This is a genomic window from Bradyrhizobium sp. USDA 4454, from assembly GCF_054822705.1.
Genome location: NZ_JBTRCN010000001.1, coordinates 2,102,058 through 2,158,596, shown reverse-complemented (window position 1 = coordinate 2,158,596; position 56,539 = coordinate 2,102,058). Strand labels below are relative to the sequence as shown.

Genomic DNA, 56,539 nt, shown 5'->3' with positions numbered 1-56,539 from the left:
TATGATAAATTCCATTCAGTTGCTGTCTGACGTTGTCCGCTCATTTACTGAGCATTGCGTTGTCGGCATACGCGCCGACGAAAAGCGCATCAACGAGCTGATGCAGCGCTCGCTGATGCTGGTCACCGCGCTCGCACCGAAGATCGGTTACGACAACGCAGCCAAGGTCGCCAAGTCGGCGCACGCGCACGGAACGACGCTGAAGGAGGAGGCTCTGCGGCTTGGATTTGTGTCTGGCGATGAATTCGATCGCCTCGTGCAGCCGGACAAAATGACACACCCCGGCTGAAGGGGCGGCGCGCAATGTCCGGATAATTACGGTCAGCGCGCGTGATATAATTATGGATCATAACGCCTAAAGACTAAGGCGCGTTACCTATCAGCTCTGCGCCGGCGCGTGGTACAGACGTCTAGTTTTCGCAGAGCGAAACGGATTCTTTGATGCTATCAGATGCATCAAACGGGGATTCGGGATGAATATCGAGCCGGGCGCGCAGTGCAGTCGCTCTTGCTTTCGTCACGATGCATCACCAATTCCGCTTTGGGGACGATTGAGGACGACGAGCATGGGCGACGTGGTCAACCTGAAACGATTCAAGAAGCGCGGTGAGCGCGAACAAGCGGCGAAGCAGGCCGAAGCCAATCGTGCGCTATTCGGTCGCACCAAGTCCGAGCGGGCGCGTGACGAATTTCTCGCCGAGCGCAATGCACGTGTGCTCGATCAGCACCTTCTCAATCAGCAGCGTGTCGAAAGTGGAGACGCATCATGAAGTCTCCCGTCGTTAAGCGTTCGATCGTGGTCGCCGGTCACAAGACCAGCGTCAGCCTCGAAGAGGCCTTCTGGAACGGCATGAAGGAGATTTCCGGACTGCGGAACATGACGCTGTCGGAATTGGTCGGCGAGATCGACAGCAACCGCCAGCAGGGCAATCTGTCTTCCGCGATCCGGCTTTTCGTGCTCGACTACTTCCGCTCGCGCGCCACGCCGGCCGTGCCGACGGATGTCAGGCCGCAGCAGGTCGATACGCGCCAGCAGGCCTGATAGCCTCTCCGACTGTCGCCAGCGCGCAGACGGTCGTTCTACCGCGCGGACTTCAGCATGAAGGTCAATCGCATCGTCGCGAACGTTGCCGCAGCAGACATCGCGGCAGCGAAGTCGTTTTATCGCGATATCCTCGGCCTCGAGCCGCTGATGGATTTCGGTTGGGTTGCGACTTACGGCTCATCCGAAACGATGCAGGTTCAAATCAGCTTCGCGTCCGAAGGTGGCTCCGGCACGCTGGTGCCCGATCTCTCGATCGAGGTCGACGATCTCGACGAGGCCTTGCGCCGGATCAAGGCGGTCGGCATCGCGATCGAATATGGTCCGGCGGACGAGCCGTGGGGCGTGCGCCGGTTCTACGTGCGCGATCCCTTCGGCCGGCTGATCAATATTCTCCAGCACCAATCGTGAGCTGAATTCTAAAGCGGAATGAGTTTTGATTGAATCGGCTTGGCGGTCTCGGTTCACCTCTCCCCACCGGGGAGAGGTCGGATTGCGAAGCAATCCGGGTGAGGGATCTTGCTCTCCCGATAGACCGCAACCCCTCACCCGATTTGCTGCGCAAATCGACCTCTCCCAAGGGAGAGGTGAACTTTCGACGCCGTTGCAGCTCAACCTAATCTCATCATCATGCCCTAGTTTTGCATGGCCGGCCGCGGCGGCGGATTGGCGACCTGCGGCGTCAGCGACAGCGGCGGTCGCAGCGGCCTCGGCCTGGCCGCGCCGGGCGCCGGCTTGACTTCGATCGGCGGCGGCAACGGCGCCACCTGGGGCTCGCTCGCAATCGGCGCCGGCGACACGACGGCAGGCGTTGTGGCGACCGGCGGGACGATCGGCGGCCGCGGTGCCACGATCTTCGGCTTCGGAGGGACGCGGCGCGGGTCGGGGCCGGGTGCCGGCAGATTGGCGGAAGGCACTCCCGCCGAATTTGAGCCGGCCGCATCAGGCGCCGGCTCGCCGCGCTCGATCGCGTCAAGCCGCCTGGTCTCTCGGTCGATCGCGCGCACCGCAAGCCATGACGACAACGCTGCGATGTCGATGCTGCGCGACAGCCCGTCGGGCGTGCCCACGGCGAGCAGCTGGATTTCCGGGCGGCTGTTGGCGTTACCAACCTGCGTCGATGCCAGTGCCGCGCGGATGTCGGCCTGATCGGCCGGAATGTCATAGCCGCCGGACAGGATGGCGTTGGCGCCGTTCGCTGCAAGCGTGGTGGCCGCAACACGGATGCGGCCGTCGCGGATGCTGAAGGGAATTTGCGCCGAAGCGATCGACAGCCCGCCGGCAGCGAGCGCCGCTTCGACGATCTGCCTCAACCTGATGTCGTCGGTCGCCTGACCGGAATCGCTGGCGCGGATCGCGACGTCGAACGCGCGCGGATCGAGACCCGGGAGGCTCAGTTCCTCCAGCGTCACCGTGCCGCTCCCGGACATCGCACCGGTCAACGCCGCGGCACTACGGCCCTGCGTCAATAGCGTCATCTGCATCGAGGCGCGTCCCTTGGGCATCGCGAGACTGCGATAGCGCAGCGCCGACGCGTCGACGCCCGACAGCTGCACATTGGCGTTCAGCGCAAGTCCGTTGACGCCCTGCCGCGCATCGATCGAGGCGCTCGCCTCGCCGCCGCCGATCTTGCCCTTGATGCCTTCGAAGGTCAGCGCCTGCCCGTCCGACTTGATCGTGCCGCTGACCGGCTGCAGCTCGGTGCCGCCCGGCAGCAGGCCGTGCAGCGCTTCGAACGTGACCTTGCCGCGCCAGGCGCTGGTGAGCCCGGCGCCGAGCGGCTCCGTCGCATCGTGGCCGGCCGCGCCGATCGCGGCTGCGAAAATCGGCGCCAGCGAGATCTGATCAAGGCCGATTTCGCCGTCGATGCTTTTCTGATCGGCGAGCGTCAGCGCCAGACGGCCACGCAGCCGCGAGCCGGCGACGATGCTGTCGAGATCCTCGAAGGTCAGCCGATCGCCCGCGAGCGCCACCTTCGACGACAGGCGGATGTTTGCCGCCGGATCCGATGATTTCAGATTGAGCAGCGGACTGATGTCGGCACTGCGGACGCGGAGGCTGACGCTCGATTTGCTTTCATTCGCCGCATCCTTGGTCCCGTCCTTGCTCCGATCCTTGGACCAAGGCTCCGCGCTCCCCTCCGCATCCGCGTCGAGCCCGGCGCCCCACAGCCGCGCTTTCAGCCGCAACGGCGCCTGCCATGCGCCGCTCACGCTACCCTCGAGTTGCGTCGCCCCCGCACCGGCGGCGACCACGCGGTCAAGCCCGAGCAGCGCCAGCAACGCACGGCCCTCGCCGGCCGAGACTTTCGCTTCCGCAGTCACCTCGTTGCGCCGGAGTGCATCGATATCCAGCGCACGGATCGCAGCCACCTGCGGCGTTGCCGAGATCACCGTATTGCCCTTGAGCTGCGGCGTGTCGAGATCAAGCGTCGCGCGCGCGCTGACCCGATCGGCGGCCTTGCCCTTGCCGAGGTCGAGCGCGAGCCTGGCGCGGACCGGGCCGGCATCGGCGCGGAGCACACCAAGCCGCGCGGCAAGCGCCGGCGCGAACGGCTGAACGAGCGCGACAAGCCGGCCAAGCGAGGCAGCACCCGCGTCGAGCGCGAACTTGCCGGTCGAATTGGCGCGATCGAAATTGCCGCTGCCGTCAAGCGTGACATTGTCGGGCTGACCGATCTTCACGCGCTCGAGCGCGATGCTCTTCGGGCCGTAGGTGATCTTCGCCAGCAGCGGCCGCAATTCCTGTCCCGAGGAGATCGCGCGCCCGATGTCGAGCGACAGCTGCGCCTCGTCGGGCCATTCGGCCTGCGGACCGGCCAGCGAACGGATCAAGGCAGCGGTCGCATCGAGATCGAGCCGCTCCGCCTTCAACTGGGCTTCGACCCTGGAGCCGTTCGCGGCCTCGCGATGGGTGACCGCGACGCGGCCCTCGAGCGTGCCGCTCTCGATCTCCGCCTTCATCGCATCGATCGAAAAGCCTGATGGCGACACCGTAACATCGCCGCGCAGCCGCAGCGGCTTCTGGCTGCGATAGGTGATATCGCTCCGCCCCTGCAGCCAGCTCATCAACGCATCGGGATCGGACGATTCGACGTTGAGCGCGGTCTTGAAGCTGTTCGAGACCCCGGCTTGCGCGCTGGCGCCGCTCATCGAGACCCGCGTCGATCCCGGCGCGCGAAACTCCAGCCGGCGCACGGTCCACGATTTGGCATCCGATTGCAGCTCGGCCGAGATGTCCTGCAACGGGCGCCCGCCGAGCATGATCTGCTCGGACGTCAGCTCCATCTGTGCCGGAATCGGGCTTTGCGGCAGGCCCGACAATACCGCGCGCAGCGCCGGCAGCACGCGCACCGGCTCGACACTGCCGTTGTTGCTATCTTTGGCCGCGAACCTGTCACCGTCGAGTTGCCGCGCCGTGAGCGAGGCTCGCAGCAGCGGCGATGCGCCGAACCGGAGATCGCCATTGCCCCCGAACTTCAGCGCGCGATCCTCGGTGCCGTAGCTCACCTCGATCTGGTCGAGACGTGCCGCCGAATAGTCCGATTTCACTTTGGCCGCGATCCGCCAGGGCGCCATGTCGCTGCCGCCGCGCTGGCCAGCTGTCCCCGCCAGCGTCACGGTCCCCTCGAAGCGCGGCGCGCGGGCCTCGAAGGTCAGGATGCCGTCGAGATCGGCCGATACCGGCCGCTGCCCGGGATCGATGTTGACGTGCAGGCGGGTGCCGCTGCCATCGGCGCTTTGCCCCGACGAGATCCGAAACGGATAGCGGTTGCCGTCGAACATGAAGTTGCCGTCGCCACGGACCGCGCCGGCCAGCGAGCGGACGTCGCCGCTGAAGGCGATGTCATTGAGCTCGAGCGTGCTGCGGCTCGCGGCATCGTGCAGCGCCACGCGGCCGGTCAGATTGAGCCGGTCGATCGCCAGCGAGGCCAGGTTGAAGCTGCCGCTCGGCGCCGACCAGTCGACCCGACCCTTCGGATCGAGCCCGAGATCGAGCGACACGCCGTTGACGGTGAGTTCATTGGCGCGCACCTCGCCGCGCATCAGCGAGCTCAGGCTGAACTCGACATCGAGACTGGCGGCCCGGACCTTGCCGAGGTCCTTGGTGCCACCGACGGTGACCGTCTTCAACCGTAGCGAGGGTGCCGGGAGCAGACGCGCGTCGAGATTGCCGGCGACCCGCACCGGCGCGCCGATGATCTTGGACGCTTCCTCCTCGAACTGCGGCCTGAACTGGTTCCAGTCAACGAAATACGGACCGACCAGCGCGGCCACCAATGCAAGAATGAACGCGATTGCCAGGCCGAGCAGCGTCGTCTGCACGGTGTCTCCCTTTGAGCCCGCTCCGCGGCAGCCTCCTTATGCTGAACCCTTTGCCAACCCTTGGCCGGAGCAACCCAAATATAGAGACAAGTATGGCGAAGTCACAGCGGCTTTACCGCTACAACGTTAATGGGACGGCGGTTTTCCGCTCAAGCGTGCGTGCGCCAGCTTCACGGCAGGGCCGCCGCCCGGCGGGAACGTCACCAGCTCGCCGGCAGCCGCTTCAGCCCGCGCAGCACGAAGGTCGGCCGCCACTCCGGATTTTCCGCGTCATCGAGCCGCAGGTCGGGGATCCGCCGCAGCAGCGTCGAGATCGCGATTTCGGCCTCGATCCGCGCCAACTGGGCACCGAGGCAGAAATGGATGCCGCCGCCGAACGACAGCGGCTTCACGTTCGGGCGCTGGATGTCGAGCTTTTCGGGATGGTCGGGATAGACCGCCGGATCGTGATTGGCCGAGCCGAGCAGGCACAGCACGCTTTCGCCCTTCGGGATGCGCTTGCCGCCGAGATCCTCGATGTCCTCCAATGCGACGCGGCCGGTCAGCTGCACCGAGGAATCGTAGCGCAGGAACTCCTCGATCGCATTGGTGATCAGGCCGGGATTGGCCTTCAGCAGCGCGAGCTGGTCCGGGTTGCGGAACAGCGCGAGCAGGCCGTTGCCGATCAGGTTCACGGTGGTCTCGTGGCCGGCGCCGAACAGCAGGATGATGTTGCCGGTGAGCTCCTCATTGGTGAGCTTCTGGCCGTCCTCCTCGGCCTGCACCAGCTGGGTGGTGAGGTCGTCACCGGGCTGCTTGCGCCGCAGCTCGAACAGCTGATGGAAATACATCGCCGCCATCGCGTTGGCGGCGTTGCCCTGCTTGATCTCCTCCGCCGACAGCGGCACCGGCTCGAGAATGCGGCCACCATCGCGCGAGCCGTTGTAGAAGGCCTCGCGGTGCTCCTCCGGGATACCGAGCATATCGCAGATGATCGTGACCGGCAGGCGAAACGCGAAGTCCTCGATCAGGTCCATCCGACCTTGCGGAATGATGCGGTCGAGCGTCTCGTCGACGACCTGCTGGATGCGCGGACGCATGTCCTCGACCCGGCGCGCAGTGAAGGCCTTGACGACAAGGCCGCGCAAACGGGTGTGGTCCGGCGGATCCTGCTGCAGCATCCAGTGACTCATGCTGCGGAACACCGGCTCGTCCATGATCTTCGGACCGTAGCGACGGATCGTGCGCTCGACATAATCCTTGCCGAACCGCTTGTCGCGCAGCACGAGGTTCGCCTCGGCGTGCCGGCTGGCGACGAAGGCGCCGTGCGCATTGACGTGCATCGGGTCGAGGCGGCGCAACCGCTCATAATACGGATAGGGATTGCGAATGAATTCGGGCGCCAGTGGATTGAAAAGCGGCTCGCCGCTTGCCGGCTGAACTTGCTCGTTCATGGTGACCTCGCTGGCTCGTCGCACCGGTGCCTTGGACCCTGGCGCGCCTTGGTGTCATCCTCAAAGACCGCACCATCAGGAATGCGGCCGTTCTCGTTTCATCGAGTCTCGTTTCATCGAGTGCTCGTTTCACTGAGCGCAACTCGATACACCATTGTATTGAGTTGCATTGTGCCCTAAACTGCGCCGATGTCAAGGGTTCGAACCAGACCGACACGCGACGACACCTGCGAGAAGCTGTTCGAGGCGGCGGCGCGGGTGTTCGAGGAACAGGGCATCGGCGGCGCCAGCATCGAGGCGATCGCGGCCGCTGCGGGCTTCAGCCGCGGCGCCTTCTATTCGAACTTCAAGAGCAAGGACGAGTTGATCTTCGCGATGCTCGAGGATCACGTCGAGCAATCGATCCGGCGATGTCTCGACCTGCTGGCCCAGCACCAGAACCTTGCCGATTTCATCGAGGCACTGCGGACGATGGATCGCAGCCGGCAGGATCCGCTCGGCCGCTCCCCGCTCCTGCACATGGAGATGATCCTGTTTGTCGCACGCGCGGAAAAGCGGCGGCCCGAACTGGCAAAACGGCTGCGCGCGCGGCGCAAGCTGATCACAGATATCGTCGCGACCACCGGGAAGAATGGCGGCCGGAACGGCGCGCTCAACCCGGAATGGACTGGTGCAATCGTGCTGGCGCTGGAGGACGGTTTCCGGCTGCACCGGCTGATCGATCCGGAAACCACGCCGGCGGACAGCTTCCTGCGCGCGATCACCGACCTGCAGCGCGCGATCGGTGTTTCCTCCGCGCGCTAGAGCGTTTTCGAGCGAAGTGGCTACCGGTTCGCGTGAAGAAAACGCGTCGAACAAGAATCTAGAGCCCCGTTCCGATTCCATCGGAACGGAAAGGGCTCCAGGTTCAGGCTGCGCTCGCGATCTTGTGCATCTGTCCGGCGACCGCGCGAACCTTGCGGGGCGAAGCTTGCCAGATCGCGAATGCCGACAGCAGGCTGACGGCGATCCCGAGCAGGAACGCGCTGGTATAGCTGCCCGAGACATCATAGAGTTGGCCGGTGATCCACGGCCCGGCGGCACCGCCGGCGAGCGCAGCCAGCATCACGGTGCCGAAAATGCTGCCATAGTGCCTGCCCTGGAATATCTCGAGCACCACCGGCCCCATCACGGATGTCAGGCCATAGCCGAGCGCGCCCTGAGTGAAGACCATCAGATAGACCAACGTCATGCTCGGCCAGTATTTCAGCGCAGCCAGCGCGGCAAAACAGATCACGAAGCCGAAGCAGGAGATCGCCCACACCCATTCGCGGCCGATGCGATCGGAGAGATGACCGAGCCAGATCTGGCCGGGAATGCCGAGCAGGCTGACGACGCCAAGCGCCCAGACGCCGACATTGGAGCTGAAGCCGATGTCGAGCAGAAACTTGGTCTGGTGCACCTGGACCGCATACCAGATGTACAGGCCGCAGAAATAGCCGATCGCGATCCACCAGAACCGCGCGGTGCGCAGCGCTCGCGGCAGCGTCCAGTCGGTGCCGGCCCACGCCGGATCGACGATGTTCGACGCCGGCCTGGCCGACGTCGCCGCCAGCACGGCATCGCCGTCCGGCTGCAGCCCAATGTCTTCGGGCCGCTTGTGCAGCAGCAGGTTGATCGGCGCCAGCACGACCAGCACCACGATTCCCATCGCGGTGCAGGCGGTGCGCCAGCCGGTGTGCTCGATCATGTGCTGCACCCATGGCAGCAGCGTCACCGAGCCGATGCCGACGCCGGCGAAGGCGAGCCCGATCGCAAGGCCACGGCGGCGGAGGAACCAGTTCGGCACGAACAACGATTGCCCGGAATAGCCGAGGCAGACGCTGCCGGCGCCGACCAGCACGCCGATGGTAAGATAGAGGTGCCAGGGCTGGGTGGTCAGCGGCGCCAGCAGCAGGCCCGAGCCCATCAGGAGCACGCCAAGCTCCATCACCGCACGCGGCCCGCCGCGGTCCATCAGCCGCCCGATCAGCGGGCTTGCGATCGCCGAGGCGACAAAGCCGAACGAGAATGCGCCCGCCGTGACCCCGCGCTCCCAGCCGAACTCGGAGATGATCGGGGGATAGAACAGCGAGAACGCCGTGCGCGCGTTGACGCCGATCGCCATGGTGACAAAGGTCACCGCGACGATGATCCAGCCGTAGAAGAAGGGGAGTCGCATGGAGGCACTGTCGAATGGGATGGACAAGAAGTCGACCGGACGGGACGGCTCACGAAAAGCGCAGGCTTTGCATCATGCACGGCCAACTCTGTGAAGCAATTCATAGACAGCGGCGCAAACTGGTGATTGTACCATCAGCCAATCCGCCCACAGCTAGCCGGGAGCTGGGAAGCGGGTTATCATGGTGTTTTCAGGAGGAATACAATGGGCGGGTTGGTTGCCGACAGATACGTTCCCGATCTTTTGCAGCAGATGAAGTCCCGATTTATTGCAGAAGCCCTGGACGAAATGGTCCAGTTTCAAAAGGAGTTCAAGGTCTTCTCGCCGCAACGCACGCTGCGGATGTCGTTTGGGCTCCTCAATATTGCGCCCGTTGGCGAAGCGGATCGCGACGGGTTTTTCCGGTATCTCAATCTGCTGAAGAAGACCGGCGCGTCGGTCGACGGCAAAGCAACGACGCTGAATGGACACGACCAGGTCATCGCGTCGCTGCAGGCCAATCTCGAAAGCCGCAAGCCGTTGCCGGTGCACTTCACCTCGCACCCGGCGGAGTCTCCGAAAGGTATCGTGAAGGTGACTTCAGGCGATCGCGTCCTGAGCTATTCCCCACTGGTTTTTCTGACGATCTCGATGCCGACGATCGCGGCCGGCCGCCCCAAGGCCGGCGCGCGCAAGAAGTGATCTGAAACTTGGGCGATGCCCGAGCCGCACGCCAAGGTTCGCGATTACTATTCCAGAACGCTGGAGCGCCATGGCCCGACCCCGCTCGGGGTCGATTGGCCGAACGTGCTCTCGCAATATCTGCGCTTCGTGCAGCTCCTGAAGCTATGCGATTTCGGGCGGCCGTTCAGCCTAAACGATTTCGGCTGCGGCTACGGCGCGCTGCTGGAATTCCTGGCGACGCGGCATGGCGATGCCGAAGTGACCTATCGGGGCATCGACATTTCGCCGGCGATGATCGCTGCCGCCCGCGCCCGCTGGGCCGGCAACCCGCAGGCCACCTTCACCGAAGGGTCGCAGTGCGGCGCAGTCGCCGACTATTCGCTTGCGAGCGGGATATTCAACGTCCGGCTCGGTCATCCCGTCGCGGCATGGGAAGCCTATGTCGGGGCGATCCTCGCCGATCTTGCGGCCAGCAGCCGGATCGGCTTCGCCGTCAACTTCATGCTCCCGCGTGACGACGCCCGCGCTGAGGCCGGGCTTTATCGGACCGCGCCGGAGCGCTGGATTGGGTTTTGCAAGCGATTAGGCCGCGTCGAGGTGGTCACCGACTACGGCATGCGTGAATTCACGCTTCTTGTCCGCAGGACGACGACTGCACGACCGGAAACAGCCGCTCGTAGGGTGAGGCGCCGGTCTCCTCGATGAGAAGCCGAGCGCGCGCAAGCACCTCGGTCAACCGGTACTGCGGATAGCGCAAGCTGTCCGCATTGACCACATGCGCAAGAACCAGCGTCGAACGGCATTCGGCGAGGCGCGCCCGCCGCTCCCGCGCGACCGCGATCCCCTGTTCAGCCACGCTGAGCGCCGCGGCCAGATTGTTACTTTTCAGATGAATCTCGGCAAGGAATGCCAGCATGTCGCTTTCATATTCGAGTCCGGCGAAAGCCTCCCGCGCGAGCCGAATCGCCGATTCAAGCATCTGGATCGCCGCAGCGTGATCCCCCGCCAGCGACAGCGCCAGTCCGCGGCAAACGCTCGCATACACCGCGACATAGGGCGTGTCGCTTCTCCTGGTGATCTCGTCGATACGCAGGCTGTGAAAATCGGCAAGCTTTTCGTCCTGCGTCAGCCAGGCCATTTCGACTCCGGCATGATGCGGAATGAACAAGACCGCCGGATCGGGATGGCCGCTCTCACTGGCGACCAGTTTGGCGATGCTCGCCCGCGCAACGTCGAAACTGCCCGTCCGCACCAGCAGGCGCGCGTGCAGGCTCTCAACCCAACGCTCCACATCGAAGCCGAGCGGCGCTTGGTGGGACCTATCAATGCTTGTGATATGGCTGAGCGCGGATTCCGCGGCCGCGATCGCTTCCCGCAGTTTCCCGGCGTAGCCATAGGCCTGGCACAGAAGCGCGTGCAGGATGGTCCTGATGCTCGGGTCTTCGCAGACCTCGATCGCGTGCAGCAACTGCGCAACATATTCGTCCGCCGAGCCCGTACCGGCGGAGACCCGGCCAAAGGCGGCGAGGATCAGAACCTCCCACAGCGAGTCCTTGAGGTCTCGTGCGGCAACCAACGCCTCCTGGAAGAACGGAGTAGCCTCTTCGGTGCTGATGCCTTCGCGCCAGCCAAGGATCAAGACGTGGCCGGATGCGCGCATGCGCAGCTGGTCGGTTTCCGGCGAGCGCGGCAGCGATTGCAGCAACAGCCGAACCTTGAGCCACGACTTCATCCCCAGCCGCGAATTGGTCGTACCGATCCAGCTCGCCGAACGAGCCAGATAGTTGGCCGCTGACACGAAATCCTTGGCAGATTCGAAATGATAGGCGATCAAATCGGCATATTCGCCGAGCTGGTTATGGTGGAAGCGCTCGAGCGCATGCGCCACCGCCCGATGCAACTCGACGCGACGGGTGCGCAACTGCATCGCATAGGCGACTTCCTGGATCAGCGGATGCCGGAATGCATAACGATCATGCTCGATCTCGCTGCTGATCTCCTGGATCAGTTCAACCTGCGACAATCGGTCGAGAATGGCAACGAGATCGACGTGCTTGCTGCGCGTCACTTCGGCAAGCACAGAGAGAGGAAACTCCCGCCCGATCGTGGCGCCAACCAGCAGCACCTCCTTGTCCCCCGGCGCGAGGCGGTCGATGCGTGCACCAATCACGGTCTGCACCGTCGCAGGCAGGGTCTCGGGCGATGCTTGCCCGGACATCTCGTATTCGCCGGGCCGGCCGGTCAGGTTCGAACTGTCTATCAGCGAACGGACCAACTCCTCCGCAAAGAACGGATTGCCGCCGCTTCGTTCGACAATGCGCTCGGAAATTGCGGCGGTGGACGGATGATCGCCGATCATGTCCATGATCAGCGCAGAGACATCCTCGCTACGCAATTCGTCGAGCCGGATTTCGTGGAACCCCGGTCCCTCCTGCCACGGCGCCCGATAGGTCGGCCGGTACGTCAGAATGATCAACGCCCGGCTGACATGCGCGACATTCACCAGCGCCGAGACGAACTCGATGCTCGCTTCGTCCAGCCAGTGAATGTCCTCGATGATGATCACCGACGGCGTGCGCGTGCCGTCGCGCACGAGGCTTGCAACGAGATTGACCAGCCGCGTGTGCCGCGACCGTGGATCCATCGCAGGCACCGGGGACCGCGGGTCGCGAATACCGAGAAAATCGCTCAGCACCGCCACATCGTCCATCAAATGCGGGACCGAGGACTCGATCCGCGCCGCGACCTTGCCGCGCGCCGTCTCCGCATCGTCGCTCGAGGCGATCCGGAAGAAGTTGCGGAAGAATTCCAGCAGCGGCTGCAGCGGGCCGGCATGGTCGTAGGGCGATGCGCGTGCCTCCTGCACCGGTACCAGACGCTCCTTGACGCTGCGGGCAAATTCGAAGCACAGACGGCTCTTGCCAAGGCCCGGCGGCGCCGAAATTCCGATCACCTTGCCGGCGCCCTGCTCGGCTCCGGCAAACGCCTCCCGCAGGATGGCGAGCTCGGCATCGCGGCCCCGATAGGTGCCGACCACGGCATCCCGGAACGGCGCACGCGACGGCTTCATTCCGACCAGCCGGTAGACGCCGATCTGCCGCGGGAATCCCTTGACGTCCTGGTGGCCCAGGGCACGCGCATCGCAAGATGCCTGCACCAGCTTGAACGTCGACTCCGTGACGCAGATATCGCCCGGCTGGGCCATATGCTCGAGCCGGCTCGCCAGATGCACGGCGGCGCCATAGACCCCCTGCTCCCTGGTGAACCTGTCCGGCACGCCCGCGACGATCTCGCCGGAATGGATGCCGACGCGCAGCACGATGCCGTTGTCCCGCGACGTCTGGACCATGGTCAGCGCCGCCTGGCAGGCACGGAGGGCATGGTCTTCCTGGGCGTGCGGAACGCCGAAGATCACCATCAACCCGTCGCCCATGCTGCGCATGATGGTGCCGTCGAACTGCCGGACGGCGTTGCCCATCCGCGCCAGAGCAGGCGGCAGACGATCCAGCGCAAGCTCGGGATCATTGTCCCCGATCAACTCGGTGGAGCCGACGATATCGGCAAACATCACGGTGACGACCTTGCGTTCGCCGACCGGCTGGAACTGGTCCAGGCGCTCGCCGCAGGCACCGCAGAACCGTGCGGTCTCGAGATTTGGATGCTCGCAACTCAGACAGACGGCGGTAAAGCTGAGGCGGCACGACCGGCAGACGCCATCTTCTTCCAGGGTGTCGGTCTGACAGGCCGGGCACAGCATTCACACCACCTTCCCGATACCCTGTCCGTTGGCTGGCTCCAGCGCATCCTAGCACAATCGGGAGGGCCTCCGCACGAGGCCCCATGAAGCCAGAATCGGCGCCGAGCGCCAAGCCTTACCTTTACCAAACCGTTAAGCGGGGCGGCGATATGGCGGCCTCAGGCGCCCAGGGCGTGGCTCTCGTGGCCGAAATAGGCGCGTTCGAGCCGGTGCGGCAGGTCGTCCTCGGCGGTCGGCGCCTCCAGCGCGATTGCCCCCTGCACCAGGGCATAGACCCGATCGGCCGAGGCCAGCGCCTTTTCCAGCAATTGCTCAACCAGCAGTACGGACGTGCCCTGCTGGCGCAACCGGCCGATCACATTGAGGACGCGATCGACCAGCACCGGGGAAAGCCCCGCCGAGGGCTCGTCGAGCATCAGGAGCCGTGGACGGCGGACCAGGCCCTGCGCCACCGTCAGCATCTGCTGCTGCCCGCCCGACAGCGCGCCGCCGCGCTCATGCCGCTTCTCGGCGATCTCGGGAAAGAACGACAACGCCTCTTCGATGCGCCCGGCGCGCTCGGCGCGCGGCAGGTCGTAGCCGGCGAGCAGCAGATTGTCGGTGACCGAGATTTGCGTGAACACCCGATGGCCCTCGATTACATGCACGAGCCCGGCGCGCGCGGCATCGCGCGGCGTGGCGTTGGTCATGTCGCGGCCGCCGAACCGGACCTGCCCCGCAGTGACCGGCAACAGTCCCGACATCGCCCGCAGCAGCGTGGTCTTGCCGGCGCCGTTGGGACCGAGCAGCGCGACCACCTCGCCGGCGCCAATCGTCAGGTCGATGCCGTGCAGCACGCGGATCTTGCCGTAGCCGGATTCCAGCGCGGTCACTTCAAGGAGGGGTTCAGCCGCCGAGGTAAGCACTGACGACCTCCTTGTGGACCCGGATCTCCGCCGGCGTTCCCGCCGCCAGCGTGCGGCCGAGATTGAGCACGGTGACCTGGTGGCAGATGTCGAAGATCAAATCAGCATGGTGCTCGACCAGCAGCACGCCGGTGCCGCGGCCGCAGATCGCCTTGATCAGGGTGGCGAGCCGCTCGATCTCCTCATTGGAGAGGCCGGCGGCGGGCTCGTCGAGCAGCAGGAAGTCCGGATCGAGCATCAGGGCGCGCGCGATCTCGATGAAGCGCAGCTCGCTGTGCTGCAGCCGATCGGCGCGCACGTCGGCGAGCGCCTGGAGGCCGACGACGCCGAGCAGCGCGCGCGCCTTCGCGGCCAGCATGCGCTCGTCGGCGCCGTTGCGCGGCAGCGCCAGCATCGCCTCGACAAAATTGGCCCTGCCCTCGATCGAGCCGCCGATCATGACGTTCTCCAGCACCGAGGCTTCGCCGATCACGCGGGGCGTCTGGAAGGTGCGGGCGATGCCGCTGGCGGCGCGCTTGACCGGCTGGCCCGCGGGCAATGTCGCGGCGCCGAGCGTCATGGTGCCGGCCTTCGCGGCGTAATAGCCCGAGATCACGTTCAGCGTGGTGGTCTTGCCGCTGCCGTTCGGGCCGATCAAGCCGTGGATCTGGCCGGGCGCAACGTCAAGATCGAGGCCGTCGATCGCCTTCACATTGCCGAAGCTGAGCGCGATGCCGCGCAGCTGCAACGTCTTGCCGCCGTCGCGCCGGCGCACAATGTCGGAGAGCGCGGCCGGACGCGGCACGATGGCGCGGTTGCTGGCGAGCGGACGGCGGTTGCGGAAATCGAGCAGCGCCGCGATCCCACCGGGCATCACCAGCACGATCAGGAGCAGCAGCACCGCGTAGAGAAAGGTCGACCATGCCGCCAGCGGCGCCGCGATCTCCGGCAGGATGGTCAGGATGACGGTACCGAGCATCGGCCCCAGGATCGAACCGCGGCCGCCGATCAGGATCGCGATGAAGAACAGCACCGACAGATCGAAGGTGAAGGCGTCGGGCGTGATGTAGGTCTGCAACGTCGCGAACAAGCCGCCGGCGATCGCCGCCAGCGCACCGGCGAACAGGAAGATCGCGATCAGCATGTTCGGCTTGGAGATGCCGCTGGCCTCAGCCGCGACCTCGGCGTCGCGCACCGCGATCAACGCGCGGCCGAACCGGCTGCGCGCGATGTTGGCGCTCATCCAGGTCGTCAACGCGGCAACGCCGATGCAGAGGCCGTAAAACCCCCACGGCGTGTTGAACGGCGCCGGGAATTCCGGACCTGATATGCCGATCCCGCCGCCGGTCACGCTCTGCCAGGCCAGCGCGATCTGGGTCACGATGGTCGCAAAGCCCAAGGTCGACATCGCGAAGTAGAAGGTGCGCAGGCGCAAGGCCGGCAGGCCGACGATCACGCCGAAGATCGCGCCGACGAAGCCCGCAATCGGCAGGGCGGCAAACACCGGCATCGCCGGCATCACATTGCCGGCGACCAGCACGCTGGTCGTGTAGGCGCCAAGCGTCAGCAGCGCGACATAGCCGATCGCAAGATGGCCGGCGAAGCCGACCACCAGATTGAGGCCGGACACCAGCACCCAGTAGATCGCGGCGCGGGTGCCGATCAGCACCCAGTAATCATTGCTGACGAAGGGCAGCAGCACGGCGGCTGCGAGAATGCCGAGGAACGGCAGGAGATGCGGCAGCGCGGCGCGCCATGCGCCGCTGTCGGTCCGGGGCGGAGCGGCGGCGACCGAGCTCATCACACCCTCCGCGCGGTCGAGGCGCCGAACAGTCCCTGGGGAGCCGCGAGCAGCACCACGATGAACAGCGTGAACACCGCGACCGAGGAGAAGATGCCGCCGACCAGGAAGTTCGCCGCCTGCTGGAACAGGCCGAGCGCGAGCCCGCCGATGATCGCGCCGCGGTTGTTGCCGAGCCCGCCCAGCGCCACCGGCACGAAGCCGTAGAAGTTGAGCAGCGCGCCGTTGGCAAAGAAGGCGAGCAGCAACTGCCCGCCGGAAAATCCGGCGATGCCGCCGACCACGCCGGCCAGCGCGTAGCTTGCGACCCGCAGATTGCGCTCCGGCAGGCCGAGCGCCCGCGCCGCGAAATTGTCCTCCGCGATGGCGAGGAAGGCGCGTCCGACCAGGGTGCGGCGGTAGAGATATTCGAGGCCGATGATGGTGACGGCGCAGGCCGCGACCGGCAGCCAGAATTTTTCATCCAGCACGCCGTCACCCAGGCCCACGATGCGCGGGAAAGGCTGCGGCTCGGTGCCCCATTTGATCGCAGTGACCTGCTGGATCATCAGCGCGACCGCCAAGGTCGAGAGCACGTAGAGATGCTGGTCGAGGCTCTTGAGCACCGGCCGCACCGCGACGAATTCGGTGACGATGCCGATCACCGCGCAGCAAGCGAGCGTCAGCACGAAGCCGACGGCGACCGGCAGGCCGAGCTTCAGCGTGAACATCGAGCCGAACACGCCGCCCAGCATCGCCAGCTGGCCGGCGGTGAAGCTCATCACCCGCGAAGTCGAGAACATCGTGTTGTAGGTGACGCCGACCAGCGCGTAGATCGCGCCCGCCGCGAGACCGGATGCAAGGATCGAGGCCAGCATCGGCTGCGTCCCTACCCTTTTACGTGTATCCCGGCGCCAGCGCGAAGGTGCCGTTCTTCGCGGTCGAGGATTCCGACATCACGATCTCTTCGGTCAGGTAACCGTTATGCTCGGTCGGCGAGAAGCGATAATTGCCGAAATAGCCGGGATAGGTCGACAGCGAATTCCAGTACTTGATGATCCCGGCGCTGTCGGTCGAGCCGCTCTCCGCAACCGCCTTGGCGATCAGCTCGATGCAGTCGATGCCGCCTGCGACCCACCACAACAGCGTATCGTTCAGCGCGATATTGGCCTTGGTCAGCCGCGCGACCAAATCCTCGCTCTTCGGCGGCAATTTGCCGGCGCTGTCATAGCTGCAGCTCTTGTAGCCGATCGCATAGACCTTCTTCCAGTTCTCCGGTTTTGCCACCAGGCTCGCAAGCTCGCCCGACGCCATCGAGGGATGGCCGACGAAGGGCACGTCCCAGTTCATCGCGGCGCGAGTGTTGAACATGCGCGCCTCCATGCCGGTCGAGACGCTCCACACCACGATCGCCTCGGCGCCGGCGTTCTTGGCGCGCAGCATGTCCGGCGTCATGTCGGGCTGCGTGGAGTCGATATTGGCCTGATACACAACTTCAGCGCCGTCCTTCTTGAATGCCGCGACCGAGGCACCGACCGCGGTGACGCCGTAGCCGGTGGTGTCGCCGATCACGGCGACCTTCTTCACCTTGAGGATCTTGAGACAATAGTTGCGCACCGCATCGTCCCATTGATTGTTCGACGGCGCGATGCGGAACGCATTGGGGAACTTGACCGGATCGATCAGGGTCTCGACGACGCAAGGGTGCAGATCCGGCATCTTGGCGCGCGCCATGATCGGCGTCGTCGCCAGCGCCTCGCCGGAATTCAGCGGCCCCCAGATCGCGTGAACCTTGGCCTGGCTGATCAACTCCTGCGTGGCGTTCACCGCCTTGGTCGGATCGCCCTGGGTGTCGCGCATCACAAGCTCGATCTTGCGGCCCTTCACGCCGCCCGCGCCGTTGATGGCGTCGACTGCGAAATTGACGCCGCGGTTGAAGCCGACGGTCGGCGCCGAGCTCGGCCCGGTGATCGCCGCGAGACAGCCGATCTTGATCGGTTCCGATTGCGCGATAGCTGGGGCGGGGAAGGAGAATGATGCAGCACCCAGTGCGCCGGCGCTGCCCAATAAAACGTCACGGCGTGAGATGGCCATGTGATGCACTCCCTGTTTCCCTCTCGGCGCCCGTCGTTTGCTGCGGGACGTCCGTTGATTGCTTATCCGCGCGCTCTTTGGCCGCGGTTTGACGGTTCAAGTTTGGGCTGGATGTGAAGGTCTTGTCCAGCCCTTCCGACGGCATTGGGATCAGCCGAACTTTCATGGCCGCCGCGTCCAGTGCGCGGCATTGACCGCGCCGACGGGGATCTCACCAGCGACGATCTTTTCGACCTGGCGCACGGTCTCCGACGATTGATGCTCGATGGCTTGTGGCGTCAGGCCGCCGACATGCGGCGTTGCGATGACATTGCCGAGCTTGGCGAGCTCAGGCGTAGGCATCTGGTCCGGGGCGCGGCCGACATCCAATGCGGCGCCGTCAATCCGGCCATCGCGCAGCGCGGCCGCAAGCGCCGCCTCGTCGACCAGATTGCCGCGCGACAGGTTGATGAAGAACGCGTGCCTCTGCATCCGCGCCAGCGCCGCCTGCCCGATCAGGTTCTCGGTCTCTGTATTGGCGATTGCGAGGCAAACGACATAGTCCGCGCGCGCCAGCAGATCATCGAGCGGCACGTGTGCGATCGCGGCATCATCGATCGTGACGAAGGGATCTGCGACCAGCACGTTCATGCCGAGCACTTTTGCGATCCTGGCCAGATAGCGCCCGATGCTGCCGTAGCCGATGATGCCGATCGTGCTTCCCGCAAGCTGCCGGCCCATCACGACCTCGGGCGCCCTGCCCGCGTGATAGTCGGCGGTCGCCCGCGAAACGCCGCGCGACAGATCGACCATGAAGCCGAGCGCGAGCTCGGCAACCGACTGGACGAAGCCGGCGCTGGCCTGCGTCACCAGCACGCCGGCGGCCGATGCGGCAGCCACGTCGATGTTGCGGATATCGACCGCGCAGCGCACGAACGCTCGGAGTTTTGGCAGAAGCGGGAATATCTCACCGGGACCCTGCGTCATGCGATCGGCGACGATGATGTCGACGTCGGCCGCGACTTTGACCAGCGCAGCCGCGTCGAGCGCGTCGTCACCTTCGTGCAGCTTGACAGCGGCGATCGCGCGCAGGCCCTTCAGGCTGCGCTCGCCGTAATAGTCGCGGCGCATTTGCGGCGTATGGGCCAGCAGCACCTTCACGCGTCTACTCCCCTAATAGCCGAGCGCATGCGGCAGGGCCGTGCTGATCGCGGGCACGAACGCAATCACCAGCAGGCACAGCAGCAGCAGGCCGAGATAGCCTGCGATCGGCTTGATGGTCTGCTCGATCGGCACATTGCCGATCAGGCAGGCGCCATAGAGCCCGAGTCCAAGCGGCGGGGCAAACAGCCCGAGCCCCATCGCGATCACAAGCACGACGCCGAAATGCAGGGGGTCGATCCCGAGCTTGACGGCAACCGGCAGCAGCAGCGGGCCGAAGATGATCAGAGCCGCGGCGCCTTCGAGCACCGAGCCCATCACCACCAGCACCAGGATCGAGAGCAGCATGAACAGCCAGACGCCGTGGCTGCCCGAGATCGCCAGCATGAGTTCGCCGACCGCGTGCGGCACCTGCTGCAAGGTCAGGATGAAGGCGAGCGACTGCGCCGCGGCAACGATGAACAGCACCAGCCCGGAGCGAACGGCCGATTGCACGAAGCAGTGCGCGAGGCTCCTCGCGCCGAGCTCGCGGAAAAGTAGGCTGCCGACGGCGATGGCATAGACCGCGGCAAACGCCGAGATCTCGGTCGCGGTGGCAAAGCCGCTCTTGAAGCCGAAGAAGATCATGAAGATCAGCCCGAACGAGGCGATCGCGCCGGTCCACAGGCCAGATACCGCCGCGCGCGGCTCGGCTTCCGCGTTCGCGGCCGGACGCCTGCCGAAGATGATCGACACCGCGATCAGCGCCAGCGCCATCAGCACGGCCGGCAGTATGCCGGCGACGAACAGCCCGCCGATCGAGAGATTGGCGACGAAGCCGAGGATGATCAAATTGATGCAGGGTGGAATGGTCTCAGCCATGACAGCGGACGCTGCGAGCAGCGCCACCGCGCCGCCCGGATTCTGCCGCGAGCGGCGCGCCGCCGGGATCAGAACCGAGCCGACCGCGGCGACATCGGCCATCTTCGAGCCTGAGATGCCCGAGAACAGCACCATCGACATCACCATCACGACGTTGAGCCCGCCGCGCATCCGCCCGACCGCGAGCTGCAAGAGCTCGATCAGCCGGACCGACATGCCGTTCGCTCCCATCAGATAGCCGACCAGGATGAAGAACGGGATCGCCAGCAACACGAAATTGTCGATGCCGCGCGCCATTTGCTGGGCGAAGATCACGCCGGGCAGCGTGCCCTCGACCCAGATGAAGATCAGCGCCGCCAGCGCCAGCGCAAAGCCGATCGGCAGTCCGCCGAACAGCGTGAGGAAGAAGCCGATCAGCATCAACACCTGCGATGACGGCAACGACGACGGCGCGAATGCATCCCACGCGAGATAAAGACCGACGATGACGGCGGTCGCGACGATGCCGGCCGCCAAGTCGCGCAGCGGCCGGCCGCAGAACGTCTCGAACGCGAACACCGTCATGAAGGCCGCACCGATACCCATCGGATAGAACGTCCACTCCAGCGGCAGGCCGGAGCCGGAGGTCTGGCCGGTGGTCAGCCAGCCCATCTTGATGGCGTTGAACGCGACGGTGGCCGCAATGACGGTAACGAGCAGCGCCCCAACCGCGTCGACGACCCGCCGCACGCCCGGCGGCAGCATGTCGATGAAGAAGGCGACGCCGAGATTCTCGCTGCGCGCCAGCGCGCTCGCAGCCCCAAAGAAGCTCGACCCGACCATCAGCCCGCGGGCGACGTCGTCCGACCACTCGACAGGCGCGTTGAACAGAAATCGCGCCAGCACCGAGACAGAGACCACCACCAAATCGGCGGCGAGCAGGATCGCGGCGATCGCATCACTGAGCGTGAGCAGCGGCGCGGTGATCCGGTCGGTGTTGCTTCTCGTCGCGACTGCGGCGACTGACATGCGCCGACCTCAGGCCTGGGTGGCGCGGATCAGATCGACGACGGCCTTGGCCTCAGGCCGCGCCTTGATGAAATTGTCGGTCTGCGGCAGCACGCGCTTGCGGAACGCCTCCTTGTCGCATTCGACCACTGTGACGCCCTTCTCGGCCAGCGACGCCAGCGCCTCCTTCTCCACCGCGAGGCCGTGGGTGCGGGTGTCGGCCGCGGCCTTCTTCGCGGCATCGAGGAAGCCCTCGCGCAGCTTGGGATCCATGCGATTGAACGTTGTATCGCTGAAATAGACCGCGAGCGGCGAGAAGATGTGCTGGGTCAGCGCGTAGTTCTTCGAGGTCTCGTAGAACTTGCTGGCGAGGATGGTCGGCGGATCGTGCTCGAGACCGTCGAGCACGCCCGCCTGCAGCGCCGTATAGATCTCGCCGAACGCCAGCGGCGTTGCCGCAGCGCCCATCAGGCGCAGGCATTCGGTGATGATCGGATTGGGCAGCGTGCGGATCTTCAGGCCGGCGAGATCGTCCGGAGTCTTCACCGGCTTCTTCGACAGCACGCTGCGCGCGCCGAAATTGTAGGCCCAGGCGATGATGCGGATATTGCCGCCCTTGAGCAGCGCATCCTCGATCGGCTTGGCGGCACCGGCGTCGAACGCCTTGGTTTGCTGCTGGAAGCTGGCAAAGAGGTAGCCGAGGTCGAAGGTGCCGACCAGCGGCACGAGGTTCGCCGAGATCGATGAGCCCGACACCATCAGGTCGATGACCCCGAGCTTCACCGAGTTGATGACGTCGATCTCCTGGCCGAGCTGGTTGTCGGGGAAGAACGTGACCTCGATCTGCTCGCCGAGCCCGTTGGCCTTCAGGCTCTTGACCAGATTGTCGTAGTAGACGCGGCCATTGGCGTATTTGGGATCGTTCGGAAGCGACGACGAGCACCGCATCTTCATGGTCGCCGCCTCGGCGCGGCCGATGATGGCAGGCGCGGCGGCAAGCCACGCCGCGGCAGTGACCGACGACTGCAACAGAATACGGCGACTTGGGCGCGTCGATCTCATGGCGGTGCTCCTCCCCAGGAACGGATCGTCATTATCTCGGCCGCCCGGCGGTCGGTGCCAGCTTGGCAGCGCTTTTGTCATAATGTATGACAAAACCAACATGGTTGCGCAAGAGCGCGGCGCGTCAGCCGCGCAGGCTTCAACCGCAGCGAGGCTTCCGATGTTCCAGACATCCAATGCGTTGCGCCGGAGCGTGCACAGCCAGGTCACCGACCGGGTCGGCGGCAGCATTGTGCGCGGCGAGATCGGCGTCGGCGAGGCGCTGCCGCCGGAAATGCAGATCTGCGAGATGATGGACGTCAGCCGCACCGTGGTGCGCGAGGCCATGCGCACCTTGACTGGCAAGGGCCTGATCGAGTCGCGCCCGAAGAGCGGCACACGGGTGCGGCCGCCCGAGCAGTGGAATCAGCTCGATCCCGACGTGCTGCGCTGGCACCTCGAGAGCGCCGAGATCGATCGCTATCTGGCAAAGCTGTTCCAGCTGCGCTCCGCGGTCGAGCCCGCCGCCGCGGCCCTGGCCGCGACGCATGCCAGGGAAGATGACATCGCCCGCATCCGCGCCGGATGCGACGGCATGGACACGGCGAAGACCAACGAGGCGTTCGTCGCTGCCGATATCAAATTCCACCAGGCGATCTATTTTGCGACCCGCAACGAATTCTTCTGGCCGATCGCCCAGATGTTCGAGATCACGCTGCGCCAGAGTTTTACGATCGCAGCAACCGGCTCGCACCGTCCACGTGCGCTGATCGAACACCGCGCGGTGCTGGACGCGATCGTGGCCGGCGATCCGGAGGCCGCGCGCGCGGCCACGGTCGTGCTGCTGGCGCATTCCGCCGACGATCTGGTGCGGATTCGCGGCCGCGAGTTCGAAAAGCCCTCGCCACGGGATGCGCGCAAGCGGTGATCGCGGCGCAGATGAGCACGTGGCTCTCTCGCCATCGTCGTCCCTGCGAAAGCAATGCGAAAGCAGGGACCCGTACGCCGCGGCAGGTGTTGCGAAGGGGACTCGTCATTCCAGCATTGCGAGATAACCAGCATCGATGGTTATGGGTCCCTGCTTTCGCATGCTTTCGCAGGGACGACACCGAACATGTCGCGCGGCCGCTGAAATTGCGCGCCGGGCAATGGGGAACCATAAGCCGCCACGGAGCCGTGTGGTGCCGTCCTTGCCTGCGCACAGCCCCCGCACACGCCCCTGTGACCATAGTTGAAGGCCTGGCTGCCGAAACTTCTGGATTGTTGGCGGCGTAGACGCCAAGACAGACCTGCTATTCCGCGAAGGTTTCATTGATGCACGACGTCTCGATTCCGGCAGCCTTGATTGCCGGCCTGTTCAGCTTCCTGTCGCCCTGCGTGCTGCCGCTGGTGCCGCCCTATCTGATCTATCTGACCGGGGCGACCATCGAGCAGGTCAACCAGGACGGCGCCACCGCCGCCTCCAAACGCGCGGTGATGACGGCGGCGCTGATGTTCGTGCTCGGCTTCTCCACCGTGTTCGTCGCGCTCGGCGCCAGCGCGTCGATCGTCGGCGGGCTGGTGCGCGCCTGGTCGGCCGAGCTCTCGATCCTGGCCGGCATCGTCATCATCGTCATGGGCCTGCACTTCCTCGGGGTGACCCGGATCGGCCTCCTGATGCGCGAGGGACGGCTGACCGCACCCAAGCCGGTGGGGCTGTGGGGCGCCTATGTCATGGGCCTGGCGTTCGCCTTCGGCTGGACCCCGTGCATTGGACCGATCCTGGCCGCGATTCTCTCGATTGCGGCCGCAGAGGCCACGGTCACCAAGGGCGCCGGCCTGCTTGCGATCTATTCCGCTGGGCTCGGCATCCCGTTCCTGCTCGCGGCCTTCATGATCAAGCATTTCTCCTCGCTGTTCGCGCGCATGAAGCGCCATCTCGACACCGTCGAACGCGTGATGGGCGTGCTGATGGTGGTCACCGGCATCGGCTTCCTGACCGGCGCGGTCTCCAATGTCAGCGTCTGGCTGCTGGAGACTTTCCCGGCGCTGCAGAACATCGGCTAGAGGCCTTCGCACCGGCACAGGCGCGTCCGCTGGCTTTTGGCCAAGCGATAGCGGACTATTTGCGGAAAGCGTCGCAACCGTCAGGTGAGTCGAGACCGATGGCCGAAGTTCATCCGACACCCACCAATTGGCCGGTCTTTCGTTCGCTCAGGGCGTTCCGGCCGGGCGACCTGCCGGGTGATCTGATTGCCGGGCTGACGCTGGCCGCGATCGCGATCCCGGAGCAAATGGCGACCGCGCGGCTTGGCGGCTTCTCACCGCAGATCGGCTTCTTCGCCTTCATGGCCGGCTCGCTCGGCTTTGCGATGTTCGGCGCCAACCGCTTCCTGTCCTGCGGCGCCGACTCCACCATCACGCCGATCTTCGCGGGCGGGCTGGCACTGATGGCGACCGCCGGCTCGCCGGACTACCAGGCGCTCGCGATGGCGCTGGCGCTGATGGTCGGCGCGATCATGATCGCCGGCGGCCTGTTCAAGCTCGGCTGGATCGCCAATCTGCTGTCGACGCCGGTGACGGTCGGCTTCCTCGCCGGCATTTCCGTCCACATCCTGGTCTCGCAGCTGCCCGGCGTGCTCGGCCTGACAACGCCGGACGGGCCGACGCTCTACAAGCTCGGGGTACTCACCGAGAAGATCGGCGAGACCAATCTCTACACGCTGGTGATCGGCCTCGGCGTGCTGGCGCTGGTCGCCGGATCGGAGGAGATCAGCGCGCGCATTCCCGGCGCGCTGATCGGCCTTGTCGTCGCCACGATCGCTGTGATCGCCGGTCATCTCGAGAGCAAGGGCGTCAAGGTGGTCGGCACGGTGGCGGGCACGCTGCCCAAGCCGTCATTTCCGGACATCGCTCCGGAGCGATGGATCAAGCTGCTGTCGCTGGCGATCCTGATCGCCGTCGTCGTCATGGTGCAGACCGCGGCGACGACGCGCTCATTCCTGTCCGATCCAAACAAGCCGGCCGACGTCGATCGCGATTTCCTCGGCGCGGGCGCCGGCAGCGTTCTGTCGGGGCTGTTCGGCGCGTTTCCCGTCAACGCCAGTCCGCCGCGGACCGGCATTGTGTCGGAGACCGGCGGACGCACCCAGGTCGCGGGGCTGTTTGCCGCGGCCATTGTGCTTGCACTGCTGGCGTTCGGCGCGACCTTGTTGCAACACGTGCCCGATGCGGCGCTCGGCGGCGTCCTGCTGTTCGTGGCGCTGCGGATCATCCGCGTCAAGCAGATCGTGGCGATCTTCCGCCAGTCGTTCTACGAGTTCCTGCTGGTGGTCGCGACGGCAGCCGCGATCATCGTGCTGCCGATCGAGCAAGGCGTCGCGGTCGGCATCGCGCTGTCGCTGCTGCACGGCATCTGGACCACGACGCGCGGCCAGCTGGTGGAATTCGTGCACGTCCCCGGCACCACGATTTGGTGGCCGACGGGTCCGCACGTCACAGGTGAGCGCAACCCCGGCATTGCCGTGGTCGGCCTGCAGGCGCCATTGTCGTTCCTCAACGCGGAAAGCTTCCACAGCGGCGTGCTCAAGACCATCGGCGCCGCGACGCCGAAGCCGCGGCTGCTGGTGATCGAGGCCAGCGGCATGGTCGAGATCGATTTCACGGCGGCGCAGGGGCTACGCGATTTGTTTCGCGAATGCCGCGATGACGGCGTGACGGTGGCGGTGGCGCGCCTCGAATCCACCCGCGCGCAGGACGCGTTCGAGCGCTTCGACCTCTACGAGGTCTTGCAGCGGGACCACGTCTTCCACAGCGTCGATGAGGCGGTGCGCACGCTGGGTGGGCAGGCATAGATTTGATGACGCCGTAGCCCGGATGAAGCGCAGCGTAATCCGGGATCTCCGCGCGGCACGATTTCCCGGATTTCGCCTCGCTGCATCCGAACTAGGAGGGCTCGCCTCGACCGGATCAGTTCACGCCTGCTCGCCCTCCAGCGTCGGATGCTCCTTCAGCACCTCCGCCTTGATCGAGGCGGCGTGGATGGCGCGGAACAGCGCCCGTCCGGTCTTGATGTTGTTCGCTTTCATGCACAGACCGACGATCTCGCGCACCGCGGAATCCCGCACCAGCTCGTCGGAGATCGTCATCGCGGTCTCCATCGCGGCCTTGGCGGCACGCTCGTAGCGATCGCGCTCGATCTGCTGCTGCTTCGGCGAACGCTTGCCGGGTGAGCCGACTGCCTCGGCGCAGCCTGCTGCATCGCGGCAGATCGCGCGGATCCTGTGCGCAGCCTCGATGTCACCGAGCGGCTGCGCGACCGGATCGTCCCAGATGTCCTTCCGCTTGGCCTTGTTGAACAACCACATCGCCGTACCTCGAAGCGCGGCAATCATAGCTGGCACTGGGGCAACCTGTGAACGGCAGAGTCTGTGCGACGCCGAGCAAGCGGCGAACTATGGCGCTGAGGTCACACCAAACCGGCCGCTCCGGGCGCAATGCGCGGCGAGAAACCGTGATCACACTGTATCACACACGCCGGGCAAGAAAGTGCTGCGGGTTCAGGCCGCAGGGACGATCTTTCCGGGATTGAAAATGTTTTGCGGATCGAGCGCGAGCTTCAACGCCCGCATCGCATCGAGCGCTTCGGGGCCGAGCTCGGCCTTCAGATATTTCTGCTTGCCCTGGCCGATGCCATGCTCGCCGGTGCAGGTGCCGCCCATCGCCTGCGCGCGTTCGACCAGGCGATGCATGAACTCCTCGCCGCGCGCCATCTCGTCCTTGTCGTTGACGTCGCAGACCAGCGAACAGTGGAAATTGCCGTCGCCGACATGGCCGACGATCGGCGACAGCAGGTTGAGCCGCTTCAGATCGTCCTCGGTCTCGGTGACGCAATCGGCAAGCCGCGAGATCGGCACGCAGACGTCGGTTGCGACCACACCGATGCTGTCGCCGGGGCGAATGGCCTTCACCGACCAGTAGGCGTCGTGCCGGGCCTGCCACAGTTTGGTGCGATCTTCCGGCTTGGTGGTCCAGGTGAAATCGCCGCCGCCGCATTCGGCGGCGATGTCGCGGAAATTCTTCGACTGCTCCGCGACCTCGACCTCGCTGCCGTGGAATTCCAGCAGCAGCAGCGGCGTCTCCGGCAACGACAGTTTTGAATAATTGTTGCAGGCCTTCACCTGCGTGGCATTGAGCAGCTCGATGCGGGCGACCGGAATCCCGGTCTGGATCGCGAGGATGGTGGCCTGGCAGGCGCCGCGTACGGTCTCGAACGAACAGGCGGCGGCGGCGATGGTGTCGGGAATGCCGCGCAGGCGGATGGTCAGTTCGGAGATGATGCCGAGCGTGCCTTCGGCGCCGACGAACAGATGCGTCAGGTCGTAACCGGCCGACGACTTCTTGGCGCGGGTGCCTGTGGTGATGATCTCGCCGTCGCCGCGCACCACCTTGAGCGCCAGCACGTTCTCGCGCATGGTGCCGTAGCGCACCGCGTTGGTGCCGGACGCACGGGTCGAGGTCATGCCGCCGAGCGAGGCGTCGGCGCCGGGGTCAATCGGGAAGAACAGGCCCTGGTCGCGCAGATGCTCGTTGAGCGCCTTCCGCGTCACGCCGGGCTGGATCACGCAGTCGAGGTCCTCGGCATGCACCGCGAGCACCTTGTTCATGTCGCGCAGATCGATGCAAACGCCGCCCGCGGGCGCGTTGACCTGCCCTTCCAGCGACGTTCCGGTGCCGAAGGCGATGACGGGCACGCGGTTTGCGGCGCAGATGCGCACCACATCCTGGATGTCGGCGGTTTCCTGCGCCGTGACGACCGCGTCCGGCGGCTGGTTCGGCAGCCATGTGGTGGTATGGGCGTGCTGTTCGCGCACCGCCTGCGACGTCACGAGCCGGTTGCCGAACCGCGCAGCCAGCGCGTCGATCGCGCGCTTCAGGGCCTCCGGCTCAGGTCGCGTCAAACTGCTCGAAATCGTTGTCGCCACGTCAAAATTCCTCCCGGCTTTAGCGGACCGTGGCAAAGCTTGTATAAGGGGTCAAGAGAGCCTGACTTGAAAAAAGTTCATGCTCAGACGCTCAACAGACCGGGATGGGAGATGCCTTCAGTGACCGCCAGCCAGATGCCGCTTCCACCAGCTCCGTTCAAATCGTCGGTGATGCAGATCGAGCCGCAATGGATCGATTACAACGGCCATCTCAACATGGCCTACTACAACGTGATGTTCGACCGCGCCATCGACGAGATGTGGCTGCAACTCGGCATCGGACCCGCCTACATGAAGGCGCGGCATTGCTCGACCTTCACCGCCGAATGCCATGTCCGGTACTTGCGGGAAATCCATCTCGGCGATCCCGTGCAGGTCTCCATCTTCCTGCTCGGCGCCGACGAGAAGCGGCTGCACACGTTCGAGGAGCTGCGCCACGCAACCGAGGGCTGGCTGTCGGCGACCTCGGACAACCTCACGCTGCATATCGATATGGCGGCGCGCAAGGTGGCACCGTTTCCACCCGATATCCGCGCCCGCGCGCAAGCGATCGTGGAGAGCTATACGGATGTACCGCGGCCCGAGGGCATCGGCCGCAACGTGGCGATGCCCGCGAAGAAGTGAGTGCGCTATCGCTTTTGTTTGAGCATGATCTTTTCGGAAAACCGCTTCGCACTTTTCCGGATCATGCTCTAGACCCTTGTGCGGCCGCGCACCAATCCGACCACCGCCGACACCAGGAACAGGATTATGGCGATGAAGAAGATCGCCTTGGCGATTTCGACGGAGGCGCCGGCGATGCCGCCGAAGCCCAAAATGCCCGCGATCAACGCGATGACCAGGAATGTAACGACCCAGCTCAGCATGATCCAACCTCTCGCTTCGTTTCGTTGCGCGGACCGCTGCCGGCGCCGCACCTATTGAAACAATTCTGCGGGGAAACGCTGGTTCCTGAGCGCGAAACCGCGAAATTTTCGTCGATTCCTGGAACCGGAGCTGCCGTGTACTGCTGCCAAAACCGTTCCTGTCGGCCGCGATAAAACCTGTCAAAACGGCCGATCAGGCCCTATATGCCCCTCAATCCCTGTTAAGAAGGCTCCCCTTCACCGTCCCGCGGTGCCATCGTGGGGCCGAGACGATTCGCCAATGACCGAGCCGAGCAAATTGCCCCATCACGGCGTTCCCGAGCACCAGCCGGTGGCTGGCGGCATCGCCGCGCGTGCGCGGGCGGCGGCGGGTCCGCAATATCTCCAGGGCCTCAATCCGGAGCAGCGCGACGCGGTCGAGACGCTCGACGGTCCCGTGCTGGTGCTGGCCGGCGCCGGCACGGGCAAGACGCGGGTGCTGACCACGCGCATCGCGCATATCCTGAGCCAGGGCCGCGCCCGGCCGCAGGACATCCTGTCGGTGACCTTCACCAACAAGGCGGCGCGCGAGATGAAGCTGCGACTCGGCCAGATGCTGGGCCAGGCGGTCGAGGGCATGCCGTGGCTCGGCACCTTCCACTCGATCGGCGGCCGCATCCTGCGCATCCATGCCGAGCTGGTGCAGCTCAAATCCAACTTCACCGTGCTGGATGTCGACGACCAGGTGCGGCTGTTGAAGCAGCTGCTGCAGGCCGAGAACATCGATGACAAGCGCTGGCCGGCGCGGATGCTGGCCGGCCTGATCGACAGCTGGAAGAATCGCGGACTGTCGCCGTCGCAGGTGCCCGCGGGCGAAGCCGCCTCGTTCGGCAACGGCAAGGGCGGCAAGATCTACGCGACCTATCAGGAGCGGCTGAAGATCCTCAACGCCGCCGATTTCGGCGATCTGCTGCTCGAGAACATCCGGCTGTTCCGCGAGAACCCCGATGTGCTGCGGCAGTACCAGAACCGCTTCAAGTTCATCCTGGTCGACGAATATCAGGACACCAACGTCGCGCAGTATCTGTGGCTGCGCCTGTTGGCGCAGGCGCCGTCGCGGCCGGGCCGCGCGCTCTCCGACATTATTCCGGGAGCAACCAACTCTCCGGTCATTCCGGGGCGCCTCGAAGAGGCGAACCCGGAATCTCGAGGTGAAGAGGACTCATCTCGAGATTCCGGGTCTGCGCCTGCGGCGCATCCCGGAATGACGGAGAATGCGCCCCTCAAGAACATCTGCTGCGTCGGCGACGACGACCAGTCGATCTATGGCTGGCGCGGTGCCGAGGTCGACAACATTCTGCGTTTCGAGCACGATTTCCCCGGCGCGAAAGTCATCCGTCTCGAGCGCAATTACCGCTCCACCGGCCACATCCTGGCCGCGGCCTCGCATCTGATCGCGCACAACGAAGGCCGGCTCGGCAAGACGCTGCGCACCGAGGATGTCGACGGCGAGAAAGTCACCGTCACCGGCTCCTGGGACTCGGAAGAGGAAGCGCGCGCGATCGGCGAGGAGCTCGAGGAGCTGCAGCGCTCGGGCGAGAACCTCAACGACGTCGCTATCCTGGTGCGCGCCTCGTTCCAGATGCGCGAGTTTGAGGACCGCTTCGTCACGCTTGGCCTGCCCTACCGGGTGATCGGCGGTCCGCGCTTCTACGAGCGCGCCGAAATCCGCGATGCGCTGGCCTATTTGCGCACCATCAACTCGCTGGCCGACGATCTCGCCTTCGAGCGCATCGTCAACGTGCCCAAACGGGGGCTCGGCGATGCCACCGTGCAGCTGCTGCACGACCATGCCCGCAAGCGCCGCATTCCACTGTTCGAAGCGGCGCGCGCCGTGGTCGAGACCGACGAATTGAAGCCGAAGGCGCGCGGGTCTTTGCGCGACCTCGTGATGCAGTTCGACCGCTGGCGCGCTCAGCGCGAGGTCACCTCGCATACCGAGCTCGCCGAGATCGTGCTCGACGAGAGCGGCTATACCGAGATGTGGCAGAAGGACCGCTCGGCCGATGCCGCGGGCCGGCTCGACAACCTCAAGGAACTGGTGCGCTCGATGGAGGAATTCGAGAACCTGCAAGGGTTTCTCGAACATATCTCGCTGGTGATGGACCGCGACGGCGAGGCAGGAGACGAGGCGGTGTCGCTGATGACGCTGCATTCGGCCAAGGGCCTCGAATTCGACAACGTGTTCCTGCCGGGCTGGGAGGAAGGCCTGTTCCCGAGCCAGCGCACGCTGGACGAACAGGGCCGCGCCGGGCTCGAGGAAGAGCGCCGCCTCGCCCATGTCGGGCTGACCCGCGCACGCCGCCGCGCAAAAATCTATTTCGCCACCAACCGCCGCATCCATGGCACCTGGTCGACCACAATCCCGTCGCGCTTCCTCGACGAGCTGCCGGCGCACAATGTCGAGATCACCGAATCCAAGGGCGGATCGGGCTGGGGCGGCAGCGGCGGCTACGGCGCCTCGCGCTTCGACAACCTCGAATCATTCGGCTCGAGCTACTCGACGCCGGGCTGGCAGCGCGCCCAGGCCAACCGCAATCGCGGCGGCGGCGGGCGCAGCGGCGGCTTCGAGGAGCGGCAATCGTCGTTTTCCTCTGATAGCTTCAGCCGTAACAAGCGCGGCCCAATGGTGATCGAGGGCGAGCTGGTGGCGAAGTCCACCGGCACGACGTCGGAATTTTCGCTGGACGATCGGGTGTTTCACCAGAAATTCGGCTACGGCCATGTGGTGAAGATCGACGGCAACAAGCTGACCATCGCCTTCGAAAAGGCCGGCGAGAAGAAGGTGGTCGACAGCTTTGTGGAGCGGGTGTGACAGAGACGCCTTCTCTGTTCGTAGCCCTTGACCCCAGTTGATTTCACGGGTTGAGATGGCCGCATGGTCCGGGGTGGGATTTTCCTTTTCGTCATCGCGCTCACCGCGCCGTCGCTGGCGGTCGCGGAGACGATGAGCTTTGGCGATTCCGCAGCGCAACTGGCCAAGGCTTGCGGTGCCGATATCACCGCGAACTGCCGCGGCGTCAATCTCGACTCCACCCGCCTCAAGGAATGCCTGTCGCGCAACCGCGACGTGATCTCGCCGCAGTGCAAGGAGAGCTACTTCTCCACCCTCGATGCGATCCAGAAACGGATCGCGGCGCGAGTCACCGTTGCCAACGCCTGCACCCGCGAGATCGTCAAGGTCTGCGGCGGCTCGACCAAGGAGACCAGCAAGTCGGTCCCCTGCCTCGTCAGCGCGAAGGGCCTCAGCCGCAATTGCACCCAGGCGATCAATGACGCGGGGTATCAATGATGCGGCTGCCGACGCGAGGCCTGCGCAACGTCGGCCTTTCCGGCCTGTTGAGCACGCTCGTCTTGCTGGCGATGCCGCCCGCGCAGGCGCAGACTGCCGTCACGCGCGACGATGTCATCGCCAAGCTGAATCACTACGAGACAGATGCCGAGGTCGATGTCCCCGCGCTGCGCCAACAGGTGGCTGAACGATCGAAGTCGCGCTCGAAGAACGAGCCGCCGCCCTCGAAGCGCCCGCCGATCGCTCCCGATTTGACCAAGCTGCCGACGTTCAATGCCGATATCCAGTTCGACGTCGACACGCCGATCGTGTTGCCCGACTCCTATCAGACCGTCGGGCGCATCGCCGATGCGCTGACGCAGTCATCGCTCTTGCCCTACACCTTCCTGATCGTCGGCCACATCGAATCGACCGGACGGCGCGAGAACAACGTGCTGCTGAGCCAACGGCGCGCCGACGCGATCCGCGACATCCTGGTCAACACCTTCAAGATCACACCGAAGCGCCTGCAGTCGGTCGGGCTCGGCGAAGAGCAATTGCTCGACCCCGCCCGCCCCAACGCGCCCGTTAACAATCAGGTGCAGATCATGCTGGTCGGCAAGCTAGCCGACACCGCGCCGCCCGCGCACCCTGCCCCGGCGGCGACCGCCAAGAAGCCGGCGAAACCGGCGAAGAGGCATTAGAGCGGCTTATCCGCCACACCGCAGAATAATTTTTCTGCCCCGCCGGGTGATTGCAGAACGGATTATGCGTCCCTATCTGCGCTTGACCCCGCACCGCGGCCCGCCCGGGCTCCAATCCGCGCGCACCGCCTCTCTCAAGCTTCCGATCCTCGATGTCGCCGATCATTTCCGTATCCAATCTTTCGAAGACCTATGGCTCCGGCTTCAAGGCGCTGAAGGGCATCAATCTGGACATCAATCGCGGCGAGATCTTCGCGCTGCTCGGGCCGAACGGCGCCGGCAAGACCACGCTGATCAGCATCATCTGCGGCATCGCCAATCCGAGCGAGGGCCGCATTGCAATCGGCGGCCACGACATCATCAAGGACTATCGCGCGGCGCGGTCGATGATCGGGCTGGTTCCGCAGGAGCTGCACACCGATGCCTTCGAATCGGTGTGGGCGACCGTCAGCTTCAGCCGCGGCCTGTTCGGCAAGCCGAAGAACCCCGCCCACATCGAGAAGGTGCTGAAGGATCTCTCGCTGTGGGACAAGAAGGACAACAAGATCATCACGCTGTCCGGCGGCATGAAGCGCCGCGTGATGATCGCCAAGGCGCTGTCGCACGAACCGCAGATCCTGTTCCTCGACGAGCCGACGGCCGGCGTCGACGTCGAATTGCGCAAGGGCATGTGGGAGGTGGTCCGCACGCTGCAGGCGTCCGGCGTCACCATCATCCTGACCACGCACTACATCGAAGAAGCCGAGGAGATGGCCGACCGCATCGGCGTCATCAACAATGGCGAGATCATCCTGATCGAGGACAAGGCGACCTTGATGCAGAAGCTCGGCAAGAAGCAGCTGACGCTGCAATTGCAGGGCAAGCTCGACGCCATCCCACCTGCGCTCGCCACCTACAATCTCGAACTCTCCGACGACGGCCACGCGGTGACCTACGATTACGACACCAAGGGCGACCGCACCGGCATCACCAGCCTGCTCAGCGATCTCCGCAATGCCGGCGTCCGAATTTCCGATCTCGATACCAAGCAATCGTCGCTTGAAGATATTTTTGTAAGCCTCGTGAGGGCGCCATGAACTATCGCGCAATCCGGGCCATCTACCTGTTCGAAATGGCACGCACCTGGCGCACGCTGCTGCAGAGCATCGTCTCGCCGGTGGTGTCGACCTCGCTGTATTTCGTGGTGTTCGGCGCCGCGATCGGCTCGCGCATCACCGAGGTCGAGGGCGTCAGCTACGGCACCTTCATCGTGCCGGGGCTGGTGATGCTGTCGGTGCTGACCCAGAGCATTACCAACGCCTCGTTCGGCATCTACTTCCCGAAATTCGTCGGCACGATCTACGAGATCCTGTCGGCGCCGATCTCCTATTTCGAGATCGTGATCGGCTATGTCGGCGCCGCCGCCACCAAGTCGATCATCCTCGGCCTGATCATCCTGGCGACCGCCGGACTGTTCGTGCCGTTGCATATCCACCATCCGGTCTGGATGCTGACCTTCCTGGTGCTGACCGCCGTCACCTTCAGCCTGTTCGGCTTCATCATCGGCATCTGGGCCGACGGCTTCGAGAAGCTGCAGATGATCCCGATGCTGGTGGTGACGCCGCTGACCTTCCTCGGCGGCAGCTTCTACTCCGTGAACATGCTGCCGTCGGGCTGGCGCACCATCACGCTGTTCAACCCGGTGGTTTATCTGATCTCGGGCTTCCGCTGGAGTTTCTACGAGATCGCTGACGTCAGCGTCGGGCTCAGCCTCGGCATGACCGCGGGATTTCTGGTGGCCTGCATGGTGATCGTGGCCTGGATCTTCAGAACCGGCTACCGACTGAAGAACTGACGCTTGTAGCCCGGATGGAGCGAAGCGCAATCCGGGACCTTGTCACCGAGCCTACTGAACCCGTATTTCGCTGCGCTCCATCCGGGCTACGGGTTCTTTGCCACTCAATAGCAATGGAAATGACCGTGGCGGTAATAGCCGCGGCAGCGGTGGCCGCGGCGATAACCGCGATCCGGGATGCCGAACACGCCCTTGACCGCGCCCATGGCGCCGCCGACACCGGCACCGACCGCACCGCCAACCACGCCGCCCACCGGCCCGCCGATCCGGTTGCCCTCATAGGCTCCTTCATGCGCGCCGCGGACGATGCCCTGGGCACGGCCGGCATGGGGGACTGCCGCCAGCGCCAAAGCGAAGGCAGCGGCCGCAAGCAATATCCGCGCGGAGAGGCCGGCTGGGATAGCGGCCGCGATCGTAACCTTGGTGTTGTTCATCGGGGTTCCTTGATGCGCGACGCGATTGCGCCGCCGGGCGGGATTATAAAACGCCCATGCGGCCAAATGGTTGCGTGTCGACGACCGCTTGAGAGCCGCGGGTCGCGGTCTGCTCGCGAAAATGTCAGCCCGCCGCGGCGGGCCAGCTGGGCTTCGGCCTTGTTTGCGCCGCGCGCGGGATTAACGATGGCCCGGATCCGCCACTGGAACCAAGTTAGGATTCCGTGCATATTGGTGGCCGGGGACGGAGAGCCGCGGCTTCGCGATCAGCCTGGAGGCCAAAGGTAAATGCGTTCGTTCCTCATTGCGTTCACGTCTGCGATGCTTCTTGCGGCCGGCGCCGCGCAGGCCAAGGTCGATATCACCATCGACAAAGACAACCAGCAGATGACCGTCGCGGTCGACGGCGTCGCGCGCTATCGCTGGCCGGTGTCGACCGGCATCCCCTCGCGCGAAACGCCGAACGGCAGCTTCCGCGCCTTCCGCATGGAAGAGGATCACTTCTCCAAGGAATTCGACGACGCGCCGATGCCGCACTCGATCTTCTTCACCAAGATCGGGCACGCGATCCACGGCACCGACTCGGTGAACCGCTTGGGTACCCCCGCCTCGCATGGCTGCGTGCGGCTGTCGCGCGACAACGCCTCGACGCTTTACGCACTGGTCCAGAAGGAAGGCGTGCTCAACACCACGGTGACGCTGACCGGTTCGTCACAGGTCGCGCTGGCGCGCAATCCGCGCGGGCGTAATGGCACCGCCGTCGCCCGCCGCGCACCGCAGCAGGATGAGCAGTATGGCACCGCTGCCGCCGGCGATCCCGTCGTCCTGACGCCGCAGCCGCGCGAGTATCCGCCGCAGGCCCGTGTCGACGACGGCTACATCTATCCGGCCGACGGCAGCTCCACCGACCGGCGCTATCCGGCACCGCCGTCGGCCCGCCGTGTCTACGGCGCGCAGGCCTATGGCCAGCAGCAATACTACGGCAATCAGGCCTACGCGCCGGCGCCGCAGGGCTATTACCAGCCGCGGCCGTATTACGAGCGCGGCCCCTACGGCAACAACTATCAGGACTGAGACACTGTCCTGATCCACTGACGGCGCCTCAGCCAGTGCGCCGTCAGTTCACGCGCCCCTCACCCGCTTGTGACCGTTGCAAAGGGCCTGCGCCAGCGCACGCCGTGGCTGGTCGTCGCGCCGTCATCTGATTGTAAAATTGGCCCGATATTCGGCGGCAAAAGCGCCCGCCTGGCCTCTGAAGGCCGATTGACGCGGAATGCCCGGACGAGATCAGGGCGAGAAGCGCGGGTCAGTTAGGGCAAGATCAGAGGTCGAGATGAAACGGGGCATCATTGTCCTTTGCCTATGCATCGTGGCGATGGCCGGCTACTTCACCACGGACAGATGGGCCATCCGTCACACCACGCTGACGTTCCACGACGTGCTGCGCGACGACCGCAACGTCACGGTCGAGGTCGCAGTCCGTCGCGACCGGCAAATGCAGGCGATGGCCGAGATGATCGAGCTGCCGGTCGCGATCCTGAGCCATGGCAACACCGTCAAAAACACCGAGTACTCGTTCCTCACCAATGTGTTCGCATCGCGCGGCTACCTCGTGGTCAGCATTCAGCACGATCTCGACACCGATGCACCGATGGTCACCAAGGTCGGCGAGGAATATGTCGGCCGCCGCATGCAGTACAATCGCGGCGTCTTCAACATCATGTATGCGATCGACGAGCTCAGGAAGCTCTACCCGAATGCCAACTATCGCCAGCTGACCTTGATCGGCCACTCCAATGGCGGCGACATCTCGATGTTCTTCGCCAAGCAGCATCCCGATCTGGTCAAGAAGGTCGTGACGCTGGACAATCTGCGCGTGCCCTTCATCACCGACGGCAGGATCAAGATCCTCTCGTTCCGCTCCCGCGATCCGGTGTTCAAGGCCGACCCCGGCGTCGTGCCCGACGACGAGACCTGCGCGCGGCTAGGCATCAAGGTGGTCCGGACCGAATTCCATCACAACGACCTCAGCGACCGCGGCCCCGACAGCGCGAAGGCGTCGATCCAGGCCGGGGTCGAGCAATTCCTCGACGAGGATTCTGGCGAGAGTACGCCGACGATGCCGCTGCTCGCGGCATCGTCACCCGCTTCCGCGACGACGGCGGAGACGACCGCACCGGAGAAGAAATAGCGATCGCGTCGACAATCAACGCGCGCGCCCCGTTGCTGCCGGGCAGCACTTACGCCTGCGCGCTGCGATGGGCCCTGGCAAGCAGCCAGATCGCCGAAAGCAGAAAATAGAACGCGCCGAATCCCGCATAGGGGGCGACGTCGAGAATCGTCGGCGCCACGGTGCCGATCGATCGGCTGATCATGTAGCCGCCGGCCAATGCCGACTGCGCGCCACTCAGCACCATCGCCCATTGCGCGCCAAAATGCCGCCAGCGGCCGACGCCGGTGGCCAGTTGCAGGATACCTGCGAGGATTGCCCAAACCCCGAACACCGCCAACACGGCATAGGTATCGCGGCCGATCGTCGCAATCACGGCGAGCGCCGTGATTGCACTGACCGCCACATTCAACGCCTGAGATGGGTTGGCGATCAACCCGCCATTGACCCGCGCGTCAGCCAGATTGGCTGTTGCGTCCCATGCCGGGTAGATCACCAGCAGGAACGCAGCCAAGCCCGCTTGCCCGCTGAAGAGAACGGCGGCGGCAACCCAGGCGATCGAGAAGATCGCGCGCCCGAAATAGTAGGATTGCAGCCAGCTGGATTGGGCCGAAAGTCGGTTTTGCATCGATTGACTCCGTATTTATCTACCTACTAGTAGGTAAGTATTCTTGGGTCAATCGAGTGCCGGGACACCTTTTTGTGTCGAATGGGCGTTTGGTCCTGGCTTGACAACTTACCTACCGGAAGGTAGGCGCCGATATGAACTCAATGATCTCGACCTCAGAGCGGATCCTCGATGTCGCCCAGTCCCTCATCGTCGCGGGGGGCTATAACGGGTTCAGCTATGCCGACATCTCGGATGCGATCGGGATCAGGAAGGCGAGCATTCATCATCACTTCCCGACCAAGGCCGATCTGGTTTCGGCGCTGGTCGATCGCTACCGGCAGCAGACCGAGCTGGGCTTGAGGTCTCTTCAGGAGCAGTCGGCAAGACCGGGCGACCAACTGCAATCCTATGTGAACTTCTGGCAGACGTGCATTCGAGATGGCTCGCTGTCCTTCTGCGTCTGCGCGATGCTTGCCGGCGAGATGCCGATGTTGCCGGACGAGGTCGCCACGCGCGTCCGCGGCCATTTCCATCACCTCGCGGGTTGGCTTGCGTCGGTGCTGCGAGCAGGCGCAGAGCAGCGTGCGGTCCGGTTGGACAGGCCGCCGGAAGATGAGGCGCAAATGCTGATGGCATCAGTTCATGGCGCGATGCTCTCTGCGCGGGCCTTCAACGATCCCGCACTGTTCGCGGCGATCGTCGAACCCCAACTTGCCAGGCTGCTGATGCCGGGTCGCTAGAGCAGGACCGCTCGCGCCTACTGCTCGCCGTCGCGCAGGCGCCGGTAGACGGCACCCAGCACGTTGGAATAGTCGTCGGTCCAGACCCGCTGCTTCTCGTCGGCTTCGGTCTCGGTCCACAAATCTGACGAGGCGAGCTCGCCGACATCGGTCTCCTCGCGCGCCGAGACCACGACCGAGGTCGAGAAGATATACTCGTTGTCGCGGCCGGAATCCTCGCTGTAGACCCAGCTCTTCATGTCGTTGGCGTCGGCAATGCCGACCACGACGCTGGCAAGTTCGAGATGACGGTTGGAGACGTGCATCACCACCGCGCCCTGCGGCGCCAGCTTCTGCTTGTAGATCGCCATCGCCTCTTCGGTCGCGAGATGGATCGGGATCGCGTCCGACGAATAGGCGTCGACGATGATGAGATCGTAGACGCCGTCCGGTTCCTTGGCGAAGGTCAGCCGCGCGTCGCCGATCACTGGCTTCAGGTCCGGTTCGCAGTTCTGGATGTAGGTGAAATATTTCGGGTCGCGCGCAGTATCGACCATCGACTGGTCGATCTCGAAAAAGCGCCAGTCCTCTCCCCGCTGCGACGCGCAGGTCAGCGTCCCCGAACCGAGGCCGATCACCGCCACCTTTAGCGGCGCGCCCTTGCGCTCGCGCATCGCCGTGATCGCCCGTCCGATGCCGCCGTCCTTGTGGTAATAGCTGATCGGCTCGGGCCTGCCCGTGACCGGCGTGCCGTCGTCGTTCTTGAACTTCTCGGCACCGTGGATCGTGGTGCCGTGCATCAGCACGTGATACTGCCCGTTCGGCGTCACCACGATCTTGTGCACGCCGAAGAAGCTGCGCACGGTTTCGACACGGCCGTCGTCGGACGGATAGGCGCGCAGCCCCAGCAGCGCGACGACGACGGTGGCGAAGATCTTCCAGCGATTGGCGTTGAGCGCGAGCGCGAGCAGCGCCGAAAGCACGCCGACCCCAGAGATCACCCAGACCCGGTGATCGACGAACCAGTTGAAGATGTCGCCGGCCGAATAGCTCGGCGCGATCAGCCCAACCGCCAGCACCGCGAGCAACGGCCAGTACCAGGCGGCCCAGCGCGGCAGCCGCTCGGCGCCGCCGGGCGGCCGGCACAGCGCCGCGAGCGCCAGCAGGATCGGATATTCGGCGATCCACGAGAAAGTAAAAGGCGCAACAAGCCCCGCGAACAAGCCGCCGACCATGCCGCCGAACGACAGCGCGACGTAGAAGCCCGTGAGATATTTCGCAGCCGGGCGGGTACGCGCGAGTTCGCCATGGCAGGCCATCGCGATGATGAAGAAGCAGAGTTGGTGACCACCGAGCGTCAGCAGCAGGTTCTGCTCGCCGCCGACCGCGAGCAGGATCACGACGCCGGCAATCGCCAGCGGCTGCGCCCGCAGCATCCATTTGTGCGGCAACAGCGGCCGCGACTGGAACACCAGCACCCAGGTCAACAGATACAGCGACAGCGGCAGCACCCACAGCAAGGGCGCGGCCGCGACATCGGTCGAGATATGCGCCGTCACCGCGATCAGGAGGCCCGACGGCACCGCGGCCAGGAAGATCCAGCGCGCCCGCGAGCCCCAGGACGGCGCCGGCGCGTCGGCATCATCAAGGGGCACGTTGAGCGCGGCGGCATTGGCCGGCGACCGCACCAGCAGCACGCCGCAACCTGCGATCAAGAGGATCAGCATGCCATAGCCGCCGGTCCAGATCAGGTTCTGGGTGCGCAGCGTGAACATCGGCTCGAGCAGCACCGGATAGGACAACAGCGCGAGGAAGCTGCCGATGTTCGAGGACGCGTAGAGGAAATACGGGTCGGGGCCGTTGGGGTGGCCGGTGCGCACGAACCAGGCCTGCAGCAGCGGATTGTTGGCGGCGAGCGCGAAGAACGGCAGCCCGATCGAGACCGCGAACAGGCCGAGCAGCCAGACCGCGTAGCCCGAATTCGGCGGCTCGCCCCAGCCGCTCCTGATCGACAGCGGCAGGGTCAGCAACGCGATCACGAGCAGCACCAGATGCGCCGCGATCGGCACGATGCGGTTGTTCAGCTTCATCAGGAGATGCGCATAGGCGTAGCCGCCGAGCAGCAGCGACTGGAAGAACACCATCGCCACCGACCACACCGCCGGCGAGCCGCCGAGCCGCGGCAGCACCATCTTGGTGAACAGCGGCTGCACCGAGAACAGCAGCAGGGCTGAGACGAAGATCGCGGCGGTGTAGACAACCAGCACCAGCCGGTTTCGCGAGGCGGACGGCTCAGACGTCATGAAGGCTCCGGCGTGGACCCGGCGGGCGCCGGAGGCGGACGGGGTCCGGCGGCATCGCACCGGTGGACTTGAATTGAGCATATGGCAGTATCACGGACAAGAAACCGCTGAAAACGTGGACTTGACGACGCGGCGCTGCGGCGCCACAGCACGCTAGCTTGGTTCTGAGCATGATATTTTCGGAAGACCGGTCTCCACGTTTCCGGTCTTGCTCTAATCACTCCTTCTTGAAGCGGACATGAACGAGACAGACGTCGTCATCATCGGTGCGGGGCATAACGGCCTCACCTGCGCGGCCTATCTTGCGATGGCCGGGCTGCGGGTGAAGGTCGTGGAACGCCGCAAGGTGGTCGGCGGCGCCGCCGTGACCGAAGAGTTCTGTCCGGGCTTCCGCAATTCGGTCGCCGCCTACACGGTGAGCCTGCTCAATCCGCAAATCATTGCTGATCTGAAACTTGCCGATCACGGCCTTGAGATCGTCGAGCGCCGCGCCCAGAATTTCCTTCCCGCGCCCGACGGCAGCTATTTGCTGACCGGCGAAGGCCGCACCCAGCAATCGGTCGCGAAACTCAGCGCGCGTGACGCGGCCGCCATCGGCGTGTTCGCGGGGGAACTCGAAGCCATCGCCGATGTGCTGCGCCAGTTCGTGCTGCGCGCGCCGCCGAACCTCGTCGAGGGCTTTGGCTTGGGCGCGCTGAGCGAGGCCTTCAACGCGCTTGGCACCGCCAACATCCTGCGGCGGCTGACGCTGGAGCAGCAGCGCAATCTGCTCGACCTGTTCACGCGCTCGGCCGGCGAGATGCTCGACGAGCGTTTCGAGCACGACCTCGTCAAGGCGCTGTTCGGCTTCGACGCCATCGTCGGCAATTACGCCAGCCCCTACGCGGCCGGCTCGGCCTATGTGATGCTGCACCATGCGTTCGGCGAGGTGAACGGCAAGAAGGGCGTCTGGGGCCACGCGATCGGTGGGATGGGCGCGATCACCCAGGCGATGGCGCGCGCCGCGCGCAGCCATGGCGTCGAGATCGCAACCGATGCTGGTGTCCGCGAGGTGATCGTTGAAAAGGATCGTGCGCTGGGGGTCATCCTCGACAATGGCGAGACCATCCGCGCCAAATACGTCGTCTCCAACGTCAATCCGAAATTGCTGTACACGCGCCTGGTGCCGGAAGCTGCGCTGGCGGGCGAGTTCCGCAGCCGCATCTCGCGATGGCAAAACGGGTCCGGCACGTTCCGGATGAACGTGGCGCTGAGCGCCCTGCCCGCGTTCACCGCGCTGCCCGGCCCCGGCGATCACCTCACCGCCGGAATCATCATCGCGCCAAGTCTGGGCTACATGGATCGCGCCTGGCGCGACGCGCGCGAATTCGGCTGGAGCCGGGCGCCCGTGGTCGAGATGCTGATCCCCTCGCCGCTCGACGACAGCCTGAGCCCGCCGGGCCAGCACGTCGCGAGCCTGTTCTGCCAGCATGTCGCGCCGCAACTGCCAGACGGCACATCGTGGGACGATCATCGCGACGAGGTCGCCGACCTGATGATCGCGACCGTCGACGCCTACGCGCCGGGCTTCGCGGCCAGCGTGATCGGCCGCCAGATCCTCTCGCCGCTCGACCTCGAGCGGCAGTTCGGCCTGCTCGGCGGCGACATCTTCCACGGCGCGCTGACGCTGAACCAGCTGTTCTCGGCGCGGCCGATGCTCGGCCATGCCGATTACCGCGGCCCGCTCCGCGGTCTCTACCATTGCGGGTCCGGCGCCCATCCCGGCGGCGGCGTCACCGGCGCGCCCGGCCACAATGCCGCGCGCGCAGTCCTGGCCGACCATCGCGCGCTGTTCGCCTAACGCCGCGCCGCGCTCCTGGGTGCCGCAAGCTGTGGACAGGCTTGTTGAGAAGCTGTGGGTTCGCGGTGGACAGACGTGCTGTGCCCGACGGAAGAACCGGTGGAGATCGTGGTGGACCGGCTGTGCAACAGTGGCCGACAACCCGGGGATAACCTGCGTGATGCCCTGTTGACGAGCTGTGCACGGCTCGGTGGACAACCGGCAAAAAGAAAAACACCGGGCGCCGTTGCCCGGTGCTTGCCTTGAGAACGCCGTCGACGGAAATTTATTTGAGCGAGCCGCTGATCGAATTGAAGGTCCCGCTCAGCGACGAGCCGACGCCATTCACCGCAGCTATGATGGCGATCGCGATGCCCGTTGCGATCAGTCCATATTCGATGGCGGTCGCGCCGGATTCGTCCTGCAAAAACCTAACGATAAAAGCCTTCATAGCCCTGCCCTTGAGTTGTGATGCCTTGGAACAGGAAATCCCGGTTCCGGGGCCAGTACTACTACGGTGAAATCTAAAGTTGTCTAAACCGGGAACCTCTCAATTCTCGCGATATTCGATTGAATCGTACTTGAAATTTTAACAAAAACCGCGCTACCGGCCTGCAATGACCCCAGCCACGCATCGCGCCAGCATTACCCTTCCTGACGAAACGACTGCAAAGCGCGTGGTTGACGCGCTTTCCGAGCTGTTTTTCGAAGATCAGGCGGCTTTTGCGGCCTTCGAGCGCCCGGACGGCCGCTGGGACGTCACGGTTCATTTTGCCGAGCCGCCGGACCAAAGCTTGCTGCGCGAGCTGGTCGGCCAGGTCGTGCGGCAGGACGTCGCATCGACTTTGGTCTTTGACACCGTGGAGGCCAAGGACTGGGTCAAGGCCAGCCTAGAGGACCTCATCCCGGTCGCCGCCGGCCGCTTCGTCGTCCACGGCCAGCACGACCGCCACAGGATCCCGCCCAACAAGCTCGGGATCGAGATCGAGGCGGCGCTCGCCTTCGGCACCGGCCATCACGGCACTACCCGCGGCTGCCTGCTGCTGCTCGACCACGTGCTGAAAGCGTATCAGCCCCGCCGGGTGCTCGATCTCGGCACCGGGACCGGCGTGCTGGGGATCGCCGCCGCCAAGGCGCTGCACGGCAAGGTGCTGGCCAGCGACATCGACCCGCCGTCGGTGCGGGTGGCGGAGGAGAATGCCCGGTTGAACGGCGCCGGCCATCTGGTCGACGCGATCCGCGCCACCGGCTTTGCATCGCCGCGGTTTGCCGAGGACGGGCCGTTCGACCTCGTGCTCGCGAACATCCTCGCCAATCCGCTGCGGAAGCTGGCCGGGCCGATGGCGCGGCAGCTTGCGTCATCGGCGCAGGTCATTCTCTCCGGCCTCCTGACCCACCAGGCACCGGCTGTCATCGCCGCCTATCGCGCCCGCGGGCTGGTGCCGCTGCGGCATCTCAAGATCGACGGCTGGAGCAGCCTGCTGCTGCGCTCGGTGAGGTGAATGACCAGCACCGGCAGACAGTGCGGCGACTGCACGCTCTGCTGCAAGGTGATGGCCATCGAGGACCTGACGAAGCCGGCCAACGCATGGTGCCCGCATTGCAAGCCGGGACGCGGCTGCCGGATCTATCCGGACCGCCCGGCGGAATGCCGCACGTTCAGTTGCGTCTGGCTGGTCAACGAACAGCTGGAGGAGCACTGGAAGCCATCCAGATCGAAGCTCGTGCTGACCACCTCCGATGACGGTCTCGAGGTCCGGTGCGATCCGGGCTTCTCCGACGCCTGGCGCCGGGAGCCGTTTCGCAACGAGCTCAGGCAATGGGCGATCTCCGGCGAGCCTCTCGACATGACCGTCGTCGTCATCGTCGGTCAGCGCATGACGCTGCTGACGCCTGAGCGCGAATTCGATCTCGGGATCGTCGGCCCCGACGAGCGGATCGTGCGCGAACTCGAGGGTACCAGGGTCGTCAATGCGACTGTGGTGAAAGCGTCCGACCTCGAGCGGTAGTCGCGATCTGCGGGCTGGTTATTTGGGTGCTGTGGACTCGCGGCCGGCGGTCTCAACCTTGTCCTGATTGGTCGCACGCCGGGCACGCGCCTCGACTAAACGATCCAGCATCTGGACGATGACGCCACGCGGCTTCTGTTCGACCGGCGCAATCGGGCGGGGCGGGATCGGCGGCGAGATCTTCTCAAACGTGAATGCAGGCATCGTGCATCTCCTCACCGTTGAGTTGAGACACTCCTGGACACTCCCCGTACGCTTGACCAGGGCATGCAGTGGACATCGTCCGGTCAGTTCTACTATGCCATGTTTCAAGCAGAAGTTATGCCGAAAATGTGGTCAGCTTGACTGCGTTTGCGCGAAGCTCATGCTGCATCCGATAGAGAGTGCGACAGCGATGTTCGAAGCCCATTTCCAGACGTTCGAAGAGCCCGAAGGCGGCGTGGCGCTGACCGCACGCTTAAGCGCGCTGCGCGAGGAACTGGCGCGGCGCAAGCTAATGGGATTTGTGGTTCCGCGCGCTGACCAGCAGCAGAATGAATATGTTGCGGCGTCCGAGGAGCGGCTCGCCTGGCTGACCGGCTTCACCGGATCGGCCGGGCTCGCGATCGTGCTCGCCAAGGAAGCGGCCGTGTTCGTCGACGGCCGCTACACGCTGCAGGCCGGCAAGCAGGTCGACCGCAAGGCCTGGCAGATCGAGCCGCTGGTCGAGCCGCCGCCGGAACACTGGCTGACCCGGCACCTGACGACGGGCGACCGCCTAGGATTTGACCCGTGGCTGCACACTTCTGCGGCAGCCGAACGGCTGGCAGCGGCCTGCGCCAAGGCCGGCGCCGAGCTGGTCGCCGTCGACGGCAACCCGCTCGATGCGATCTGGCACGAGCGGCCGGCACCGCCGCTCGGCCCGGTTTCGATCCACGGCACCCAGTTTTCCGGCGAGATCGAGGCCGAGAAGCTCAAGCGCATCCGGCTCGAGATCAACAAGCTCGGCGTCGATGCGCTGGTGCTGTCCGACAGCCATGCGGTGGCCTGGACCTTCAACATCCGCGGCGCCGACGTCTCGCATACGCCGCTGCCGCTGTCCTACGCGCTGGTGCCGAAGGACGGCCGGCCGCAGGTTTTCATCGATCACCGCAAGCTGTCCAACGCGACCCGCGACCATCTCGAGCAATCCGCCGATGTCGAGGAGCCGGCGGCGCTGGCTCCAAAGCTCACCGAGCTCGCCAAGCGCGGCGCCTCGATCGCGCTCGACAGCGCGACCGCAGCCGACGCCCTGAGCCGCCTGATCGCGGGCGCCGGCGGCAAGCCGGTGCGCGGCAATGATCCGGTCAGCCTGCTCAAGGCGGTCAAGAACATCACCGAGATCGAGGGCACGCGCACGGCGCACCAGCGCGACGCGGTGGCGCTGACCCGTTTCCTTGCCTGGATCGACCGCGAGGCGCCCTCCGGCCACCTCACCGAGATCGACACCGTCGAGGCGCTGGAGACCTTCCGCCGCCAGACCGGCGCGCTGAAGGATGTGTCCTTCCCGACCATCGCCGGCACCGGGCCGAACGGCGCCATCGTGCATTACCGCGTGACGCGCAAGAGCAACCGCCGCATCGCGCCCGGCGATCTCCTCCTCATCGATTCCGGCGCCCAATATCAGGACGGCACCACCGACGTCACCCGCACCATCGCGATCGGCCAGCCGACCGACGAGATGCGCGACCGCTTCACCCGCGTGCTGCGCGGCCATATCGCGATCGCCCGCGCTATCTTCCCCGACGGCACCACCGGCGCCCAGCTCGACACGCTGGCGCGGCAATACCTCTGGCAGGCCGGGATCGATTTCGAGCACGGCACCGGCCATGGCGTCGGGAGCTATCTCAGCGTCCATGAAGGCCCGGCACGGATCTCCAAGCTCGGCACCACGCCGCTGAAGCGCGGCATGATCCTGTCGAACGAGCCCGGCTACTACAAGACCGACGCCTATGGCATCCGGATCGAGAACCTCGAGCTCGTGATCGGCACCGACATCGCAGGCGCCGAAAAGCCGGTCAACGCCTTCGAGACGCTGACCCTGGCGCCGATCGATCGCCGCCTGATCGAGGTCGGCATGCTGAGCCCGAGTGAGCTGGCTTGGCTCAACGACTACCACGCCCGCGTCGCGCGCACGGTGCGCCCGCATCTCGACGACAACGCCACCAAGCTATGGCTCGACGAGGCGACGGCGGCGCTGACGTAGCGGCGTCGAGCATCCACAAACTCAATGTCGTCCCGGCGAAGGCCGGGACCCATAACCACCGCGGTCAGCTGTTGCACGACGCTGAGGCCACAGCGCGCTTCAACAACGGGCGCCTGTGGTTATGGGTCCCGCCTTCGCCGGGACGACAGCGGAATCCGCAGCGGACCACAGCGGCCTAATTGCGTGAGGCGAAACATCACCGCGCCTCGCCCGAAATCGCATGGGCGTATGCCGAAACTCCCGTATTCCGCGCGGACGGGCACGCTACAGTCGTTCCACAATGCGGAAACGGACCTGATGCACGGCGTGATGGGCAAGCCGCCCGGCGCGGCCAAAGGCGACACCAGAGACAACATCGCGACATCGAAGGTTATGCTGCTGATGCTCGTCGTGATGACGGGCGTCGCGCCGATCTCGCTCTACATGCTGGTCCCGGCACTGCCGGTGCTCGCAACCACGTTTGGCCGCGATATCAGCATCGCGCAGATGACCGTGTCGCTCTACATGGTCGGCATCGCGCTGTCGCAGCTGATCATGGGACCGCTGTCCGACAAGTTCGGCCGCCGGCCGGTGCTGCTCGCGGGCCTCGGCCTGATGGTAATGGCCGGTATAGGTTCCGTGTTCGCCGAGACCTTGCCGCAGCTGATCGCGGCGCGCTTCTTCCAGGCGCTCGGCGGCGCCAGCGGCATGGTGATCAGCCGCGCCATCATCCGCGACCTCTATCCGCGCGAGCGGGTCGGCGCCATGATCAGCCTGGTCGTCGCCGCGCTGATGATCGCGCAGATGGTGAGCCCGCTGACCGGCGGCCTGCTGGAGACCACGTTCGGCTGGCGCGCGATCCTCTATTTCATCACCGCGGCGTCGCTCGCCGTCACGGTCTTCATCGCGCTGGCGCTGCCCGAGACCCGCCGCGACCGCGCCAACAGTTCGAGCTTTCGCGGCGACCTCGGCAAGCTGCTGCGCAGCCGCGCCTTCGTCGGCTATCTCCTGTGCCAGGTGCTGGCGTCGCAGATCATCTTCGCGTTCGCCGGCGGCGGCCCCTACATCGTGGTCACCCAGATGGGCCGCAGCAGCGCCGAGTATGGCGCTTGGTTCGCGATGACCGGGTTCGGCTACTTCGTCGGCAATCTGCTGTGCGTGCGGTTCGCGCCGCGGCACGCGCTGGAAAAGCTGATCTGGTTCGGCCTCGCGCTGCAGCTCGGCGGCAGCCTGTTGAACCTAATCTGGAGTTTCACTGGAGCAAACCAGACGCCGCTCTGGCTGTTCGGCACCCAGATGATCGTGATGGTCGCCAATGCCTTCGTGATGGCCAATTCTGCGGCCGGCGCCATCAGCATCCGTCCCGAGGCCGCCGGCACCGCCTCCGGCGCCATGGGCTTCCTGCAGCAGGGCATCGGATCGCTGATCTCGCAATTCGGCGCCTATCTCGGCGGCCACTCCACCACCACGCTGCCGCTGACCTCGGCGATATCAGCGATCTCGATCGCCTGCGCCTGCACCATGATCTTCATCGTGCCGCGGCGGAACGTGGTGGTGAGCGAGGAGCTGATCGCGCAGGCCGAGGAGGATGAGCAGGGGGTGATGTGAGGCGGGCACCGCCCCCTCAACTCGTCATCCTCCGCGCAGGCGGGGGATCCAGTACGCTGCGGCCTATCGACCAAAAATGACTGTCTCTGGAATACTGGGTCCCCCGCTTGCGCGGAGGACGACAGTGGAGAACGTGGCGCGACCGCGCCCCTACTCCCCGATCAGCTTCAGCCACTCGTCTTCGGTCAGCACCTGGACGCCGTGCTTCTGGGCCTCGGCGAGCTTCGAGCCGGCGCCCGGTCCTGCGACCACATAGTCGGTCTTCTTCGACACCGAGCCGGCGGCCTTGGCGCCGAGCCGCTCGGCGGTCGCCTTGGCCTCGTCGCGCGTCATCTTTTCCAGCGAGCCGGTGAACACCACGGTCTTGCCGGCAACCGCCGAATTGCTCTTCGGCTTCTCGGCGTCGATGATCTCGTCGAGCTCGGCGGTCAGTCGCTCGACGATGCCGCGATTGTGGCTCTCGCCGAAATAGTCCGCGACGCTTTTAATCACGGTGTCGCCGATCTGGTCGAGCGCGTCCATCTCGGCGATCGCCTCCTCATCGCCCTTGGCGACCTTGAGGCAGGCCTCGTGGAACGCGTCCCATGAACCGTAGCCCCGCGCCAGCGCCAGCGCGGTGGTCTCGCCGACATGGCGCATGCCGAGCGCATAGATGAAGCGCTCCAGCCCGATCCTGCGCCGGCTGTCGATCGCGGCGAACAGATTGCGCACCGAGGTCTCGCCGTAGCCCTCGATATCCTCGAGCTTCAGCCTGGCGTTGCGCTTCGGCAGCGTGAAGATGTCGGCGGGTTCCCTGACCCAGCCTTGGTCGAAGAAATATTGCAGCTGCTTCACGCCGAGGCCGTCGATGTCGAACGCCCGTCGCGACACGAACAGGATGAGATGCTCGACCTTCTGGAACGGACAGGCGAACTCGCCGCTGCAACGCAGCCGCGAGCCCTCCTCGCCGGTCGCGGTCTCCTCGCGCACCACGTCGGTGTGCAGCGGACACGGGCACTTCTTCGGGAAGTGGAATTCCTTGGCGCTCTTCGGCCGCTTGTCGAGCACGACGTCGACGACCTGCGGGATCACGTCGCCGGCGCGCTGGATCACCACGGTGTCGCCGATCCGGATGTCGCGCCCCTCGCGCAGCACCTCGCCCTTGTTGCCGATGCCCTTGATGTAGTCCTCATTGTGCAGCGTGACGTTCTGCACGATCACGCCGCCGACACCGACCGGCTCGAGCTTGCCGACCGGCGTGAACGAGCCGGTGCGTCCGACCTGGATCTCGATGTCGCGCAACACCGTCATGGCGCGCTCGGCCGGGAATTTGTGCGCGATCGCCCAGCGCGGCGTGCGCGACACGAAGCCGAGCCGCTCCTGCCAGTCGATCCGGTCGACCTTGTAGACGACGCCGTCGATGTCGTAGTCGAGCTCGGCGCGCTGCTCCTCGATCTCGCGATGGAAGGCGATCAGCTCCTCGACCGAGTGACGCAGCTTGGTCAGCGGATTGGTCTTGAAGCCGCAGCGCTCGAACCAGTGGATCATACCGGTCTGGGTCTCCTCCGGCATCGCGCTCATCTCGCCCCAGGCATAGGCGAAGAAGCCGAGCGGGCGAGACGCCGTGATCGTGGGATCCTTCTGCCGCAGCGAGCCGGCCGCTGAATTGCGCGGATTGGCGAAGATGGTGTCGCCGGCAGCTTTCTGCCGCTCGTTGAGCGCGAGGAACGCCTTCTTGGTCATGTAGACCTCGCCGCGGACTTCGCAGATCTCGGGCACATTGCGGCCCTTCAGCTTCTGCGGCACATCCTCCAGCGTGCGGATGTTGGCGGTGACATCCTCACCCTCGGCGCCGTCGCCGCGCGTTGCCGCAGTGACGAGCTCGCCGCCCTCGTAGCGGAGCGACATCGACAGGCCGTCGATCTTCGGCTCGGCCGAGAAATCGATCTTGTCGTCCGGCAGCTTCAGGAAACGCGCAATGCGTCCAACGAAATCGACGACGTCGGCTTCCGCAAAGGCGTTGTCGAGCGACAGCATCGGCAACGAATGGCGGACCTTCTTGAAGCGCCCCGACGGCGCGGCGCCGACCTTCTGCGACGGCGATTCCGCGGTGACGAATTCGGGGAAGCGCTTCTCGATCGCGTTGTAGCGCTGCCGCAGCGCGTCGTATTCGGCATCGGTGACGCTCGGCGCGTCGTCCTGATAATAGCGCTTGTCGTGGCGTTCGAGCTCGAGCGCAAGCCGCATCAACTCGACCTTGGCCTGGGCCTTGGTGAGCTTGTCGACGTCGAGGAGTGTCTTCGCTTTTGCTGCCTTGGCCATGCAATGGTCGCGCTATAGTTTTCCGTTATTCCGGGGCGGTCCGTTAGGACCGAACCCGGAATCTCGAGATTACGGGTTCGATGCTTCGCATCGCCCCGGAATGACTGTGTGGGAAATGGGGGCTCATGTCGTACTACGTGTACATTCTAGCGAGTCGACGAGACGGAGCAATCTATGTTGGCATCACCAACGATCTCGTGCGCCGGGTCTACGAGCATCGCATGAAGGCCGTGCCAAGCTACACATCCAAATACAACATCACACAGCTGGTTTGGTTCGAAATCTACGACGACCCGATCTCTGCGATATCACGCGAGAAGGAGCTCAAGAAGTGGAGGCGAGCCTGGAAGACGCAATTGATCGAGGCGAGCAATCCGCAGTGGAATGATTTGTACGAGTCGATCTGTACCTGAGGTGGTCATTCCGGGGCGTCGCGCAGCGATGAACCCGGAATCTCGAGATTCCGGGTTCGATGCTTCGCATCGCCCCGGAATGACAGTAACAACTAACTCGCCGCCCGCAGCAGCCGTTCCGCGGCGGCCCTTGCCTCCGCGGTGATCTCGGCGCCGGCCAGCATGCGCGCGATCTCCTCGCGGCGGTGGTCGGCGGCGAGCGCGTTGACGCGGGTGGCCACCCGCTTGCCCCTGTCGAGCGCATCCTTGGAGATCAAAAGATGCTGGCTGGCGCGGGCGGCGACCTGCGGCGCATGTGTCACCGCCATCACCTGCACCTTGCCGGCGAGGCGTGCCAGCCGCGATCCGATCGCATCCGCCACCGCGCCGCCGACGCCGGTGTCGATTTCGTCGAACACCAGGGTCGGCGCCGAGCCGCGATCGGCGAGCACCACCTTCAGCGCCAGCAGGAAGCGCGACAGCTCGCCGCCGGAGGCGACCTTCATCATCGGTCCGGGCTTGGTGCCCGGATTGGTCTGGACCCAGAACTCGACGCGGTCGATGCCTTGCGGCCCCGGCGCTGCCGCATTGCTCTCGACCTGGGTCATGAACTTGGCGCGCTCGAGCTTGAGCGGCGCGAGCTCGGCATTGACGGCCTTGTTGAGCTTCTCGGCCGCCTTGGTCCGCGCCGCCGAGAGCTTCGCGGCTGCAGCCGCGTAGCGCTTGTCGGCCTCGGCGGCGGCCGCTTCCAGGGTCTTCAGCTGGTCGGCGCCGGCATCGATCAGCGCGACGTCACTAGCGTATTGGGCAGCCAGCGCCGCCAGCAAATCGACCGGCGTCGAATATTTGCGCGAGGCGGCGCGCAACGCGAACAGCCGTTCCTCGATGCGCTCGAGCTCGGCCGGATCGAAATCGGTCGCCGCCAGCGCGGCGTGGAGGTGCTGGTCGGCCTCCTCCAGCGCGTTGATCGCAACGTCGATCGCCTTCACCGCCGGCTCGATCAGCGTGGGCGCATTGGCGGCCCGGCGCTCCAGTCGCCGCACCGCGGCCGACAGCGCCGGCACCGGCGAATGCGAGCCGCCGATCGCCTCCTGCGCCTCGCGCAGATCGGTCGCGACCTTCTCGCCCTGCATCATGGTGGTGCGGCGGCCCGCGAGTTCGGTCTCCTCGCCCTCCTTGGGCGCCAGCGCCTTCAGCTCCTGGGAAGCATGGCGCAGATAATCGGCCTCGCGCGCCGCGCGCTCCATGCCGGCGCGATGCTCATCGAGCGCGGCAGCGGCGGTCCGCCTGACATCCCAGAGCGCTTCCAACGCCGCGACGTCCTTCTCATGGCCGGCGAAGGCATCGAGCAGCTGGCGATGTGTGGAGGCGTCGACCAGCGCGCGCTCGTCGTGCTGGCCGTGGATCTCGACCAGCGCGGCACCAACCGCCTTCAGGGTCTGCACGCTGATCGCCTGGTCGTTGATGAAGGCGCGGGTGCGGCCATCGGCGAGCTGCACGCGGCGCAGGATCATCTCACCGGTGTCGTCGAGGCCGTTCTCGGCGAGGATTTTCGCCGCCGGATGCCCCTTCGGGACGTCGAACGTGGCGGTGACCTGCCCCTGCTCGGCGCCATGGCGGACCAGGCCGGCATCGCCGCGGCCGCCGAGCGCCAGCGCAAAGGCATCGAGCAGGATGGATTTGCCGGCGCCGGTTTCGCCGGTCAGCACCGCCAGACCACGGGAAAATTCGATATCAAGCCGCTCGATCAGGACGATGTCACGGATCGACAGACGGGCCAGCATGCGAGGACAATTCCTAGCCGAGACCTATCTTCTTGAAGGTCCTGCTGATCCAGGATCCCTGATTCTCGCTCGGCTCGAGACCGCCGGACTTTACTAGATTATAGGCGTCCTTGTACCAGCGGCTGTCCGGAAAATTGTGGCCGAGCACGGCGGCCGCGGTCTGCGCCTCGCCGACGATGCCGATCGCGATGTAGGCCTCGGTGAGCCGGTACAGCGCCTCTTCGACATGGCGCGTGGTCTGGTACTGCGTGACCACCGTCTTGAAGCGGTTGATTGCGGCGGTGAAGTCGCGCTTCTCCATGTAGTAGCGGCCGACCGCCATCTCCTTGCCGGCGAGCTGGTCGCGCGCGGCCTGGATCTTGGACTTGGCCTGGGTGGCGTATTCCGAGGTCGGATATTTGCGTACCACCTCTTCGAGCGCCGCGATCGCCTTCTCGGTGCGGCCCTGGTCGCGCGAGATGTCCGGGATCTGGTCGAAATGCGATGCCGCGATCAGGTACTGGGCGTAGGACGCGTCCGGGCTACCGGGATGCAGCGTAACGTAGCGGGTGGCGGAGCCGATGCAGCTGTCGTAATCGCCGGCCTGATAGTACGAATAGGCCGACATCAATAGCGACTTGCGCGCCCAGTCCGAATAGGGGTGCTGACGGTCGACTTCCTCGAACTTCTTCGACGCGGCCTTCAGGTCCTTCTTCTCGTTCATCATGTACAAGCCCTCGTTGTAGAGCTTGTCCGCGGGCTCATCGACGAAGGTATCGTCCTTGGCCATGAATTTGTCCCACAGCGCGCCGGTGCCGCAGCCTGAGAGCGGCAACGCCAGCACGATCAGGCCCGCCGCAAGACGCAGCGTGCGCGCGGCCCTGGTCAGGCCGGAGACGTCAGAAGAGGAGCGTGGTTCGAGCGCCATACGCATTGCCGACATGAATTGTAAAACCTGACGCCTGTGATGCGGTTAACGGCGACCCCACTCCACCCATGAAACCGCGGTCATGGATGCAATATCTCTCGTGCCGTTGGCGCCGTATCAGGCAACCGCGGGCCTGGTTAACCGAAAAATGACCGTGGACCAACCGAATAGGGAGCCAATCCGCCGGGAATAAGGCGGCCTGACAAGGCCCACAGCCTGCCGTGGTTATTGCGGAAATTGGGCCTGACCGCCTAGGCGATGAGGACCTGGGCGATCAGGACACGTCCGGGCCATAGGCCGGGGCAACGAGGCCGCCCACGGTGCCTGCACCGGATTCGGCATGGCCGCGGACCGGCCGGCGCGCAGTCTCCGACTCGACCACCCGCCAGGCGCTGCGGTCGGCCAGCAGCGCCTTCAGCACCGCGTTGTTCAGCTTGTGACCACCCCGGATCGAACGGTAGCTGCCGAGCAGCGGCAGGCCGGCCAGCGCCAGATCGCCGATCACGTCGAGCACCTTGTGGCGGGCGCACTCGTCGGCATAGCGTAGGCCCTCGGCATTGAGCAGGCGGGCCTCGTCGAACACCACGGTGTTGTCGAAGGAGGCGCCGAGCGCGAAGCCTGCGCCCCACAGCCGCGCCACATCGCTCATGCAGCCGAAGGTGCGAGCACGCGCGACCTCGCGGCGGAAGCCTTCCGGCGACAGATCGAAGGAATAAGTCTGGCGGCCGATCACCTTGTTGGTGAAATCGATCTCGACTTCGGCGCGGAACCCGCCGGCGAAGGGACGCAGCTCGCCCATCGCATCGCCGATCTTGACCTGCACCGGCTTCAGCACCTGGATGAAGCGGCGGACGCCAGGCTGGGTCACGATGCCGGCCTGATCGATGGCTGCGACAAACGCGGCAGCGCTGCCGTCCATGATCGGAACTTCCGACCCGTCGATTTCGATCGTGGCGTTGTCGACGCCCATGCCCCGCAGCGCCGCGAGCACATGCTCAGCGGTCGAGACCAGTGGCCCTTCGCGGTCGCCGAGTACCGTTGCAAACTCGGTTGCGATCACAGCGTCTGCGGTGGCGGTCACTTCGCGGTCGGCACCGTCGAGACCGGTGCGGACAAAAATGAAACCCGCATCAACAGGTGCAGGTCCCAACGTGAGACTGACAGGAAGACCGGAATGAACGCCTACGCCAGTCACGGTGGCTTGCGACCGAAGCGTTGTCTGACGGCTGAACTTCATTCGATAATGCCCACTACCCGACTTCACTCAAAACAAGTGGCCAAACTTCCCCAAGGCCGACTCGCTTGAGCTCCCCAAGTCCCGGCAGACCATAGTGATTGCCCTAAACCGCGCCAATTCACGCTTGTTTACCGATTGTTACCCCATCTTTGCCGCTTTCGTGCCCGCGCTTAACCAAATTGCAGCAGCGGAAACGGCCCGCGGAGCGCCACTATCCAACCACCCAAAGAATAATTAATCATTTAAAATCAGTTGCTTGTTCATCGAGCCGAACCGCCTGCCCGCCGAAAAGAGAAGGCCCCGGCGGTTCCCTGCCGAGGCCTTCTTTGTCGCCAAGATTGTAACAAACTTCAGTTTGCCTGCCGGCGCAGGAAGGCCGGGATATCAAGATGGTCGTCGCCCTGTGGCGCCGGGGCAACAGGTGCCTGACGGCCATGAGCGTCCAGTCCCTGCGGCGCGGGCCGCTTTGCATATTCCGATACCGGCGATTCGTTCGCCGAGATCTGCTGGGCGACGCTGCGGGCCGGCTTGCGCTCGGGCAGCGCCGGCATCGCGGGCATTGCCGGACCGGAGGCACGGGCGGCGATCGGCGGCTCAGTCTCCTCGTCGCGGCGGCCGAGGCCGACATTGGCCAACCGCTGCAGCAGCGACAGCCGGGTCTTCTGCGGGTGTTCCGCATCGCCGTCACCACTGGCCTGGCGGATTTCCGCCTGCGCCGGCATCGGCAGGTCCTCGAACTTCGGCATCCGCGGGGCACGGACCGGCGACCGCTCGGCCGCCTGCGGGATGAAGGTCTCGGGCGGCATCTGCTCGTGCTGCTCGGCCTTGGCCGCCTCGTGGTCCGGGAACAACGACGGCTTCTGGGCAATCGGCCGCACCGTGACATCGCCGTAGGAGGCCGGCTGCATCGGAGCCTGGGGCGCGCTGTCCGGGGCAACCGCGGCAGCGATCGCCGCCAGCGCGGCGCGCTCGACGGCCGGACGTTGCTGGGCTGCGGACGGAGCTGCAATCGGCGCAACGGTCACGCCGGTCGGCGGCTCCAGCTTCTGGGCACGCTCGGCCATGCGCTGATTGTCGGCGCGCAGGCGGGCGGTCAGATCGGCCAGCCGGCTCTCCGGCGAACCACCCGACTGCTGCGCGGGAGCTTGGGCACGCGACG

49 protein-coding genes (2 of these 49 only partly in view) are annotated in these 56,539 nt (G+C 65.2%); 25 read left to right on the top strand and 24 right to left on the bottom strand.

Annotated features, from left to right (window positions below; translation table 11 throughout):
* The 4 genes from fumC to ACVIW0_RS09700 form a co-directional block, all read left to right on the top strand.
* Nucleotides 1-289, top strand: the 3' portion of a protein-coding gene (fumC, locus tag ACVIW0_RS09715) for a class II fumarate hydratase (RefSeq protein WP_461352116.1). 1,127 nt of this gene lie to the left of the window's left edge; only the last 289 of its 1,416 coding nucleotides appear in the window; its start codon lies beyond the left edge, outside the window; it ends in the stop codon at nucleotides 287-289.
* 277 nt (nucleotides 290-566) lie between these two features.
* Nucleotides 567-770, top strand: a complete 204-nt coding sequence (locus ACVIW0_RS09710) for a DUF4169 family protein (protein ID WP_461352115.1) — start codon at nucleotides 567-569, stop codon at nucleotides 768-770.
* Nucleotides 767-1,042, top strand: coding sequence for a ribbon-helix-helix domain-containing protein (locus ACVIW0_RS09705; protein WP_021077181.1), 276 nt, complete (start codon nucleotides 767-769; stop codon nucleotides 1,040-1,042). The genes ACVIW0_RS09710 and ACVIW0_RS09705 overlap by 4 nt, the downstream gene beginning before the upstream one ends.
* Before the next feature lie 57 nt (nucleotides 1,043-1,099).
* On the top strand, nucleotides 1,100-1,453 hold the full coding sequence (locus ACVIW0_RS09700) for a VOC family protein (protein ID WP_461352114.1): 354 nt from the start codon (nucleotides 1,100-1,102) through the stop codon (nucleotides 1,451-1,453).
* A gap of 224 nt (nucleotides 1,454-1,677) precedes the next feature.
* On the opposite strand, the gene ACVIW0_RS09695 is transcribed toward ACVIW0_RS09700, so the two are convergent.
* Together ACVIW0_RS09695 and ACVIW0_RS09690 are read right to left on the bottom strand one after the other, a co-directional pair.
* Nucleotides 1,678-5,367 carry an AsmA family protein gene (locus tag ACVIW0_RS09695; RefSeq protein ID WP_461352113.1) on the bottom strand — a complete coding sequence of 1,230 codons (3,690 nt, stop codon included), beginning with the start codon at nucleotides 5,365-5,367 and terminating at the stop codon, nucleotides 1,678-1,680.
* A 200-nt stretch (nucleotides 5,368-5,567) separates the two neighbouring features.
* Nucleotides 5,568-6,800 carry a cytochrome P450 gene (locus ACVIW0_RS09690; protein WP_461352112.1) on the bottom strand — a complete coding sequence of 411 codons (1,233 nt, stop codon included), beginning with the start codon at nucleotides 6,798-6,800 and terminating at the stop codon, nucleotides 5,568-5,570.
* A gap of 189 nt (nucleotides 6,801-6,989) precedes the next feature.
* Between ACVIW0_RS09690 and ACVIW0_RS09685 the strand changes: the two genes are divergently transcribed.
* Nucleotides 6,990-7,604 (top strand): TetR/AcrR family transcriptional regulator, encoded by a 615-nt coding sequence (locus tag ACVIW0_RS09685; protein ID WP_461352111.1) that lies wholly within the window; start codon nucleotides 6,990-6,992, stop codon nucleotides 7,602-7,604.
* A 103-nt stretch (nucleotides 7,605-7,707) separates the two neighbouring features.
* On the opposite strand, the gene ACVIW0_RS09680 is transcribed toward ACVIW0_RS09685, so the two are convergent.
* Nucleotides 7,708-9,000, bottom strand: coding sequence for an MFS transporter (locus tag ACVIW0_RS09680; protein ID WP_461352110.1), 1,293 nt, complete (start codon nucleotides 8,998-9,000; stop codon nucleotides 7,708-7,710).
* Between the two features lie 204 nt (nucleotides 9,001-9,204).
* On the opposite strand from ACVIW0_RS09680, the gene ACVIW0_RS09675 reads away from it, so the two are divergent.
* Together ACVIW0_RS09675 and ACVIW0_RS09670 are read left to right on the top strand one after the other, a co-directional pair.
* Nucleotides 9,205-9,681 carry a hypothetical protein gene (locus ACVIW0_RS09675; RefSeq protein WP_461352109.1) on the top strand — a complete coding sequence of 159 codons (477 nt, stop codon included), beginning with the start codon at nucleotides 9,205-9,207 and terminating at the stop codon, nucleotides 9,679-9,681.
* Between the two features lie 15 nt (nucleotides 9,682-9,696).
* Nucleotides 9,697-10,368, top strand: coding sequence for a methyltransferase domain-containing protein (locus tag ACVIW0_RS09670; protein ID WP_461352108.1), 672 nt, complete (start codon nucleotides 9,697-9,699; stop codon nucleotides 10,366-10,368).
* Here the strand turns inward: ACVIW0_RS09670 and ACVIW0_RS09665 are convergent.
* The 8 genes from ACVIW0_RS09665 to ACVIW0_RS09630 form a co-directional block, all read right to left on the bottom strand.
* Complete coding sequence (locus ACVIW0_RS09665) at nucleotides 10,289-13,420, bottom strand: ATP-binding protein (RefSeq protein ID WP_461352107.1); 3,132 nt, start codon at nucleotides 13,418-13,420, stop codon at nucleotides 10,289-10,291. The two genes, ACVIW0_RS09670 and ACVIW0_RS09665, sit on opposite strands and share 80 nt — an antisense overlap.
* Nucleotides 13,421-13,578: 158 nt before the next feature.
* The gene (locus ACVIW0_RS09660) at nucleotides 13,579-14,325 is read right to left on the bottom strand and encodes an ABC transporter ATP-binding protein (protein WP_461352106.1); all 747 of its coding nucleotides are present in this window, start codon (nucleotides 14,323-14,325) and stop codon (nucleotides 13,579-13,581) included.
* Complete coding sequence (locus ACVIW0_RS09655) at nucleotides 14,306-16,105, bottom strand: branched-chain amino acid ABC transporter ATP-binding protein/permease (protein ID WP_461352105.1); 1,800 nt, start codon at nucleotides 16,103-16,105, stop codon at nucleotides 14,306-14,308. The genes ACVIW0_RS09660 and ACVIW0_RS09655 overlap by 20 nt, the downstream gene beginning before the upstream one ends.
* Nucleotides 16,105-16,962 (bottom strand): branched-chain amino acid ABC transporter permease, encoded by an 858-nt coding sequence (locus tag ACVIW0_RS09650; RefSeq protein WP_461352104.1) that lies wholly within the window; start codon nucleotides 16,960-16,962, stop codon nucleotides 16,105-16,107. The genes ACVIW0_RS09655 and ACVIW0_RS09650 overlap by 1 nt, the downstream gene beginning before the upstream one ends.
* Before the next feature lie 19 nt (nucleotides 16,963-16,981).
* A complete protein-coding gene (locus tag ACVIW0_RS09645; protein ID WP_461352103.1) occupies nucleotides 16,982-18,178 on the bottom strand; it encodes an ABC transporter substrate-binding protein in 1,197 nt (398 codons plus the stop codon).
* Nucleotides 18,179-18,340: 162 nt separating this feature from the next.
* Complete coding sequence (locus ACVIW0_RS09640) at nucleotides 18,341-19,318, bottom strand: NAD(P)-dependent oxidoreductase (protein ID WP_461352102.1); 978 nt, start codon at nucleotides 19,316-19,318, stop codon at nucleotides 18,341-18,343.
* A 12-nt stretch (nucleotides 19,319-19,330) separates the two neighbouring features.
* Complete coding sequence (locus ACVIW0_RS09635; protein WP_461352101.1) at nucleotides 19,331-21,187, bottom strand: TRAP transporter large permease; 1,857 nt, start codon at nucleotides 21,185-21,187, stop codon at nucleotides 19,331-19,333.
* 9 nt (nucleotides 21,188-21,196) lie between these two features.
* The gene (locus ACVIW0_RS09630) at nucleotides 21,197-22,228 is read right to left on the bottom strand and encodes a TRAP transporter substrate-binding protein (RefSeq protein ID WP_461352100.1); all 1,032 of its coding nucleotides are present in this window, start codon (nucleotides 22,226-22,228) and stop codon (nucleotides 21,197-21,199) included.
* Between the two features lie 160 nt (nucleotides 22,229-22,388).
* On the opposite strand from ACVIW0_RS09630, the gene ACVIW0_RS09625 reads away from it, so the two are divergent.
* From ACVIW0_RS09625 to ACVIW0_RS09615, 3 genes are all read left to right on the top strand, one after another.
* Nucleotides 22,389-23,135 carry a FadR/GntR family transcriptional regulator gene (locus ACVIW0_RS09625; RefSeq protein WP_461352099.1) on the top strand — a complete coding sequence of 249 codons (747 nt, stop codon included), beginning with the start codon at nucleotides 22,389-22,391 and terminating at the stop codon, nucleotides 23,133-23,135.
* Between the two features lie 386 nt (nucleotides 23,136-23,521).
* On the top strand, nucleotides 23,522-24,253 hold the full coding sequence (locus tag ACVIW0_RS09620; RefSeq protein ID WP_461352098.1) for a cytochrome c biogenesis CcdA family protein: 732 nt from the start codon (nucleotides 23,522-23,524) through the stop codon (nucleotides 24,251-24,253).
* 98 nt (nucleotides 24,254-24,351) lie between these two features.
* Nucleotides 24,352-26,040 carry a SulP family inorganic anion transporter gene (locus ACVIW0_RS09615; protein ID WP_461352097.1) on the top strand — a complete coding sequence of 563 codons (1,689 nt, stop codon included), beginning with the start codon at nucleotides 24,352-24,354 and terminating at the stop codon, nucleotides 26,038-26,040.
* 120 nt (nucleotides 26,041-26,160) lie between these two features.
* On the opposite strand, the gene ACVIW0_RS09610 is transcribed toward ACVIW0_RS09615, so the two are convergent.
* Complete coding sequence (locus ACVIW0_RS09610; RefSeq protein WP_461352096.1) at nucleotides 26,161-26,553, bottom strand: hypothetical protein; 393 nt, start codon at nucleotides 26,551-26,553, stop codon at nucleotides 26,161-26,163.
* A gap of 192 nt (nucleotides 26,554-26,745) precedes the next feature.
* A complete protein-coding gene (locus tag ACVIW0_RS09605) occupies nucleotides 26,746-28,170 on the bottom strand; it encodes an FAD-binding oxidoreductase (protein WP_461352095.1) in 1,425 nt (474 codons plus the stop codon).
* A 135-nt stretch (nucleotides 28,171-28,305) separates the two neighbouring features.
* On the opposite strand from ACVIW0_RS09605, the gene ACVIW0_RS09600 reads away from it, so the two are divergent.
* Nucleotides 28,306-28,794, top strand: coding sequence for a thioesterase family protein (locus ACVIW0_RS09600; protein WP_461357289.1), 489 nt, complete (start codon nucleotides 28,306-28,308; stop codon nucleotides 28,792-28,794).
* Nucleotides 28,795-28,862: 68 nt separating this feature from the next.
* Here the strand turns inward: ACVIW0_RS09600 and ACVIW0_RS09595 are convergent, their stop codons facing one another.
* Nucleotides 28,863-29,036, bottom strand: a complete 174-nt coding sequence (locus ACVIW0_RS09595) for a DUF1328 domain-containing protein (protein ID WP_461352094.1) — start codon at nucleotides 29,034-29,036, stop codon at nucleotides 28,863-28,865.
* A 280-nt stretch (nucleotides 29,037-29,316) separates the two neighbouring features.
* On the opposite strand from ACVIW0_RS09595, the gene ACVIW0_RS09590 reads away from it, so the two are divergent.
* The 5 genes from ACVIW0_RS09590 to ACVIW0_RS09570 all read left to right on the top strand — a co-directional run bounded on the left by ACVIW0_RS09590 (nucleotide 29,317) and on the right by ACVIW0_RS09570 (nucleotide 34,884).
* On the top strand, nucleotides 29,317-31,890 hold the full coding sequence (locus tag ACVIW0_RS09590; protein WP_461352093.1) for an ATP-dependent helicase: 2,574 nt from the start codon (nucleotides 29,317-29,319) through the stop codon (nucleotides 31,888-31,890).
* Between the two features lie 63 nt (nucleotides 31,891-31,953).
* Entirely contained in the window at nucleotides 31,954-32,367 is a 414-nt protein-coding gene (locus ACVIW0_RS09585) for a hypothetical protein (RefSeq protein WP_461352092.1), read from the top strand.
* Nucleotides 32,364-33,050, top strand: a complete 687-nt coding sequence (locus ACVIW0_RS09580; RefSeq protein WP_461352091.1) for an OmpA family protein — start codon at nucleotides 32,364-32,366, stop codon at nucleotides 33,048-33,050. Before ACVIW0_RS09585 ends, ACVIW0_RS09580 begins: the two co-directional genes overlap by 4 nt.
* 152 nt (nucleotides 33,051-33,202) lie before the next feature.
* A complete protein-coding gene (locus tag ACVIW0_RS09575; protein ID WP_461352090.1) occupies nucleotides 33,203-34,126 on the top strand; it encodes an ABC transporter ATP-binding protein in 924 nt (307 codons plus the stop codon).
* Entirely contained in the window at nucleotides 34,123-34,884 is a 762-nt protein-coding gene (locus ACVIW0_RS09570) for an ABC transporter permease (protein ID WP_461352089.1), read from the top strand. Before ACVIW0_RS09575 ends, ACVIW0_RS09570 begins: the two co-directional genes overlap by 4 nt.
* A 104-nt stretch (nucleotides 34,885-34,988) precedes the next feature.
* Here the strand turns inward: ACVIW0_RS09570 and ACVIW0_RS09565 are convergent, their stop codons facing one another.
* The gene (locus tag ACVIW0_RS09565) at nucleotides 34,989-35,318 is read right to left on the bottom strand and encodes a hypothetical protein (RefSeq protein WP_461352088.1); all 330 of its coding nucleotides are present in this window, start codon (nucleotides 35,316-35,318) and stop codon (nucleotides 34,989-34,991) included.
* Between the two features lie 288 nt (nucleotides 35,319-35,606).
* Between ACVIW0_RS09565 and ACVIW0_RS09560 the strand changes: the two genes are divergently transcribed.
* Both ACVIW0_RS09560 and ACVIW0_RS09555 read left to right on the top strand, forming a co-directional pair.
* A complete protein-coding gene (locus tag ACVIW0_RS09560; RefSeq protein WP_461352087.1) occupies nucleotides 35,607-36,392 on the top strand; it encodes a L,D-transpeptidase in 786 nt (261 codons plus the stop codon).
* 259 nt (nucleotides 36,393-36,651) lie between these two features.
* Nucleotides 36,652-37,509, top strand: a complete 858-nt coding sequence (locus tag ACVIW0_RS09555; RefSeq protein ID WP_461352086.1) for an alpha/beta fold hydrolase — start codon at nucleotides 36,652-36,654, stop codon at nucleotides 37,507-37,509.
* A gap of 49 nt (nucleotides 37,510-37,558) precedes the next feature.
* On the opposite strand, the gene ACVIW0_RS09550 is transcribed toward ACVIW0_RS09555, so the two are convergent.
* Nucleotides 37,559-38,116 (bottom strand): DUF308 domain-containing protein, encoded by a 558-nt coding sequence (locus ACVIW0_RS09550; RefSeq protein ID WP_461352085.1) that lies wholly within the window; start codon nucleotides 38,114-38,116, stop codon nucleotides 37,559-37,561.
* A gap of 134 nt (nucleotides 38,117-38,250) precedes the next feature.
* Between ACVIW0_RS09550 and ACVIW0_RS09545 the strand changes: the two genes are divergently transcribed.
* On the top strand, nucleotides 38,251-38,838 hold the full coding sequence (locus tag ACVIW0_RS09545) for a TetR/AcrR family transcriptional regulator (protein ID WP_461352084.1): 588 nt from the start codon (nucleotides 38,251-38,253) through the stop codon (nucleotides 38,836-38,838).
* Between the two features lie 17 nt (nucleotides 38,839-38,855).
* On the opposite strand, the gene ACVIW0_RS09540 is transcribed toward ACVIW0_RS09545, so the two are convergent.
* Entirely contained in the window at nucleotides 38,856-41,120 is a 2,265-nt protein-coding gene (locus ACVIW0_RS09540) for a fused MFS/spermidine synthase (protein WP_461352083.1), read from the bottom strand.
* 238 nt (nucleotides 41,121-41,358) lie between these two features.
* On the opposite strand from ACVIW0_RS09540, the gene ACVIW0_RS09535 reads away from it, so the two are divergent.
* A complete protein-coding gene (locus ACVIW0_RS09535) occupies nucleotides 41,359-42,960 on the top strand; it encodes a phytoene desaturase family protein (RefSeq protein WP_461352082.1) in 1,602 nt (533 codons plus the stop codon).
* A 265-nt stretch (nucleotides 42,961-43,225) separates the two neighbouring features.
* On the opposite strand, the gene ACVIW0_RS09530 is transcribed toward ACVIW0_RS09535, so the two are convergent.
* Nucleotides 43,226-43,390, bottom strand: coding sequence for a Flp family type IVb pilin (locus ACVIW0_RS09530; protein WP_461352081.1), 165 nt, complete (start codon nucleotides 43,388-43,390; stop codon nucleotides 43,226-43,228).
* A gap of 166 nt (nucleotides 43,391-43,556) precedes the next feature.
* Between ACVIW0_RS09530 and ACVIW0_RS09525 the strand changes: the two genes are divergently transcribed.
* Nucleotides 43,557-44,441, top strand: coding sequence for a 50S ribosomal protein L11 methyltransferase (locus ACVIW0_RS09525; RefSeq protein ID WP_461352080.1), 885 nt, complete (start codon nucleotides 43,557-43,559; stop codon nucleotides 44,439-44,441).
* Nucleotides 44,442-44,948 (top strand): YkgJ family cysteine cluster protein, encoded by a 507-nt coding sequence (locus ACVIW0_RS09520; RefSeq protein WP_461352079.1) that lies wholly within the window; start codon nucleotides 44,442-44,444, stop codon nucleotides 44,946-44,948.
* A gap of 18 nt (nucleotides 44,949-44,966) precedes the next feature.
* Here ACVIW0_RS09520 and ACVIW0_RS09515 read toward each other — a convergent pair whose 3' ends face one another.
* The gene (locus tag ACVIW0_RS09515; RefSeq protein WP_461352078.1) at nucleotides 44,967-45,152 is read right to left on the bottom strand and encodes a hypothetical protein; all 186 of its coding nucleotides are present in this window, start codon (nucleotides 45,150-45,152) and stop codon (nucleotides 44,967-44,969) included.
* 190 nt (nucleotides 45,153-45,342) lie between these two features.
* On the opposite strand from ACVIW0_RS09515, the gene ACVIW0_RS09510 reads away from it, so the two are divergent.
* Together ACVIW0_RS09510 and ACVIW0_RS09505 are read left to right on the top strand one after the other, a co-directional pair.
* Nucleotides 45,343-47,172, top strand: coding sequence for an aminopeptidase P family protein (locus ACVIW0_RS09510; protein WP_461352077.1), 1,830 nt, complete (start codon nucleotides 45,343-45,345; stop codon nucleotides 47,170-47,172).
* Between the two features lie 297 nt (nucleotides 47,173-47,469).
* The gene (locus ACVIW0_RS09505; RefSeq protein ID WP_461357288.1) at nucleotides 47,470-48,759 is read left to right on the top strand and encodes a multidrug effflux MFS transporter; all 1,290 of its coding nucleotides are present in this window, start codon (nucleotides 47,470-47,472) and stop codon (nucleotides 48,757-48,759) included.
* 150 nt (nucleotides 48,760-48,909) lie between these two features.
* Here ACVIW0_RS09505 and ligA read toward each other — a convergent pair whose 3' ends face one another.
* Nucleotides 48,910-51,060: an NAD-dependent DNA ligase LigA gene (ligA, locus tag ACVIW0_RS09500; RefSeq protein ID WP_461352076.1), complete on the bottom strand. Its 2,151-nt coding sequence runs from the start codon at nucleotides 51,058-51,060 to the stop codon at nucleotides 48,910-48,912.
* A 125-nt stretch (nucleotides 51,061-51,185) separates the two neighbouring features.
* On the opposite strand from ligA, the gene ACVIW0_RS09495 reads away from it, so the two are divergent.
* On the top strand, nucleotides 51,186-51,473 hold the full coding sequence (locus ACVIW0_RS09495; protein ID WP_461352075.1) for a GIY-YIG nuclease family protein: 288 nt from the start codon (nucleotides 51,186-51,188) through the stop codon (nucleotides 51,471-51,473).
* Between the two features lie 92 nt (nucleotides 51,474-51,565).
* On the opposite strand, the gene recN is transcribed toward ACVIW0_RS09495, so the two are convergent.
* From recN to ftsZ, 4 genes are all read right to left on the bottom strand, one after another.
* Nucleotides 51,566-53,236 carry a DNA repair protein RecN gene (recN, locus tag ACVIW0_RS09490; RefSeq protein ID WP_461352074.1) on the bottom strand — a complete coding sequence of 557 codons (1,671 nt, stop codon included), beginning with the start codon at nucleotides 53,234-53,236 and terminating at the stop codon, nucleotides 51,566-51,568.
* Between the two features lie 13 nt (nucleotides 53,237-53,249).
* A complete protein-coding gene (locus ACVIW0_RS09485; RefSeq protein ID WP_461352073.1) occupies nucleotides 53,250-54,158 on the bottom strand; it encodes an outer membrane protein assembly factor BamD in 909 nt (302 codons plus the stop codon).
* A gap of 259 nt (nucleotides 54,159-54,417) precedes the next feature.
* Nucleotides 54,418-55,380: a UDP-3-O-acyl-N-acetylglucosamine deacetylase gene (gene lpxC, locus ACVIW0_RS09480; RefSeq protein WP_461352072.1), complete on the bottom strand. Its 963-nt coding sequence runs from the start codon at nucleotides 55,378-55,380 to the stop codon at nucleotides 54,418-54,420.
* Nucleotides 55,381-55,730: 350 nt separating this feature from the next.
* Nucleotides 55,731-56,539: the 3' end of a cell division protein FtsZ gene (ftsZ, locus tag ACVIW0_RS09475; RefSeq protein ID WP_461352071.1), read on the bottom strand. The gene runs 973 nt beyond the window's last position; only the last 809 of its 1,782 coding nucleotides appear in the window; its start codon lies beyond the right edge, outside the window; its stop codon occupies nucleotides 55,731-55,733.

What these genes read in the sequence shown, in the direction of transcription:
- ACVIW0_RS09585 (WP_461352092.1), top strand. Translation starts at nt 31,954, where the DNA reads ATGGTCCGGGGTGGGATTTTCCTTTTCGTCATCGCGCTCACCGCGCCG.
- ACVIW0_RS09510 (WP_461352077.1), top strand. Translation starts at nt 45,343, where the DNA reads ATGTTCGAAGCCCATTTCCAGACGTTCGAAGAGCCCGAAGGCGGCGTG.
- ACVIW0_RS09680 (WP_461352110.1), bottom strand. Translation starts at nt 9,000, where the DNA reads ATGCGACTCCCCTTCTTCTACGGCTGGATCATCGTCGCGGTGACCTTT.
- ACVIW0_RS09665 (WP_461352107.1), bottom strand. Translation starts at nt 13,420, where the DNA reads ATGCTGTGCCCGGCCTGTCAGACCGACACCCTGGAAGAAGATGGCGTC.
- ACVIW0_RS09710 (WP_461352115.1), top strand. Translation starts at nt 567, where the DNA reads ATGGGCGACGTGGTCAACCTGAAACGATTCAAGAAGCGCGGTGAGCGC.
- ACVIW0_RS09650 (WP_461352104.1), bottom strand. Translation starts at nt 16,962, where the DNA reads ATGCTGGCCTCGATCCTTGCATCCGGTCTCGCGGCGGGCGCGATCTAC.
- ACVIW0_RS09690 (WP_461352112.1), bottom strand. Translation starts at nt 6,800, where the DNA reads ATGAACGAGCAAGTTCAGCCGGCAAGCGGCGAGCCGCTTTTCAATCCA.
- ACVIW0_RS09545 (WP_461352084.1), top strand. Translation starts at nt 38,251, where the DNA reads ATGAACTCAATGATCTCGACCTCAGAGCGGATCCTCGATGTCGCCCAG.
- ACVIW0_RS09575 (WP_461352090.1), top strand. Translation starts at nt 33,203, where the DNA reads ATGTCGCCGATCATTTCCGTATCCAATCTTTCGAAGACCTATGGCTCC.
- ACVIW0_RS09685 (WP_461352111.1), top strand. Translation starts at nt 6,990, where the DNA reads ATGTCAAGGGTTCGAACCAGACCGACACGCGACGACACCTGCGAGAAG.
- ACVIW0_RS09630 (WP_461352100.1), bottom strand. Translation starts at nt 22,228, where the DNA reads ATGAGATCGACGCGCCCAAGTCGCCGTATTCTGTTGCAGTCGTCGGTC.
- ACVIW0_RS09565 (WP_461352088.1), bottom strand. Translation starts at nt 35,318, where the DNA reads ATGAACAACACCAAGGTTACGATCGCGGCCGCTATCCCAGCCGGCCTC.
- ACVIW0_RS09495 (WP_461352075.1), top strand. Translation starts at nt 51,186, where the DNA reads ATGTCGTACTACGTGTACATTCTAGCGAGTCGACGAGACGGAGCAATC.
- ACVIW0_RS09520 (WP_461352079.1), top strand. Translation starts at nt 44,442, where the DNA reads ATGACCAGCACCGGCAGACAGTGCGGCGACTGCACGCTCTGCTGCAAG.
- ACVIW0_RS09570 (WP_461352089.1), top strand. Translation starts at nt 34,123, where the DNA reads ATGAACTATCGCGCAATCCGGGCCATCTACCTGTTCGAAATGGCACGC.
- ACVIW0_RS09590 (WP_461352093.1), top strand. Translation starts at nt 29,317, where the DNA reads ATGACCGAGCCGAGCAAATTGCCCCATCACGGCGTTCCCGAGCACCAG.
- ACVIW0_RS09620 (WP_461352098.1), top strand. Translation starts at nt 23,522, where the DNA reads ATGCACGACGTCTCGATTCCGGCAGCCTTGATTGCCGGCCTGTTCAGC.
- ACVIW0_RS09595 (WP_461352094.1), bottom strand. Translation starts at nt 29,036, where the DNA reads ATGCTGAGCTGGGTCGTTACATTCCTGGTCATCGCGTTGATCGCGGGC.
- ACVIW0_RS09515 (WP_461352078.1), bottom strand. Translation starts at nt 45,152, where the DNA reads ATGCCTGCATTCACGTTTGAGAAGATCTCGCCGCCGATCCCGCCCCGC.
- ACVIW0_RS09525 (WP_461352080.1), top strand. Translation starts at nt 43,557, where the DNA reads ATGACCCCAGCCACGCATCGCGCCAGCATTACCCTTCCTGACGAAACG.
- ACVIW0_RS09535 (WP_461352082.1), top strand. Translation starts at nt 41,359, where the DNA reads ATGAACGAGACAGACGTCGTCATCATCGGTGCGGGGCATAACGGCCTC.
- ACVIW0_RS09560 (WP_461352087.1), top strand. Translation starts at nt 35,607, where the DNA reads ATGCGTTCGTTCCTCATTGCGTTCACGTCTGCGATGCTTCTTGCGGCC.
- ACVIW0_RS09625 (WP_461352099.1), top strand. Translation starts at nt 22,389, where the DNA reads ATGTTCCAGACATCCAATGCGTTGCGCCGGAGCGTGCACAGCCAGGTC.
- ACVIW0_RS09540 (WP_461352083.1), bottom strand. Translation starts at nt 41,120, where the DNA reads ATGACGTCTGAGCCGTCCGCCTCGCGAAACCGGCTGGTGCTGGTTGTC.
- ACVIW0_RS09700 (WP_461352114.1), top strand. Translation starts at nt 1,100, where the DNA reads ATGAAGGTCAATCGCATCGTCGCGAACGTTGCCGCAGCAGACATCGCG.
- ACVIW0_RS09600 (WP_461357289.1), top strand. Translation starts at nt 28,306, where the DNA reads ATGCCGCTTCCACCAGCTCCGTTCAAATCGTCGGTGATGCAGATCGAG.
- ACVIW0_RS09555 (WP_461352086.1), top strand. Translation starts at nt 36,652, where the DNA reads ATGAAACGGGGCATCATTGTCCTTTGCCTATGCATCGTGGCGATGGCC.
- ACVIW0_RS09675 (WP_461352109.1), top strand. Translation starts at nt 9,205, where the DNA reads ATGGGCGGGTTGGTTGCCGACAGATACGTTCCCGATCTTTTGCAGCAG.
- ACVIW0_RS09610 (WP_461352096.1), bottom strand. Translation starts at nt 26,553, where the DNA reads ATGTGGTTGTTCAACAAGGCCAAGCGGAAGGACATCTGGGACGATCCG.
- ACVIW0_RS09645 (WP_461352103.1), bottom strand. Translation starts at nt 18,178, where the DNA reads ATGGCCATCTCACGCCGTGACGTTTTATTGGGCAGCGCCGGCGCACTG.
- ACVIW0_RS09635 (WP_461352101.1), bottom strand. Translation starts at nt 21,187, where the DNA reads ATGTCAGTCGCCGCAGTCGCGACGAGAAGCAACACCGACCGGATCACC.
- ACVIW0_RS09655 (WP_461352105.1), bottom strand. Translation starts at nt 16,105, where the DNA reads ATGAGCTCGGTCGCCGCCGCTCCGCCCCGGACCGACAGCGGCGCATGG.
- ACVIW0_RS09615 (WP_461352097.1), top strand. Translation starts at nt 24,352, where the DNA reads ATGGCCGAAGTTCATCCGACACCCACCAATTGGCCGGTCTTTCGTTCG.
- ACVIW0_RS09580 (WP_461352091.1), top strand. Translation starts at nt 32,364, where the DNA reads ATGATGCGGCTGCCGACGCGAGGCCTGCGCAACGTCGGCCTTTCCGGC.
- ACVIW0_RS09670 (WP_461352108.1), top strand. Translation starts at nt 9,697, where the DNA reads ATGCCCGAGCCGCACGCCAAGGTTCGCGATTACTATTCCAGAACGCTG.
- ACVIW0_RS09705 (WP_021077181.1), top strand. Translation starts at nt 767, where the DNA reads ATGAAGTCTCCCGTCGTTAAGCGTTCGATCGTGGTCGCCGGTCACAAG.
- recN (WP_461352074.1), bottom strand. Translation starts at nt 53,236, where the DNA reads ATGCTGGCCCGTCTGTCGATCCGTGACATCGTCCTGATCGAGCGGCTT.
- ACVIW0_RS09530 (WP_461352081.1), bottom strand. Translation starts at nt 43,390, where the DNA reads ATGAAGGCTTTTATCGTTAGGTTTTTGCAGGACGAATCCGGCGCGACC.
- lpxC (WP_461352072.1), bottom strand. Translation starts at nt 55,380, where the DNA reads ATGAAGTTCAGCCGTCAGACAACGCTTCGGTCGCAAGCCACCGTGACT.
- ligA (WP_461352076.1), bottom strand. Translation starts at nt 51,060, where the DNA reads ATGGCCAAGGCAGCAAAAGCGAAGACACTCCTCGACGTCGACAAGCTC.
- ACVIW0_RS09550 (WP_461352085.1), bottom strand. Translation starts at nt 38,116, where the DNA reads ATGCAAAACCGACTTTCGGCCCAATCCAGCTGGCTGCAATCCTACTAT.
- ACVIW0_RS09485 (WP_461352073.1), bottom strand. Translation starts at nt 54,158, where the DNA reads ATGTCGGCAATGCGTATGGCGCTCGAACCACGCTCCTCTTCTGACGTC.
- ACVIW0_RS09505 (WP_461357288.1), top strand. Translation starts at nt 47,470, where the DNA reads ATGCACGGCGTGATGGGCAAGCCGCCCGGCGCGGCCAAAGGCGACACC.